This is a genomic window from Phytomonospora sp. NPDC050363 (genome assembly GCF_040655735.1).
GTDB lineage: Bacteria > Actinomycetota > Actinomycetes > Mycobacteriales > Micromonosporaceae > Phytomonospora.
The window spans coordinates 108,643-165,334 of the sequence record NZ_JBFAKK010000008.1; the positions used below are offsets into that span (position 1 = coordinate 108,643).

Genomic DNA, 56,692 nt, shown 5'->3' on the forward strand with positions numbered 1-56,692 from the left:
GCCCGCCCAGCGCCGCGTGCCCCTCGGGCGTCAACTGGATCGACGTGCGCGGCCTCTTGCCGAGGAAGTCCTTGCGCACGGCCACGTAGCCGGCGTCCTCAAGCGTGGTGATCTGCTTCGACAGGGCCGAGTCGCTCAGGCCGGTCTGGTCGCGGACGAACTTGAACTCCGCCCACTCCAGCGGCGCCAGCAGCGAGACGATCGCCAGCCGCGTCGGCGCGTGGATGAGGGCGTCGAAGCCCTCGTGCGGGTCGGTCATCGGGTCGCCCGTCGCTCGATCCGGCGATGCGCGCGCCGCCGGACGAGGGCCTGGAGGGGCCGGCCGCCGGCGGCGATGACCACGGCCAGGAGGACCAGGCTCAGGGAGACGGCGTCCTTGTTGTTGTCGACGGTGGTGAAGGCGATGCCGAAGATCGCGGCGAGGAGCACCGCGGCGCCGATCATGATCACGACGGTGTCGCGGTTGGCGTTGAGCCGTTTGCCCGAGGGGGTCGCGCGCTGCTGTCTCAATGTCCAGCCGGCCAGTAGTGCCAGGCAGGCGGCGAAGAGTGCGATGCCGGCGACGAACGCGACGACCGAGGCCGCGAAGCCGAACTGCTCCTCGACCCACTCGTTCGACGCGTAAAGGCCGCCGAGGGCGAGGAGCATTCCGCCGAGGGCGGGGAAGTAGGCGGCGGGGGTGTCGTAGGCGGCGTCGACGGCGGAGTGCTGCCGGCGGTCGACCTCGGCGAGCGCGGCGCGGGCTTCGTCGGGGGTGAGGGAGGAGTTCGTCATGTCGGCAACGGTAGCAAGTACTTTCCTGACTGGCAAGTACTGTCTTGTGGGAAACAGCTTGCCGGGGTGGATTTGGGGCAGGATGTGGTCATGAGCGGTGCTTGGGAGTTCTGGATCGACCGCGGCGGCACCTTCACCGACGTGGTCGCGCGGCGGCCGGACGGGTCGGTGGTGACGCACAAGCTGCTGTCGGCCGACCCGGCCCGCTACGACGACGCGGTGGTCGCCGGGATCCGCGCCCTGCTGGAGCTCTCGCCCGGCGAGGCGGTGCCTCCGGGGCGGATCGCGGCGGTGAAGATGGGCACGACGGTGGCCACGAACGCGCTGCTGACGCGCACCGGGGAGCCCACGGCACTGGTGATCACGCGCGGTTTCGCCGACGCGCCCCGCATCGGGTACCAGAACCGGCCCGACATCTTCGCGCGCGAGATCGTGCTGCCGGAGCTGCTGCACACGCGTGTCGTGGAGGCCGACGAACGTCTCGGTCCCGACGGGCGGGTCATCAGGCCGCTGGACCTCGACGCCCTCTCCGCCGACTTGGACGCGTTGCGCGCCGAGGGATTCGCGTCGGTGGCGATCGTGTTCGCGCACGCCGACCGGCATCCGGCGCACGAGCGGGCCGCGGCGGACATGGCGCGTGCCAAGGGTTTCGCGCAGGTGTCGGTCTCGCATGAGGTCAGCCCGCTGATGAAACTGGTCGGGCGGGCCGACACCACGGTCGCCGACGCGTACCTGTCGCCGGTGCTGCGGCGCCACATCGACCGCCTGGCAGGCGAACTGCCCGGGGTGCGGCTGATGTTCATGCGCTCCCACGGCGGTCTGACCGACGCCGCCCACTTCGGCGGCAAGGACGCGATGCTGTCGGGTCCGGCCGGTGGGATCGTGGCGATGGCCGCGACCGCCCGCGCGGCCGGCTTCGAGCGCGTCATCGGCTTCGACATGGGCGGCACGTCCACCGACATCTCGCACCACAGCGGACGGTTGGAACGCGTCTTCGACACCGAGATCGGCGGGATCCGGGTACGGGCACCGATGCTGGCGATCCACACGATCGCCGCCGGCGGCGGTTCGGTGCTGCGCTACGACGCCGGGCGCTACCGGGTCGGGCCGGACTCGGCGGGCGCCGATCCGGGACCGGTCGCCTACGGTCGCGGCGGGCCGCTGACCGTCACCGACGCCAATGTGCTCCTCGGCCGCATCCAACCGGGGCACTTCCCGCGTGTCTTCGGCGAGTCGGGGACCGCCGCGCTCGACGACGCCGCCGTGCGGGCCGCGTTCGCCGGGCTGGCGACGGACATCGGCGACGGCCGCACACCCGAGGAGGTCGCCGAGGGGTTCCTGGAGGTCGCCGTCGGCGGGATGGCCAACGCCATCAAGAAGATCTCGGTCCGGCGCGGCCACGACGTCACCGAGTACGCGCTGGTGACCTTCGGTGGCGCCGGCGGGCAGCACGCCTGCCGGGTCGCCGAGGCGCTGGGCATGCGCTCGGTGCTGATCCATCCCTACGCGGGTGTGCTGTCGGCGTACGGCATGGGACTGGCCGACACGACGGCGCTGCGGCAGCGCTCGGTCGAGCTGCCGTTGACGGCGGAGAACATGTCCACTGTGGAGGACGTGCTCGGCGAGCTGGAGGACGAGGCGCGAACGGAGCTGCGCGAGGAAGGCGTCGACGAGGACGCGGTGACCCTCGGGCGGCGGCTTCGCCTGCGCTACGAGGGAACCGACACGATCGTCACCGTCGACCACGGCACCGACATTCCCGCGCTCGAAGCCGACTTCGCCAAGCTCTACCGTCGCCGCTTCTCCTTCCTGATGCCGGGGCGCGCGCTGTTGGTGGAGGCGGTCGAGGTCGAGGCTCGCTGTCCTTCGGGGGAGGTGCCGGTGCCCGGGGCCGATGGCACCGATACCGAGTGCGCCGAGGAGGTCGAGGTGTTCACCGGCGGCGCCTGGGAGCGAGTTCCCCTCCACGTCAGGGATCGGTTGCGCCCCGGGCACCGCGTCGACGGCCCGGCGATCATCGCCGAGGCCAACGCGACGACCGTCGTCGAACCCGGCTGGTCGGGAGAACTCTCCGAGACCGGCGATCTGGTGCTCACCCGGCACGGTGGCCGCGACAAGGCGTCGGTCGGCACGGGGGCGGATCCGGTGATGCTGGAGGTGTTCAACAACCTGTTCATGTCGATCGCCGAGCAGATGGGCGTGCGCCTTCAGGCGACGGCGAACTCGGTGAACATCAAGGAGCGCCTCGACTTCAGCTGCGCCCTGTTCGACGCCGAGGGCAACCTCATCGCCAACGCCCCGCACATCCCGGTGCACCTCGGGTCGATGGGCGAGAGCATCAAGGCCGTCATCGCCGCCAACCCCGGCATGCGCGACGGGGACGTCTTCGTCCTCAACAACCCCTACCGCGGCGGCACGCACCTGCCCGACATCACCGTCGTCTCACCGGTGTTCGGCGCGGACGGGCCGTTGTTCCACGTCGCCTCGCGCGGGCATCACGCCGAGATCGGCGGCACCGCACCGGGTTCCATGCCCGCCGACTCCACGCACATCGACGAGGAGGGAGTCCTCATCGACAACTGGCTGCTCGTCCGCGACGGCCACCTGCGCGAGACGGAGACCCTGGAACTGCTGGCGGGTGCGCGCTTCCCGTCACGCGGCCCGCAGAACAACATCGCCGACCTGCGCGCCCAGGTCGCGGCCAACGCCAAGGGAATCGAGGAGCTGACCGCCCTCGTCGAGCACTTCGGCCTCGACGTCGTGCGCGCCTACATGGAGCACGTGCGCGCCAACGCCGAAGAGGCGGTGCGCGAGGTGATCTCGGCGCTGACGGACGGATCGTACGAGTACGAAATGGACGGCGGACAGCTCATCAAGGTCGCCATCACCGTCGACCGGGAGCGCCGTGAGGCGCACATCGACTTCACCGGAACGTCGCCGGCGGCGGCGGGCAACTTCAACGCGCCCTCGTCGGTCGCGATGGCCGCGGTCCTCTACGTGTTCAGGACGCTGATCGACGCCGAGATCCCGCTCAACGCCGGATGCCTGGCGCCCATCGCCGTCACCATTCCGCCGGGATCCCTGCTGTCGCCGGTGTTCCCGTCGGCCGTCGTGGCGGGGAATGTGGAGACCTCGCAGGCGGTGACCGGCGCTCTGTACGCAGCCCTCGGCGTGATGGCCGAGGGCGCCGGGACGATGAACAACGTGACCTTCGGCAACGAGGACTTCTCCTACTACGAGACCGTCGCCGGCGGATCCGGTGCGGGGCCGGGCTTCGCGGGCACCGACGTCGTCCAGGTGCACATGACCAACTCCCGGCTGACCGACCCCGAAGTGCTGGAATGGCACTCGGCGGGCAAGGGATGCCCGGTGCTGGTGGAGTCGTTCGCGATCCGCCACGGCAGCGGCGGCAACGGCCGCTGGCGGGGTGGAAGCGGGGGTGTGCGGCGGCTGCGCTTCGAGGCGGACGCGACGGTGAGCCTCCTGTCCGGCCGAAGGCTGCGCGGCCCCTACGGCATGGCGGGCGGCGAGGACGGATCCCCCGGCCGCCAGTGGATCGAGCACCCCGACGGCAGTCGCACCGAACTCGCCGGCTGCGACCGCGCGAAAGTGCGGCCAGGCGACGTGTTCGTCCTGGAAACGCCGGGCGGCGGCGGTTACGGCGACCTCGATTTGTCCACAGAGGACGGTCAGGCTTAGACTTACCCGTCCTCGCAGGGACACCACGACGGCCGGGAGCGAACCTCCCGGCCGTCGCGGTGGTATGGGGGCGTTTCGCTGCCGGCACAAGCGCCCCGAGATTCCGTTGCCGGCTCTAAGTCTCAGCGGTTCGCGGGTTTCTCGGGGAACGTGCGCGGGCGCGCAGGAACCAGTGCGCGACGACCAGTGGGATGACGCCGACGGGGTACCAGGCGACGTCAACGAGGTCGAACTGGGCGCCGAGCAGTTGGCGCGCGAGCCAGTTGTGCTGGGAGAGTGTCGCGGGTATCGAGGTGAGTTGTGCGAACTCGATGAACCAGCAGTATGCGATGGCGATGCCGCCGGCGAGCAGTGGAGAGACCGGCGGCCAGATGAAGATCACTATCGTGTAGACGATGGCCCCGGACAAGGCGGCGCCCGAGTACTGTTCGACGGGTCCGTCCATTGTGGCGCGGATCGCGTAGGCCGCACCTGCGAATCCGAGTGCCGCCACCACCATCAGGAGCCGAGTCCAGCGCATCGCGAGCGACATCGCGCAAGCATAGGGGCTTCTGCCGGCAGCACCCGACGCAGCTTGTCGAATGCGCCCGGACCTCGCGGATCACCCCGCCGCCCGGCCAAGCCTCTCCGCCATCGCGCGCAACCGATCCCTCAACTCCGGCGGCTCGTGCACCTCGAAGTCCCAGCCGAAGGCCGCCAGGTAGTAGGCCGAACCGTCGAGGTTGTCGGCGCGCGACTCCATCGTGCACGAGTTCTCGTCGACGGGCGTGATCGTCGCGTACCGCTCGGGGATCCGCTGCCGGGCCTCGTCGGCGGAGACGTGGAGGGTGGCCACGACCTTCCGCTGGTAGGCGCCGACGGTCACCTTGCGGGCGATGTAGGCCGAGACATCGGGGTCGGGCAGTTCGCGCGGGGTGAAGCGCGGCCCGGTCGGCGTGACCGGCGTGATCCGGTCGACGCGGAAGATGCGCCAGTCCACGCGGTCGATGTCCCACGCCAGCAGGTACCAGCGGCTCCCGGCGCGGGCCAGCCGGTGCGGCTCGGTGATGCGGTACGACTCGGTCCCGTCGTGGGCGCGGTACTCGAAGCGCAGCCGGTCGTGGTCGCGGCAGGAGTTGGCCAGCAGCGTCAGCACCGACGCGTCGACGGTCTGGCCCTCGAACGAGATACCGACGGTATGTGAACGAAACGCGCCGACGCGTTTGCGCAGCTTCGGCGGCAGGATCTGCTCCAGCTTCGCCAGCGCGCGCACGGAGGTCTCCTCCATGCCGCTGACCCCGGCGGAGACGGCGGCGCCCAGGCCGACCGCGATCGCCACCGCCTCCTCGTCGTCGAGCAGGAGCGGCGGCATCGACGCGCCGGCACCGAGCCGGTAGCCGCCGGCGGTGCCGGTCGTGGCGTGCACCGGGTAGCCCAGCTCGCGCAGCTTGTCGACGTCGCGGCGGACCGTCCGGGTGGTCACCTCCAGGCGGCCGGCGAGTTCGTCGCCCGCCCAGTCACGGCGCATCTCTAGCAGGGACAGGAGTTTGAGGAGTCTCGCCGAGGTCTGCAACATTTCTCAAATCTCCCTCCCCTTGAGGACAACACCTGTCCTCAAGGCCTCTTAACGTTACCCACATGACGAACACCGAGATCCGCCGCTTCCGCCTCGACGTTCCCCAGGCCCAGCTCGACGACCTCGCCGCCCGCCTCGCGAACACCCGCTGGCCCGAGCCCGCCCCCGGCGACGACTGGAAGTACGGGACCACCAACGGCTACCTGAAGGATCTCGCCGACTACTGGCGCACCGGCTACGACTGGCGCGCCGCCGAGGCCGAACTCAACACGTACCCGCAGTATGTGACCGAGATCGACGGGCAGAACATCCACTTCCTGCACGTCCGCTCCCCCCGCGAGGACGCCACCCCGCTCCTGCTCGCCCACGGCTGGCCCGGCTCGATCGTCGAGTTCCTCGACACCATCGCGCCCCTCACCGAACCCGCCGACGAGGCCCTGCCCGCGTTCCACGTGGTGATCCCCTCCCTGCCCGGCTTCGGCCTGTCGGGACCCACCAAGGAGGCCGGCTGGAACAGCGACCGCGCCGCCGCGGCCTTCACCGTGCTGATGGAGCGTCTCGGCTACGAGCGCTACGGCCTCCAGGGCGGCGACTGGGGCGCCTTCGTCGTCGTCGAGATGGGCAAGATCGCCCCCGAGCGCGTCATCGGCGTCCACGTCAACGCCGCCACCTTCGGTTTCATCCCCTTCGGCGAGGTCGGTGAGGAAGAGGCCGCCACCCTCACCGACACCGAACGCGCAGCCCTCGCCCGCCTCGGCCACTACCTGGCCGAAGGCAACGGGTACTTCCAGATAATGGCCACCCGCCCCCAGACCGTGTCCTTCGGGCTCACCGACTCCCCCGTCGGCCTGCTCGGCTGGATCGTCGACAAGTTCCGCGAATGGACCGGCCCCAACGGCGGCGAAGGACTCCCCGAGGACGCCGTCGACCGCGACCGCATGCTCACCGACGTGATGCTCTACTGGCTCACCAACACCGCCGCCTCGTCGGCGCGCGTCTACTACGAGGGCATGCACACCGAGTCGTGGGACTTCAAGCCCGGCACCGTGCCCACCGGCGTGGCCGTCTTCGCCCAGGACGTCGCCATCCGCCGCTACAGCGAAGGCGGCAACAACATCGTCCACTGGACCGAGTTCGACCAGGGCGGCCACTTCGCGGCCATGGAGGTCCCCGGCCTGCTCGTCGGCGACGTCCGCGCGTTCTTCGCCGCGCTCGCCGACTGACGGCTAGGTTCGAGAGCGAGGGGGTGCCGCCATGACCGACAACAGCGAAGCCGCAGCCGAGAAGCGGATCCTGCACCGCATCAGCGACATGGTCGCCACCGAGAAACGCCTGCGCGCCCAGCTCCAAGGTGGGCCCGACGGCGACGGTGCGCGCGCCGAACTCCATGAACTCGAAGTCGAACTCGACCGCTGCTGGGACCTGCTCCGCCAGCGTCGCGCGCTCGCCGAGGCCGGGGAGGATCCCGGCGCGGCGAAGCCGCGGCCGGCGGGCGAGGTGGAAGGGTATTTGTCGTAGGTGAAGCGCCGGCCGGCCGCCTGAGGGCGGCCGGTTTCGCGTGCTCGAACGAATGTTTCACGTGAAACATCGCGGTGGGCGGGTGGGATCGCGTGCACCCTGCACCCACCTTCCCCGCCCGTAAAAACCCTTACGGCACTATTCCTTCGCATTTTCCATACGATGATCCCATTCGTCTTTTGTGGAGGATCGTCCGTGAAAATACGAAGGTCATTCGTCAATCTCCTGGTCGTGGCCGCCGCGACCGCCGCCGCGGTCCTCGCGCTGGCGCCCGCCGCCGTCGCCGAGCCGGACCCGGACCTCGTGGTCGGCGGGCCCGCCCACCCGTTCACCGAGCTGGAGGTCACCGGCCTCATCGACGGGATGGCCGTCAGCGCCTTCGACGGACCGGCGAGCCTCGACCCGCTGGCCGGCTACCCGGCCACTCCGCCCGCCGGGTCGACGCCCCACGAGATCTCCTACGCGGGCACGATCCAGGCCACCGACAACATCACCGGCACCACGGCCCTGACCTACTGCATCGACCTGGCGACCGAGACCGGCGTCGGCGTCCACTACAAGCTCGGCGAGTGGTCGGAGGCCAATGTCCCGCACCTCGGCTACGTCGGCTACATCCTCCACAACTACTTCCCGACGACCGGCGCTCCGGCCGGGGGCACCGTCGACGAGCGGGCGGCGCGTGTTCAGCTCGCCATCTGGTTCTTCACCGACCGGGTCGTCCTGGATCCCGTGAGTCCGCACTACGCGGCGGTGTCGGCGATCGTCGCCGACGCGCTGGCCAACGGCCCGTCGGTGGAACCGGACCCGCCGACGCTGACCGTCACGCCCTCCACGATGCGCGCGCCCTCCAACGGCGAACTCGTCGGGCCGTTCCACGTGGAGTCGGACGGTCCCTCGACGATCCGCTCGCTGGGCATCGAGGTATTCAGCGACCCGGAGGGGGACAACCGTCTCGACGACGGTGACACCGTCGACTCGGGCGCCGACCTGTGGGTGCGGACCATATCCGACGACGATCCGCAGGGCTTCGTCCTCGACCGAACCGTGTCCTTGCTGGAGAGCACGGTCTACCTCTACGACGGCACGAACCCGGGCCGCGACACCGCGCAGAAGCTGATCCTGGCTCAGCAGACGACTCTCGCCAAGCGTGCGGGCGCGCTCATCACGCCGTACGCGGCGGGGAATCTGGCGATCACCAAGTCCATCACCGGATCCGGCGCCGGTTTGCAGGGCGAGGTCGTCATCGACGTCGTCTGCACCACGACCGGCGACGTGGTCACCGAGTACCGGCTGAAGCTCGACGCGAAGACCGCGGCGGGTGATCATCCGCTTGAGGTGACGGGCATCGAGGCGGGCAGCACGTGCGTGATCACCGAGTCGTCCGATGGGGACAACGGCCTGGTCAACGCGACGGTGACGATCGAGCCGGCCGAGGTGACGATCGTCGAGAACGGCACGGCCGAGGCCACCGTCACCGACGACTACACGCGGGGCGTGGGCGCGGTCGCGGTCACGAAGACCATCGCGGGGCGGGCCGCCGGGGACCAGGGCGAGATCAGGATGCGCCTTGAGTGCACCGATCCGCACGGCGGGGAGCCGGTGACGCGCGAGTTCACCATCGACGCCGGTGCCAGCCCCGGCACCTACGTTCAGCCGGTGGTCGAGGATCTGCCGGCGGGCATGACGTGCCGGCTCACCGAGCCCGCCGACGGCGGCAACGAGGACGTGGAACTGGCCGGGGGCGTGGTGATCAAGCCCGGTTCGGTGACCGTCGCCGACGGGGAGACCGCCGCGATCGCGGTGACCGACACCTTCGAGTTCCGCAAGACCCTGCCGGTGACGGGTCCCGGCCCGGTCGGGGCCCTGGCACTGGCGGGCGCGGTGGTGTTCGTGACGGGTGCGGCTTTGCTGGTCGTGGCGACGGTGCGCAGGCGCCGCCGGACCTGACCGACAGGGCGGGCACGGGCGCGATGCCCGTGCCCGCCCTGGCACCATTGCGCGGGTGAAGATCGCCGCGTTGCGCCGCTACCCCGTCAAGTCGGTCCTCGGTGAGGACCTCCGTTCCGCCGAGCTCGGCGAGCGCGGTGTGCCGGGTGACCGGCGTTTCGCGCTCGTCGACGCCGAGTCGGGTCTGATCGCCAGCGCGAAGCAGCCGCGGTTGTGGCGGGCGTTGCTGTCGGCGAGGGCCGAGGTGACCGACGGCGGCGTGCGGGTCGCGTTCCCTGATGGCTCCACTGTGGATGGACCGTCGGCGGGGCTGGACCGGGCTCTGTCGAAGCTCTCGGGGCGCGAGGTGCGCTTGACCGACGTGGTTCCCGAGGGGGCCGCGCTGCACCGCTCGATTCCGGAGGAGGTCCTGGAGTCGGGCGTTGAGGCGGAGGTCGGGGCGACGGTGACCACGCTCGGGGCGATCCTGCCGGGCACGTTCTTCGACTTCGCGCCGGTCCACATCGTCACGACCGCGACGCTCACGGCGATCTCGGCGCGCTCGCCGAGGGGCACGGTGGAGGTCGAGCGGTACCGGCCGAACCTGGTGGTCGACACCGGCGAGGCCGAGGGCTTCGTGGAGGACGAGTGGCCGGGGCGGGTGCTCGTGGTCGGCGGGGCCCGGTTGCGGGTCCTGCTGCCCAGCCCGCGATGCGCGATCCCGACCTTGGCGCACGGCTCGCTGCCGGCCGACCGGGATGCCCTGCGGGTCCTGGCATCCCACCACCGCGTCACGATTCCCGACTTCGGGACCTTCCCGACGGCGGGGGTCTACGCCGTCGTCGAGCAGGGCGGCGCCGTGGCCGTCGGGGACGGTGTGGAACTCAGCTGACGAGCCCTCGCCAGACCAGTTCGACCCAGCGGCGCCGGGCGTCCTCGTCGACGGCGAGGCCGGGCATGGTTCCCATGAGCAGGGCCAGATCCTCGACGGTGACGTCGGCGCGCAGCGCCTGGGCGCGATGGGCGGTGTCGACGAGGGCGGCGAGCAGGCGGCGGGCGGGCAGTTCCAGCGAGTCGGCGCGGTAGGCGCCCAGACCGGCGGCGACCTGACGCAGGGTGCGGTCGCCGGCTCCTTCGACGGCCACGCGCGCGAAGAGCTCGCCGATCTCGTCGACGGCACGGGTTTCGCTCTTGCCGACCCGGTCGACGGCCGCCTCCAGTTCGGCGACGATCGCGGCGGCGGTCTCGGCCATGACGGCGGCGACCAGGTCGGTCTTGGTCGGATAGTGCCGGTAGAGCGTGCCCACCGCGACTCCGGCGGCGGCGGCGATCTCGTCCATCCCGACCTCCGGACCGCCGGCGGTGACGAGTGTGCGGGCCGCGCGCAGGATCGCGGCCCGGTTGCGCAGCGCGTCGGCGCGCATGCGGGAGCTCCTCTCGACAAAAACTGAACTGTGGTTCACAATAAATCATGAACCCACGTTCATGTTAGGAGTCGACCGTGACCATCTGGACCGAGAACGACATCCCCGCACAGCACGGCCGCACCGCACTCGTCACCGGCGCCAACTCCGGCATCGGCCTCGAAACCGCACGCGCCCTCGCCCACAAGGGCGCCACCGTCATCCTCGCCTGCCGCGACACCGCCAAAGCCCGCCGAGCCGCCCGCGACATCGGCGGCACCACCGAGACCCTCCACCTCGACCTCGCCGACCTCACCGCCGTCCACCACGCCGCCACCGAACTCCGCGACCGGCACACCCGCATCGACCTGCTCGTCAACAACGCCGGCATCACCGGCCTGCGTGGACACAGCGCCGACGGCCACGAGATCCAGTTCGCCGTCAACCACCTCGGCCACTACGCCCTCACCGGCCTCATCCTCGACCGCCTCCTCGCCGCACCCCACGCCCGCGTCGTCAACGTCAGCAGCATCGCCCACCGCTTCGGCAAAACGCGCGACCTCGACACCCACACCGGCGCCTACAGCCGCTCCAAACTCGCCAATCTCCTGTTCACCGGCGCCCTCCAACGCCGGCTCACCCACACCACCGCCACCGCCCTGGCCGCACACCCCGGCGGCGCGAGCACCGCCGTCTTCCGCCACGGCAACCCCGTCTTCCGCGCCGTCAACCTCACCATCGCCGCCGCCCTCGGCCGAACACCCCGCATGGGCGCACTCCCGACCCTGCGCGCCGCCACCGACCCCCACGCCGACGGCGGCGACTACTACGGCCCCACCGGACTCTTCGAGATCGCCGGCCACCCCGGCAGGGTCAAGGCCGCCGCCAAAGCAGACGACCGCGCCGCACAGGAGACCCTGTGGGCGCGGTCGGAAGAACTGACCGGCGTCGTCTACGACTTCACAGCCGAGGAGAATGCCTCGCGATGATCGCCGCGGTGTCCAGTCCGGCCGGCAGACTGCCGTAGCAATTTCCCCGGCCACCGTCCAATCTGGACGCCAAAAACGCGTCGAACACCGCCGGCGGCGAATGCCGCGCCAGCAGCGAACCCTGCAAGGCCAGCGCCAGATTCTCCGTCAGCAACCGAGCCTGCGAAGGCTCCACGCCGTCGGTCAGCATCCGCTTCGTCCGCGTCACATGCGCGTCGAACAGCGGATGCGCACCGGCGGCCCGATCCACCTCCGCGAAGAACGCCTCCGCCGACTCCGGCGAGGTCGACAACGCCCGCAACACGTCCAGGCAGATGACGTTGCCCGACCCCTCCCAGATCGACAGCAACGGCTGCTCCCGATAGCGCCGAGCCAACGGCGCCTCCTCGATGTAGCCGTTGCCGCCCAGACACTCCAGCGCCTCCGCCGCATGCCCCGGACCCCGCTTGCACACCCAGTACTTCGCCACCGCGCTCGCCAGACGGCGAAAGAGCGCGTCGGCCGGATCGTCATAGGCGGCGGCCAGACGCATCGCGGTGACCACCGCCGCCTCGTACTCGACGCACAGGTCGGCCAGTACGTTGGCCATCAACGGCTGATCCACCAGCTTCGCACCGAAGGCCGACCGATGCGCCGCGTGCCACAACGCCTCCACAGTGGACTGCCGCATCCCCGCCGTCGAGCCGAGCACGCAGTCGAGCCGCGTGTGGTTGACCATCTCGATGATCGTCCGCACACCCCGGCCCTGCTCGCCGACCAGGTGGGCCAGCGCACCGTCGAACTCGACCTCGGAGGAGGCGTTGGAATGGTTGCCCAGCTTGTCCTTCAGCCGCTGGAGACGCATCTCGTTGCGCGTGCCGTCGGGCAGCACGCGCGGGAGCAGGAAGCACGACAGCCCGTCCTTGCCCGAGGGCCCCGCGGTCTGCGCCAGCACCAGGAACGCGTCGCTCATCGGCGCCGAGCAGAACCACTTGTGCCCGGTCAGCGCCCACATCTCGCCCGCCGGCACCGCACGGGTGGTGTTGGCGCGAACGTCGGAGCCGCCCTGCTTCTCGGTCATCGCCATGCCCAGGATCAGGCCGCGTTTGGTCTGCGGGGCGCGCAGGCCGAAGTCGTAGTCGGTCGAGGTGATCAGCGGCTCCCACGCGGCGGCCAGTGCCGGGGTCGTCCGCAGCGTGGGGATCGAGGCGTAGGTCATCGAGATCGGGCAGCCGTGACCCGGCTCGATCTGCGAGGTCAGCATGAACAGCGTCGCCCGGGCCGCGTGACCGCCGCGCGCCGAACCCTGCCACGGCAGCGAATGCAGCCCGTTGCGCACCGACAGGCTCATCCAGTCGTGCCAGGCCGGATGGAACTCCACCTCGTCGGCGCGGTTCCCGAAACGGTCGTGGGTCCGCAGCACCGGCACGTAGCGGTTGGCCTCCTCCGCCCGCCGCGCCCAGGCGGCACTGCCCACAGTGGACCCGAGCTTCTCGGCGTGGCCGGCGATCCAGTCCGCCCCCGACCACCCCAGCGCGTCGCGAAGCGGCGCGTTGTCGGTGAAGGCGTTGCGATCCACCAAGGGCGGCGCCTGGTTGAGCACTTCGTGCGTCGTCGTCGACATTTTCATCCGACCTCCTGCGCTCGATGATGTCGTATGCTCCGAAGGTCCCTCAGAGGTAGGGCCGATCGCCCCTTGGCCGACCGCGCCGGGAACCTCACGCTTAAGGCCCCGGGACCGGCCAACGACGCGCGACCGCGACGGCACTGATCGGACGCGCCCGTCGGTGGTCCACGGGAAAGGAACCCCGCATGCTGCTGCACCCCAGGAAGCTGCACAACCTCTCCACCGAGGAGGCGCTCGCGCGGGTCGGGCAGGTGGCGCTGGGGCGCTTGGTCTACTACTCCCGCGCGCTGCCGAACATCTGGCCGACGACGCACTTCGTCGACGGCGACACGATCGTGATAAACGCGCACTCCGACTCCGACCTCGGCCGGGCCCTGCGGGCCTCACCGCTGAGCCCTTTCGTGACCGCCTACGAGGTCGACGTCTTCGACAGCCGCCACATCGGCTGGTGCGTCGTGGTCACGGGGCCGATGGAGATCCTCACCGAGGAGGAGATCGGGCACCGCGACGGGCTGGCCGCGCTGCGGGCGAAGATTCCCGGGTGGGCGGCCACCGAGGACCTGATGCTGCTGGGCATCCGCGCCGAGGTCGTCAGCGGTTACGAACTCGGCGGTGAGTTGGGCGTGGCTCAGCTGGAGCCGGAGACCGCGTAGGCGCGGACCGGACTGGTCCCCATGCCGGCGACGGCGAGCGGCGCGGCGTGGAAGCGCCAGTGCGCGCAGTCCTCGGGGAGTCGGTCGAGGCCGCGCAGGTGCTCGACCACGACGACGCCCCGGCCGAGCAGGACGGTGTGCGCCGGGCGCTCGGGATCACCGGTGTCGTCCACATTGGACGAGTCGATGCCGACGAGGATCGCGCCGGCGTCGGCGAGCAGTTCGGCCGCCGCGCGGGTCAGGTGGGGCTGGTCGACGGCGTAGGCGTGGGTTCCCCAGTGGCGGTCCCAGCCGGTGCGCACCAGGACGGCCTTCCCTTCGACGTCGAGGCCTTCGAAGGCGCCGGCGTCGATGGCGGTGGTGTCCGGGTGGATCAGCGCGATGGGCAGGTCCACTGTGGAGGCCAGCGGGAGGCCGGACAGGTCGACGCCCTCGGGGAAGCGGTGGTACGGGCTGTCGAGGTAGGTGCCGGTCTGGCCGACCATGTCGAAGTGGCCGAACTGGAAGCAGGTGCCGGGCGCGTAGTTCGGGGCGGACTCCGCGTGGCTGCGAAAGTCGGTGATCTTCGGGGCGGGCAGGCCCGGGACGGTGACCATGCCGTCGGTGATGGGATGGCTGAGGTCGATCACGCTGCGGACGGTCATCCGATGGCCATGTCCACGAAGCGCGACAGGTGGAGCTGCGCGGCGACGGTGATGGTGTCGGTGGGGCCGTTACGGTGCTTGGCGACGATGAAGTCGGCCTCGCCCGCGCGGGGGGATTCCTTGTCGTAGTAGTCCTCGCGGTGGAGGAGGATGACGACGTCGGCGTCCTGTTCCAAACTGTTGTGCATGGCTATGCAGTTGCCTAGGAAATTATGCATGCCTAGGACTGTCGCGTCGTAGACCTCGTGCTCGCCGATCGGTGTCACAGCGGTGATCTCGTCCCACAGGACGTCGTTGGTGGCCATCAGATCGAGCTGGGCGCTGTCGAGCACTTCGGCGACCTTGGCGAGCCGACCTCGGCTGGGTGAGCGTTTCCACATGGCGCTGCCGCAGAACTTGGTGTCCATCGCGTGGGCGAACTGGCGATGGCTCATCTTCTGTTCGGCTAGGGTCGCCCGAACACGGTTCCAGATCTCCTTGGGAACGGTGTCGACGTTGGTGTTGCTGGTGATCTGCTCCAATACCGCGCGCAGTTCGAGGCACTTGAGCCCGCGAGCCCCGTGGCAGCCGACGGATTTCAGGAAGCGCATCTGGTCGTCGCGGTCGGAGATGTCGAGGATGTACTGCGGCCGCACGCCTTCCTTGACGGCGACCGTGCGGAGCCTTCCGCTGATGCCGAAACGCAGCAGCAGTCGGGCCACCTCGTCGAGCATCCGTCGGCTCGTCGAGGAGTAGTAGATCGTGCCACCGCGTCCGTTCTTGCCGACCTGCACCGACCCGTCGGTCGCCCACAGGTGGCGCAGGAAGAGCGCGACCTGCTCCTTCGGCAGGGAGAACACGCCGTCGGGGATGAACTTCTCGTGGGAGCGCAGTCCGAACAGGCCGAGACCGTCGAGCCACGCGGCGATCGGGTTGCGCCTGCCACGTGCGAGCTTGAACGGCGCAGGGAGGCGCAGGGAGGTCGCCCGGGCGGCCTCATGTTCGTCGCGTACGCCCGTGATGCCGAAGTGCTTCGCGGCCTCGGTGACCGCCGTGAGGTTCTCCTCGTCGACGCTGGCGTAGCGGATCGGCTGTCCCTTGACGAAGGATCCGTCGCCGAGGAGGTGGGCGAGCATGACGACTTCGGGTTCGGCCCAGGGAGTGATTCGCAGCGGCGGCGGGATGTGCCGGGGGACGGCGATGCGGGATCCGACGGTGAGTTCCCCGAGCGGCATCCAACCGTCGACGGTGAGAAGCGGGTGGTTCGCCGTGAGATCGACGGTGCGGCCCGAGGACATGGTGAGCCGGTAGGCCTCTTTGCGCCCGCTGGAAAAGGCGTGGGTCAGTGTGCGGGGGACGAGCTTGAGTCGCTCGTCCAGGGCCCAGACGGGGATGTCACGGACCTCGCCGGCCATGAGTTCGCCGATGGTGATCTCGGTGTTGGTGTCGGCGCGCATGAGGCGGGTGGAGGCGGTGACGCAGCCAGATTCACGTAGGTCCGACAGCTGCGGCCGCTTGTCGGTGCGCTGCTCGGGACCACGGTTGAGCTGTGCGACGGCGATGACCGGGCACTCCAGCTCCTTGGCGAGCAGCTTGAGGCCTCGCGACAGTTCGGAGACCTCCTGCTGGCGGCTCTCGACGCGCTTGGGGGAGCTCATCAACTGGAGGTAGTCGACGATGATCAGCTTGAGGTCCTGGCGCTGCTTGAGGCGGCGGGCCTTGGCGCGGATCTCCATGAGGTTCATCGAGGGGCTGTCGTCGACGAACAGGGGCGCCTCGCTGATCTCGCCCATGCGGCGGGCGAGTTTCGTCCAGTCGTCGTCGGAGAGGTCCCCGGAGCGCAGGACGTGCAGGGGGACGCGGGTCTCGGCCGACAGCAACCGCATGACGATCTCGACCTTGCTCATTTCGAGCGAGAAGATCGCCGAGGCGAGGTTGTGGTGCAGCGACGCCGAGCGCATGAAGTCCATGGCGGCGGTCGACTTACCGGCACCGGGTCGTCCGGCGACGATGACGAGCTGGCCGGGGTGGAGGCCGTTGATGAGCCGGTCGAGGTCGGTGAACCCGGTGGGGACGCCGGCCATGGTGCCGCGCGAGCCGATGGCCTCGATCTCGTCGAGGGTGGGCTGGAGCAGCTCGGCCAGCACCGAGTAGTCCTCGTTGACGCGGCGCTCGGTGACGTCGTAGACGGCCTGCTGGGCGAGGTCGACGAGGTCGTCGATGTCGCGTCCCTGCCCGTTGGCGCTGCCGTAGCCGAGCTGCACGATGCGGGTGCCGGCCTCGATGAGGCGGCGCAGGGTGGCGCGCTCGCTGACGATGCGCGCGTAGTACGACGCGTTGGCCGCGGTGGGGACCGAGGAGATCAGCGTGTGCAGGTAGGGCGCGCCGCCGATCTTGCCGATCTCGCCGGAGTTGGTGAGGGCGGCGGCGACGGTGACCGGGTCGGCGGGCTCGCCGCGGCCGTACATGTCGCAGATGACGTCGTAGATGAGGGCGTGCGCGGGCCGGTAGAAGTCGTTGGTGGTGAGGATCTCGACCACGTCGGCGACGGCGTCCTTGGACAGCAGCATGCCGCCCAGGACGCACTGCTCGGCCGCGATGTCCTGCGGCGGCGTGCGCTCGTAGTTTCCGTACTGCTCGGGCGGTGCGTCTTCGACGGACCGCACATCGTCGGTCAGTGCCACCTCGACGCCTCCCGTCTCGTGTGCCGCCCCGTATCCCGGTGTACGCCGCCCGTACGACAAGTTTCCGGGCAGGACACTGCACTGTACGAGCCCCGGGGCGGGCCCTCAAATCCTCCGGTGGACGAAGCTGTGGGCAACCTGTGGATAACCGCCCCCATGTTGTGCACAGTGCTGTGGACAACGTGTGGACAACGGCTGTGAAGAGTCTTCGACAGGCGTGTGAGCTGCTGTTTCGTTGTCCACCGCTTGTGGACGGAGAAAGTCGGCCACGTTGGCACACCTTCGGCGTGTCGTGTCCCACGCCGAGGGTATTGGACCGCGCGATTCAAAACCTGGTAGCGTCCCCGCCATGGGCAGGCCACGGCAGTTCAGTGAGGAGCGGGCGGTCGACGCGGCGATGCGCGTCTTCTGGTCGCAGGGTTACGAGGCGACCTCCACGGAGGCGCTGTGCACGGCCACCGGCCTCGGCCGCTCCTCCATCTACAACACCTTCCACAGCAAGCACGACCTGTTCGCCCGCGCTCTTGAGCACTACATCCAGCTGACCGCCGAGTCGCTGACCTCGGTCCTCGACGGCGAGGGCACGGTCCGCGAACGGCTGCGGCGGCTGCTCGACGTGATCGTCGCCGACGCCGTCGACTCCGGCCGCGACGGCTGCCTCGGCGTGAACTCGATGATCGAGCTCGGCCCGCGCGACGACGCCGTCGACGCGATGCTGCGCAAGGACAAGGAGTGGCGGATCGCGCTGCTGGCCGACGCGGTCCGCTCCGGGCAGCGCGACGGGGAGCTCGCCGCCGGGATGGACCCGGTGTCGGTGGCGCACTTCGTGCTGTCGGTGATCGGGGGGATCCGGGTGGCGGCGCGGTCGGGCAACGATCGCGCGGTCCTCCAGGGCATCGCCGACGTGGCGATGGCCGCCCTCTGACCACCGGTCCGTGTGGACGGGTCCTCACGCCTGCCCAAATTTTGTACCGTTCGATCCAATACTGATTGGGAAACCCTTGACCACCAGCAGAAAGATCCCCCTGGCCGTCTACGTCCTCGGCTTCGCGATCTTCGCCCAGGGCACCTCCGAACTGATGCTGTCCGGGCTGCTCCCCGCCGTCGCGGCCGACCTCGACGTCTCCATCCCCGACGCCGGACTGCTCACCTCCGGCTTCGCCCTCGGCATGCTCGTCGGCGCGCCGGTCCTGGCCGTGGCGACGCTGCGGCTGCCCCGCCGCGCGACGATGCTCGTGTTCCTCGCCGCCTTCGCGCTCTCCCACGTCGGCAGCGCCCTGGCTCCCGGTTACGGGTCGCTGCTGGCGCTGCGCGTCGTCGGTGCCTTCGCCTACGCCGGATTCTGGGCGGTCGCAGCGGTCACGACCGTGCGCCTGGCACCCGAGGGAAGCCGGGGCAAGGCGATGGCCGTGGTCACCGGCGGCCTCACCATCGCCACGATCATCGGCGTCCCCGCCGGCACCTTCGTCGGCCAGCAGGTCGGCTGGCGCGCGGCGTTCTGGGCCGTGGCGGCGCTGACCGCGCTGTCGGCGATCCTGGTCATCACGACCGTCCCGGCCCGCACCGGCGCCGGAGAGACACCCCGCCTGCGCTCGGAACTGAAGGTCATGGCCAACCGCCGCCTGTGGATCGCCTACGTCGCCACCGCCATGTCGGCCGGCTCGGTCACCGCGCTGTTCACCTACCTCGGCGCCATGCTGATCGGCACGACCGGCCTCGGCGAGTCGTGGGTGCCCATCGTGCTGCTGCTCTTCGGCCTCGGCTCACTGGCCGGCATCAGCCTCGGCGGGCGCTTCGCCGACCGCGCCGCCTTCGCCACCCTCACCGTCGGTTTCGCCGGCGTCGCGATCCTCGGCGCCCTGATCTACCTCACCGCGGCCAGCGCCGCCGCCGTCGTCGTGCTCATCGTCCTGCTCGGCGTGCTCGGCTTCATGACCAACCCGGCGGTCAACGTCCGCGTCTTCACCCTCGCCGGCGACGCCCCCACCCTCGCCGGCGCCACCAACATCGCCGCCTTCAACGTCGGCATCACCCTCGGACCATGGCTCGCCGGCCTGCTCATCGACGGTGGCTTCGGCCTCGCCTCCCCCGCGCTGATCACCGTCGCCCTCGCCCTCGTCGGCGTCGCGGTGGTGGGCTGGTCGCGCTCCCTGCGCCACCACGACCCCGCGCCGGTGATGGCGGCGGCGTAACGGCCCGGACACCTTCGGTCTCGGCTGCGCCTCAGCTCGGCCACGGCCGGAACCCGCTCGGCCGATGGCGGGTCGCATCCCCATGAGTCCATCGTGGACCAAGGAGGCTGCCATGACCCGAACCCCGATCATCCGCGCCCTCGTCGCCGGAGCCGCGCTCGCCCTGCTGGCGGGCTGCTCCGGCGGCGGGGCCGGTGACGAGTCCGCGTCCGATACCCCGCCCGGCGACGACGGGCAGTCGACCTTCGCCGTCGACATCGACACCGCCTCGTACGACTACACCGCCAGGCAGCTCGAAGGCGGGAGACTCCCCGACCCGGCGGAGGTCCGGCCCGAGGAGTTCGTCAACGCCTTCCACCAGGACTACCCCGAGCCCGCCGGCGACGGCATCACCGTCAGCGGCGACGGGACGCGCCCGCCCGCCTGGTACGACAGCTCGCCCAACGCGCGGATCATGCGCGTCGGCCTCAAGACCAAGGCGGAGGCCGAGGGCGAGCGCCCGCCGGCGGCGTTGACCTTCGTGGTCGACGTGTCGGGTTCGATGCGTGATCCCGGGAAACTCGACCTGGTGCAGGACGCGCTGCACCACTTGGTCGACGAGTTGCGGGAGTCGGACTCGGTGGCGCTGGTGGCCTACTCGGAGTCGGCGGAGGTGCTGCGGGAGATGACGCCGGTGAAGGATCGCGAGGTGCTGCACGAGGCGGTCGACGCGTTGTCGACCGACAGCGCGACCGACCTGGAGGAGGGGCTGGTCACCGGGTACGAGGTGGCGCGGCGGGCGTTCGTGGCGGGTGCGGTCAACCGGGTGATCCTGTTGTCGGACGGGCTGGCGAACACGGGGTCGACGACGGCGGGGGCGATCTTGGAGCAGGTCGCGACGGAGGCGTCGGACGGGATCGCGCTGCTGTGCGTGGGTGTGGGCACCGAGTACGGGGACGCGCTGATGGAGCAGCTGGCCGACAACGGCGACGGGTTCGCGGTGTACGTGTCGAAGGAGGAGCAGGCGCGGGAGCTGTTCGTGACGCGGTTGGCGGCGACGCTGACGGTGCGGGCGCGTGACGTGAAGGTGCAGGTGACCTTCGACGAGGAGAACGTGGAGTCCTACCGGCTGATCGGTTTCGAGAACCGGGCGGTGGCCGATCAGGACTTCCGCGATGACTCCGTCGACGGCGGGGAGATGGGGCCGGGGCACGCGGTGACGGCGTTGTACGAGCTCGTGTTGCGTGAGGGCGCTTCGGGTTCGGTGGCGGCGGTGAGCGTGCGGTGGCTGTCGCCGGCCGACCGGGGTTCGGAGGAGGTCGCCGCGACGGTGGGTGTGGCCGACCTGGACCGCGACTGGGCCTCGGCGGCGCCGAGGCTGCGGGTTTCCCTCGTGGCGGGGGCGTTCGCGAAGGTTCTTCGCGGCGACGGGGGCCGGGCGTGGCTGCCGTCGCTGGAGGAGGATGCGGGCGCGCTGTTCGCCGCGACGGAGGACGCGCAGGTGAAGCGGCTGGGCGAGCTGATCGCCAAGGCGCGGAAGCTGGGTTAGGGACGGCCGTCGAGGAGGTCGTCGAGGCCCGCCTTGACGCGCTCGACGGTCCAGCCGGCGCGCAGGCGGTGGGCGAGCAGCGGGGCGGCCATGGGGGCGAGGAGGGCGTCGGCGAGGAAGGGCGCGTCGGCGCCGGGCCGTGCTTCGGCGAGGAGCACGGTGAGGTGGGTGGTGTAGGCGTCGTAGGCGCCGCCGAAGCGGGCGAAGGGCGCGGCGGTCTCGGCCATGAGGAGCAGGTCGAGCTGCTCGGCGGTGCGGTCGGCGAGGGCGTGGAGGAAGGCGCGGACGCGGTCGGCGGCGGGGGCGCCGGGGCCCAGGGGTGGGGGGCCTTCGAGGAAGGCGGTCTGGAAGAGGCGCTCGCGGCCGTCGATGAGGGCGTAGGCGAGGCCGGAGCGGTCGCCGAAGCGGCGGTAGAGGGTGCCGACGCCGACTCCCGCGGCGGCGGCGACGTCGGCCATGGCGAGGGCGTCGACGCCGTGTCTGGTGACGATGTCGTTGGCGGCCGCGAGGATCTTGGCGCGGTTGCGGGCCGCGTCGGTGCGTTCGGGGCGGCCTGGCCGGGTGACGGCGTTCACGGGGTCAGGGTACCGCCGGGACTTGCAGGCGGAATAGATTCCGTTTAGAGTCAAGCGGAATCCATTCCGATTGGAGCACCTCATGGCCCGCAAAGTCGCCCTGATCACCGGCGGGAGCCGGGGAATCGGCGCCGCCATCGCCCGCCGCTTCGCCCCCACGCACGACGTCGTGATCACCTACGTCGGCGCCACCGAACGCGCCGAAGCCCTCGTCGAGGAACTGCACGCCACCGGCGCGCGGGCCCTCGCCGTGCGGACCGAGGCCGCCGACGCCGCCGACCTCCGCGCCGCCGTCGACCGCACGGTCGCCGAGTTCGGCCACGTCGACGTCGTCGTCGGCAACGCGGGCATCGCGCCCTATGGCCCGCTTGCGGACGTGACCCTCGACGAGGTCGACCGGACACTGGCGATCCATGCCCGCGCCTCCTTCCTCCTCGCCCAAGCCGCCGCCCCCCACATCCCCGACGGCGGCCGCATCGTGTTCATCGGCAGCAGCCTCGCCGACCGCGTCCCCTACGCCGGCTGGTCGCTGTACGCGATGAGCAAATCGGCCCTCTCCGGCCTCGCCAAGGGCCTCGCCCGCGACCTGGGCCCACGAGGAATCACGGTGAACGTCGTGGCTCCGGGGTCCACGGACACCGAGATGAACCCGTCCGACGGACCCGACGCCGACGAGGAGCGCTCGTTCACGGCCCTCGGGCGGTACTGCTCCCCCGACGACATCGCCGCGACTGTTGCACACCTCGCGGGGGACGGGGGACGGATGATCACCGGCGCGGTGCTGGCGGTGGACGCGGGGGTAACGGCTTAGGAAGGGCAAAGGGCACCAGAGCGCCGGCCGAGGTGGAGCCAGGGTGGCCCGGCCGGAGGCCAAGGCGAAGCCCCCGGCCGGGGGTTGACCTTAGGAGGTCGGGGACACACGACCGAGCCCCCGGCCGCCTCCCAAGCCACCCCCACTACCCTCCGCCCCATGCCACTCGACCCCGAAGCGTTCCACGCCCACGCCCTCGCCGCCGCCGACGCCGACCACCGCCTCCCCCTGGCCCGCATGACGTCGTGGGACATCAGCCCCTTCGAACCCGACGGCCTTCGCGTGTCTCCCCTGCGCCCGCCCGTCCTCCCCGAGGCGGCACGGCACGGCGAGGACCCCGCCGACTGCCGCCCCTGCCGCAACCGCGACGAGGGCATCTGGTTCAACGACCACTGGCGCCTGGAGCGGGTCAAAGGGGTCGGCGTGCCCCTGGTCCTCATGCTCTACCCGCGCGACCACCACGACATGGCCGACCTGCCCGACGACCTCGCCGCCGAGCTGGGCCTGCTCAGCACCCGCCTGGTCCGACACGTGCAAGCCCTGCCGTACATTGCGCGGGCCCACGTCTACCGCATCGGCGACGGCGCCGCTCACCTGCACGTCTGGTTCTTCGCCCGCCCCGCCGGCATGGGCCAGCTCTTCGGGTCGTGGCTGCCGGTGTGGGACGACCTGCTCCCGGAGTACCCCGCGGAGGTCGCCGACGCCGACGCCGCGCTCGTCGCCGAGGCCCTGATCGCCTCCCACGGTGGCCGCCGGACGCCGGCCCCCTAGACCGGCGGTGGGGATCACCCGGTCCCCGCGGTCCCCAGCAGGAACCGGCTAGGACACGTGCTGTCCTAGCCGGGATGGAGAATGGTGCCCATGTGGGAAACCTCCGCTCGCCTCCTCCGGCTCCTCTCGCTGCTCCAGACCCCGCGCGACTGGTCGGGCGCCGAGCTCGCCGAGCGGCTGGGCGTCGACGGCCGTACGGTCCGGCGCGACATCGACAAGCTGCGCGGCCTGGGTTACCCGGTCAACGCCACCCCCGGGGTGCCGGGTTACCGATTGGGGGCGGGAGTGAAGATGCCGCCGCTGCTTCTCGACGACGAGGAGGCCGTCGCGGTCACCGTCGGGCTGCGCACGGCGGCCGGTGGCGGTGTCGCCGGGATCGAGGAGGCCTCGCTGCGGGCCCTGGGCAAGCTGGAGCAGCTGCTCCCGTCGCGGCTGCGGCATCGCGTCGCGGGTCTCAACGCCGTCATCACCGCCATGCCCGGCGGCTCGGTCGTCGACCCCGACGTCCTGGCCGCCGTCGCCTCGGCCACGCACGCCCACGAGCAGCTCCGCTTCGACTACGCCGGCCGGGACGGCGCGAGCACCCGTCGCCGGACCGAACCGCACCGGCTCGTCCACTCCGGCCGCCACTGGTACCTGCTGGCCTGGGATCTCGATCGCGAGGACTGGCGCAACTTCCGCGTCGACCGCCTCAGCCTGCGCGTGCCCGCGGAGGGAGGCCTCTCGTCCCACCGCGCGCTGTTCGCCGGCCCGAAGTTCTCGCCGAGGGAGCTGCCCGAGGACCCCGGCCTGCATGTTTCCCGCGGCATCTCCACCGGGGTCTACCGCTATCAGGGCGAATTCCTGCTGCGGGTGCCGCTGGCGGTCGCCGCCGTGGAGATCTCGCCCACGGTCGGCGCGCTCGAAGCCGTCGACGAGGGCAGTTGCCTATTGCGCGCCGGTTCGAACTCCCTGGACGAACTCGCGCTTTACGTGGCCCTTTTCGGGTTTCCCTTCGAGGTCATCGGGCCGCCGGAGCTGGTCGCGCGGGTCGGGGAGCTGGCGGAAATGCTGACGACCGCGGCCGCGCCTCGGAGCTAGGTTGGCGGCATGCAGAACGAAGTCACCGTCCGCCGCCTGACCGCCGACGACCTCGACGTCGCCAGGACCGTCCGCCTCGCCGCTCTTCAGGACTCGCCGACGGCGTTCCTGTCGACCTACGCCGACACCGTCAAGCGCACCGATCAGCAGTGGCTCGACTGGCTGGGCGCGATCGCGGTCTATGGGGCCTTCCTCGACGGTGAGCCGGTCGGGATGGCCGGTGGCTGGCGCGACCCGGTAAACGACCCGGGCGTCACCGAGCTGATCGCGATGTGGGTGTCGCCGCAGGCGCGTGGGCACCGGATCGCGCAGCGCCTGGCCGACGCGATCGTCGGTTTCGCCCGTGAGGCCGGCGACAAGGCCGTGCACCTGGAGTTCATCGCGGGCAACGACAGCGCCGAGGCGGCCTACCTGCGCTACGGCTTCGCGCACATCGGCCCGCGCAAGCCCGATCAGCGCGACCGGAGCATGTGGCTCGACCTCTGACCGGGGGTTTCTGTCACAGGCGGCGCTTATCGTCGACGTCGAGGGCAGGGCTGCGTCGACGGCCTGCTTCACCGAGGGCAGACCCTCACCGAAGGCATGGAGGCGCGATGGCCGAGGAGACCGAACCCCGGGTGACGGCGAAGAGCTTCCACGAGCAGCCGGGCGTGGAGGACTGGCGCGTGCTGTTCTGGGGCGCCCATGCGCATTATGTGTGCGACTCGCTGAGACACGCCGTCGCGCTCGTCGACGAGATCGCCGCGGTCGCCGAGGAGGTCGGCCACTCCCCGGACATCGACGTGCGCCCGCACGGCGTCACGATCCGCACGGCCACCCGCCGCAGCGGCGGTCTGGGGCCCCTCGACGCCGTACTGGCCAGACGGATCTCCGAGCGGGCCCGGGCCGGCGGGTACCGGTCCGACCCCTCGACGCTCCTGGTCACCGGGATCGCCGTCGCGCAGGACAGGGGTGCCGACGTGCGCCCCTTCTGGGCGGCGGTCATGGGCTACGAACTCGTCGACGACGCCGACGCGATCGACCCGCAGCGCCGCAACCCGCACGTGTGGGTCCACGAACTGACCCCGCCGAAACCCGGCCGCGGCCGCACCCACATCGACCTGTCCATGCCCGCCGACCACGCCGAGGCCCGCGTCGCCGCTGCGCTGGTGGCGGGTGGCAGGCTCGTCAGCTCCTCGCCGGAGGGGTGGACGATCGCCTCGCCGGAGAACCACGGGATCGACATCGCGATCTGGCCGGACTTCGAGGACTTCGGCGACGAGGAGGGGGAAGAGGGCGAGGGAGGCGGGCGGAGCGAGCAGAACCAGGGGGACGTCGAGGGCGGAGATAAAGGCGGGGCCTAGGGAGGGGTGCGCCGGAGGTGGAGCCGCCGGCTCGTGCCGGGGCAGGGCGAAGCCGGGTGGAGATACCCGAAGCCGAGCCTGCGGCCGGTGCGTGGACAGGAACGAAGTCGGTCTTGGCGGGTGGCGAGAGACGGCAGCACATCGACGCTGACGCCCTGGGCGAGCGGTCTGCCGCGCCAAGCGCTGGGGTGGGGGCAACCGGAGCTGAGTCGCCGATCCGTACTCGGGCCAGTGCGGAGTGGGATGCTCGCGGCCCACGCGAGGTGGCGGCATGCCGGCGGCGACGTTTCGGCGAGCGGCCGCCGTGCCGGGGGCTAGGGTGTGTCCTGGTGATCTTGTGGGTGCGAGTCCGCCGCAGCCCCGCAGTGATCACCCGGACACGGCCTAGGGCGGGGTATTTCGAATCCTGCCCGCCGGCCGGCGAGCGGCGCCCGAACAGACCGAAGCGTGCCTGCGTCCCACCTACGTCCCAGCAGTACTCCGGCCGTGCCTCCCTCACCCGGCCGTGCCCCCGCGCCCCTTCCCCGCCTTAACCCCCCGCGAAGGGCGGCAGCACGTCGACGGTGACGCCGTCGGCGAGCGGGCCGCCGCGGGTGGCGACGCCGTCGGCGAGGAACGACGACACCGACAGCACCCGGGCCAGGGGCTCGCCGAACTTGTCGGCGAGTTGGGTGCGCAGGGTGTCCAGGTCGGGGGCGTCGAGGGTGGTCTCGTTCGTGCCGGCGGCGGCGCGGGCGGCGGCGAAGAAGCGGACGGTGATCACGGGGCGGTCAGCCTCCGATCGCGGACATGGGGCGGGGCGGCTGGAGGAAGCTCGGGTCGTCGATGTCGTGGCCGGGCTTCTTGGCTCTCATGGCGCCCCGCCAGAGGTCGGCGAGTTCGGCGTTGGCGGCACCGGCGCGCAGGGCGCCGCGCAGGTCGGTCTCGGTGGTGGCGAACAGGCAGGCGCGGACCTGGCCGTCGGCGGTGAGGCGGGTGCGGTCGCAGTCCCCGCAGAAGGGGCGGGTGACCGAGCCGATGACGCCGACGGTGGCGGGGCCGCCGTCGACGAGCCATTCCTCGGCGGGCGCGGCACCGCGCGGCTTGTCCGACGGCGCGAGTGTGTACGCGGCGCGCAGCGAGGCCAGGATCTCCTCGGCGGTGACCATCTCGTCGCGGCGCCAGCCGTGCTGGGCGTCGAGGGGCATCTGCTCGATGAAGCGCAGCCGGTAGCCGTGTTCGAGGGCGAAGGCGAGCAGGTCGACGGCCTCGTCGTCGTTGACGCCGCGCATCAGCACGGTGTTGATCTTGACGGGGGTCAGGCCCGCCTCGGCGGCCGCGGCCAGGCCGTCGAGGGTGTCGGTGAGGCGGTCGCGCAGCGACAGCTCCTTGAAGCGCTCGGGGCGCAGGGTGTCCAGGGAGACGTTCACGCGGTCGAGGCCGGCGGCCTCTAGCGCGGCGGCGGTCCTGGTCAGCCCGATCCCGTTGGTCGTGATCGACACGCGCGGGCGCGGCTCCAGCGCGGTCGTGCGGGCCACGATCTCGGTCAGGCCGGGCCGCAGCAGCGGCTCGCCGCCGGTGAAGCGGACCTCGCGCACGCCCAGCTCCTCGACCGCAACGCTCACCAGGCGCACGACCTCGTCGTCGGTGAGCAGCGTGGTCTTGGGCAGCCACGCCAGTCCTTCGGCGGGCATGCAGTAGGTGCAGCGGAGGTTGCAGCGGTCGGTGAGCGACACGCGCAGGTCCACCGCGGTGCGGCCGTAGCGGTCGGTCAGTCCAGACATACCTCTGACGGTAGCTCTCCCATGTGACAGGTCCGTTGCGTGTGCGGACTGTCGGGCGCGCCGCGAGACCAATAGGCTTAGGCGACACGCCGAGACGACAGTGGGGACACGACGTGGTGACCGGGCGTCTGCGAAAGGTTCTTGACGAGGCCGGCGCGCGCCACCAGCGCGCGGTCGGGCGGGTACAGGCGGCCTCGGCCGCCCTCGAACAGGTCGCCGGCGGCGCGATGGTCGCCGATCCGGCCGCCTACGAGTCGGCCGCGGGGCGAATGGCCACCGCCGCGACCCGCATTCCCGCAGACGCGCGTTTCCTGCGCATCGGCGAGTTCACCTACGGCTCCCGGCGGGCGCCGGTCGTGGTCCCCTTCCTCGGCACCGCGCACCTGGTCACCGACGTCGACACGCGCGACCAGCGGGTCGCCGACCTGCTCAAGGGCGTCATCCCGCAGCTGTTCACCGGCGCCGACCCGGGCTCGCTGCGGGTCAAGTGCGTCGACGCCGCCGGGCTCGGCGCGGCCTTCGCGCCCTTCCGGCCGCTCGTCGACGCCGGGGTGCTCAGCGCGCCCATCACCGACCAGAACGGCTTCCGCGCACTGCTCGACACCGCCGAGGCCCACGTGCGCTCGCGCCTCGACGGCGGTGAGGGCCCCACGCTGGTGCTGATCATCGCCTCGGCGCCCCCGCACTCCAAGACCGACGCCGAACGCCTCGACGCCCTCGCCCGCAGCGGCGCGGCGGCCGGCCTCCAGATCATCGCCTGCGGCTTCAGCGGCCTGGCCGGTTCGGTGCAGGTGTCCATAAGGGAGGGGTACGCCGAGGTCGGCGACGGTCCCGGCGCGGCCTACAGCGCCGACGGTTCCGGCCTCGCCGCCCGCGTGATCCTCGACGCCGCCCCCGACGCCGACGACCTCGCCTCCCTGGCCACGGCCCTGGCCGGGCGCGAGCGCGACGCGCTGCGCATCGGCTTCGCCGACCTCGTCCCGCAGCAGCTGTGGACCGAGCGCGCCGACGAGGGCCTGCGCACCATCGTCGGGCGCGGCGAGAACGGCCCGGCCGTGCTGTCCTTCGACGACGCCACGCCGCACTGGCTGGTCGGCGGGCGCACCGGCGGCGGCAAGACCGTCTTCCTCCTCGACGTCCTCTACGGCCTGGCCGCGCGCTACTCCCCCGACGAGCTGGCCCTGTACCTCCTCGACTTCAAGGAGGGCGTGTCCTTCACGGAGTTCACGCCCAGCGAGCTCGACCCGACCTGGATCCCGCACGCCCGCGCGGTGGGCGTGGAGTCCGACCGCGAGTACGGCGTGGCGGTCCTGCGCGAACTCACCGGCGAGATGACCCGGCGCTCGGTGGCCATGAAACGCGCCGGGGTGACCCGCTACGCGCAGCTTCGCCGGCAGCGGCAGGTGCCGCGCGTCGTGCTCGTCGTCGACGAGTTCCACGTCCTCTTCCAGGGCAACGACAAGGTCGCCCGCGAGGCGGTCGCGCTGCTGGAGGACCTGGCGCGCAAGGGCCGCTCGTACGGCATCCACATGATCCTGGCCAGCCAGACCGTCTCGGGCATCGAGGCGCTGTACACCAAGAAGGACTCCATCTTCGGGCAGTTCCCGATGCGCGTCGCCCTTCCCGGCGCCAACTCCGTGCTCGACGTCCTCAACACCGCCGCCGCCGGGCTGCGCATCGGTGAGGCGATCGTCAACCCCGCCGGCGGCATCCGCGACCACAACGGACTCGTCCGCTTCCCCAACGCCCACGACGGCTCGGGAACCCTCGACACGCTGCGCCACCACATGTGGGAGCGCCGCGCCGCCGATTCGCAGCCGCCGCCGGTGTTCGCCGGCTACGCCGAGCAGCGCCTCGACGACGACCCCTCCTTCGCCGAACTGGGCGAGTCGGCCGCGCCGCGCGCGTTCGTCGGACGGGCCGTCGACCTGCTGTCGAGCACCGCGGCGGTCACCCTCGACGCCGGGCCCGGCCGCCACCTCGCCGTGCTGGGCGCCGACCCGGGCGGCGCCGAAGTCCTCGCCGCGGCCGCCCGGTCCCTGGCACGGCAGCGGCCGGGCGCGCGCTTCCTCGTCGTGGCGGCCACCGCGCCCCAGGTCGTCGAGGACACCATCCTGTCCATCGCCGAAGGCGGCGTCAGCGTCGCGCGCCACATGATGGCCGACCTGCCCGCGATCATCGACGACCTCGCCGACGAGCAGGTCACCGACACCTTCCTCATCGGCTTCGGCCTCGACGCGGCCACCCTCGACCGCGCCCAGACCCAGAAACTCTCGGCGATCCTGCGCCGCGGGCCCGCCCGGGGCGTCCACGTCGTCGGCTGGTGGCGCACCATGCGGCGCTTCTCCGAGGATCTGGGCGGCTCGACCGGCCGCGAGGACGTCGCCTGCGCGGTCGTCCTCAACATCCCCGGCGGCGAACTCACCGGCCACTTCGGACAGTCGCTCGCCGACTGGCAGCCGCGCCCCAACCGCGCCCTGCTCATCGACCGGCACGCCGACACCCGGACGCTGATCCTGCCCTACAGCGCAGCGGAGGACCTCACCATATGAGCGCCTGGGACGACTACCTCGCCGCCGCGCGGGAACTGGCGCGGCTGCGCGCCACCGACACCACGACCGGCGCCAACCGGGAGACCTGGGTCGGCGCCCGTCGTGCCGAACTCGCCGACATCGGCACCAACCTCACCCGGCAGCGCACCTCGCTGGAGAACGTCGCCTCCGTCGCGCGCCTCCCGCTTCGCCTGGAGGCGCCCGCGCCGGCGCACCTGGCCGGCGCCGACGTCGCCGAGGTCCTGCGCGGCGCCCACGACGACACCCTCGCCGCCGACGCGCTGGTGAGGGAGACCGACTACCTCGCCCACCGGCCGCCGCTGCTGCCGCGCTGGCGCGCCGACGAGCGCAACGCCGTCGTCTACGGGCTGTGGGCGGCGCTGGGGCTGCTCGTGCAGGTCGGTGTCATGGTCAACGCCGCCGCCAGGGAGGACACCCTCTCCGGGCGCGGCTGGGTCGCCTTCATCTGCTTCCTCGTGCCCTTCGTAGCCTTCGGGCTGGGCTGGCTGACGATCGGCGTGGTCGGGCGCCCACGGCTCGGCGACGACAAACTCGCACGTAACCCTCGCCTCGGGCTGATCGTTTGTCTGAGTACATGGCTGGTCGTGTGCGTCACCGGCACGCAGGTCCTGTTCTAGCGAGGGGAGACGTCCATGGCGGACATCGAGAGCGTCAAGGCCCGGCTGGCCGAGTCCGTGCGGCTCATGGAGGGCGCGATCGACCACAGCACGCCCGTTCTGGACAAGCTCGACGAGGCCGGCGGGCAGCTGTCGGGGGTCACCAAGGGCAGCGGGCACGACCAGGCCGGGGAGGCCCTGTCGATGCTCCAAGGGGCCAGGGACCGCCTCGAAGAGGCGATGACCCTGGCCCGTGGAGCGATCGACGAGGCCACCGCCTATTCCCAGGCGCTGTGACCGCTCAGCGGTACCCGGTCGTGTCGGCGGGTCTCCCGGCGTCCTGCACCTCGACGATGTAGCGCCAGGCGTCCGGGCGGCTGCCGTCGAGGTCGGTGAAGCCGTACTCCTGCGCGAGCCCGCCGCTGGACACCGACTCGCCGTTCCGGCGCGTCACGTCGGGGTCGGCGGCCAGCGCGGCGACGGCCCGGCCGGTGTAGCGCGGGGTCTCCGAGATCGCGAAGTGCGGCTCCTTGGCCAGCGCGTCACGCCAGTTCTCCTCGGTGACGCCGAAGAGTTCGAGCATGATCTCCGAGCGCATCCAGCCCGGCGACAGCGACACCGCCGCCGCTCCCAGCGGGCCGATCTCCTTGCCCAGCGCCCAGCCCATCCGGTTCACCGAGGTCTTGGCGAGGTCGTAGAAGAAGGAGACCCGGTAGTTGTCGCGGTTGTACTCGGCCGTCCCGTCGGTCATCTCGACGACGAGGCCGCCGGGGTTCTTCAGCAGCAGCGGCAGGGCGTGGTGGCTGGTGACGATGTGGGTGTCGACGGCCAGCCGCAGGATGTGGAGTCCCTTGTCGAGGTCGTGCTCCCACAGTTTGGCGTCCCAGCTGAACAGCAGCTCCCCGCCCCAGATGTTGTTGACCAGGACGTCGAGGCGGCCCTGCTCGGCGTCGATCCGCTCGACGAGCGCCTTGACCTGCGCGGGGTCGAGGTGGTCGACCTTGACCGCGACCGCCTTGCCGCCGACGGCCTCGACCGCCTCCGCGGTGTCCTCGATCGTCTCCGCCCGGTCCATCTCCGAGCGGCCCTCGCGGGTGCTGCGCCCGGTGAGGTAGACCGTCGCCCCGGCCGCCCCCAGTTCGATCGCGATGCCCTTGCCCGCCCCGCGCGTCGCCCCGGCGACCAGCGCGATCTTGCCCTCCAGTGGTTTGATCATGTCCAGGATCCTGACAGCAATCCTTGACAGGGGCCGTCAACATTGCCGCGGCCGATTTCAGGCCGCGACCGCCCGGCGGCGGCGCAGGGACGCGTCGAGCAGGGCGGGTGGGGCGTCGAACTTCTCCCCGGGGGCCAGATCCAGGCCGGGGGCCACGATCGCGTCGACTGCGTCGAGGACGTCGGCGCCGAGCACGGTGTCGGCCGCGGCCAGCTGCGAGCGCAGGTGGTCGGTCGTGCGGGGGCCGATGAGCGCGCTCGTCACGGCCGGGTGGGCGGTGACGAATCCGAGCGCGAGCTGGATGAGGGTCAGGCCGGCCTCGTCGGCGACGGTCGCCAGGCGCTCGACGGCGTCGAGTTTGGCGCGGTTGACGGGCAGCGCGGTGTCGAAGTGCTGCGGCATGAAGGCCGCGCGGCTGTTGGCGCCGAGGCGTCCCTCGCGGATCGCTCCCGACAGCCAGCCGCCGGCCAGCGGGCTCCAGGCCAGCACGCCGAGGCCGTACTCCTCGGCGACGGGCAGCACGTGCGTCTCGGCGCCGCGCTGGAGGATCGAGTAGGGCGGCTGCTCGGTGGTGTAGCGGCTCAGGCGGTGCTCGCGGGCGGCCCACTGAGCCTGGACGATGCGGTGGGCGGGGTAGGTGGAGGTCCCGAAGTAGCCGATCTTGCCGGCGCGCTGGAGGTCGGTGAGGGCCGAGAGGGTCTCCTCGTCGCTGGTGGCGGGGTCCCAGCGGTGGAGTTGGTAGAGGTCGACGTGGTCGACGCCGAGGCGGCGGAGGCTGTCGTCGAGCGCGGTGGTCAGCCAGCGCCGGGAGCCGCCGCGGTGATTGCGCTCCTCGCCCATGGGCATGCAGGCCTTCGTGGCCAGCACGATGTCCTCGCGGCGGCCGGCGACGGCCTTGCCGACCATCTCCTCGGACTCGCCGTCGGAATACCAGTCGGCGGTGTCGATGAGGTTGACGCCGGCGTCGAGGGCGGCGTCGACGATGGCGGTCGCCTCCTCCTGGGTGGTGCGCCCGATGGCGCCGAGGTTCATGGCGCCGAGCGCGAGGGTGCTGACCTGTACGCCGGTGCGTCCCAAGGTGCGGTACTGCATGACGGTGCCTCCTGGCAGAATGTAAAGCGAAACGCTGTCCCGTTTTACGATACGGGACACTGTCCCGTTTAACAAGTGGAGGTATGCGCGGTGAACGACGCCCAGGGACGGCCCATGCGATCCGACGCCCGCCGCAACCAGGAGACCCTGCTGGCAGCCGCTGCCGAGGCCTTCGTCGATGGGGGCGTCGACGTGCCGATCCGCGACATCGCCGCGCGGGCGGGCGTCGGGACGGCCACCATCTACCGCCACTTCCCGACCCGCGCCGACCTGGTCATCGCCGTCTACCGGCACCAGGTCGAGGCCTGCGCGCAGGCCGGCCCGCGACTGCTGGAGTCGGCCGCCTCGCCGCACGCGGCCCTGGGCGAGTGGATCGACCTGTTCGTCGACTTCCTGGTCACCAAGCACGGCCTGGCCGCCGCTCTGAGCTCCGACGGCGCCCAGTTCCAGGCCCTGCACGCCTACTTCCTCGACCGGCTGGTGCCCGTGTGCGGGCGGCTGCTCGACGCGGCGGCCGAGGCCGGTCAGATCGGGGCCGAGGTGGGGGCCCTCCAGCTCATGCGCGGGGTCGGCAACCTCTGCATCGGCGACGGGGAGGGCGGATACGAGGCCCGGAGGCTGGTGCGGGTGCTCGTTGCCGGGCTCGCCGTCGGGCTCGCCTGAACCGTCAGCGCTTCCCGGCACGTCCCGCGAACACCAGGTGCACCGAACCGACGACCCCCGACACCGCCAGCGCGATGACCCCGGCGGGGACCTGCGCGCCCTCCTCGACCATCGCGGTGACCGCGTAGCCCAGCACGAAGCCGTAGACCACCGCCCAGACCGTCTGCCACACCGACAGTCGCTTGGTCGCCAGGTACGCGAAGCAGAACGGCGTCGCGAAGCCGCAGGTCATCAGCGGGATGATCCACAGGCCGTAGTCGATCGGCACTTCCTTCGGCGTGTTCGGCGGCGAACCGCGCCACATCCTCGGCTGCCCCTCGATCGGGGGCGGGGGCCCGGTCTTGACCTCGCCGAGCGGCCGGGCCTCGGCGTCCTCGCCGGTCACCAGGTAGCGGAACTCGTCGGGGCTCAGCAGCGGAACCCCGGTGTTCACCGCGAATTCGTGATGCGCGGCCTTCATGCGCACCGCATAGCCGACGACCAGGTGGGTGATGTCGCCGTCCATTTTGGACGCGATCTCGATCCCGGTCTCCTTGGCCAGCCGGCGGGCCTGGTTCGCCGAGCTGTCCCAGCCTTCGATGTACACGCGCATCAGTCGACCGCCATCTCCTCCGGACGCGGCATGTGCCGCACGTTGCGGTCGAGGGTAAGCAGTGCCGCCAACATCGCCACGGCGGCCGCCGCGCACAACGCCCACATGGTGCCGAAGTTGTCGAAGACGATCCCCAAGGCCAGCGGCCCCAGGGGTTTGAGGCCCATCGCCGACATCATCGTCGCCGCCCCGACCCGGCCCTGCAAACGGTCGGGGACCACCGCGCCCATGTAGGCGCCGAGCATCGCGTTCATCGGCGGGATCGTCGCGGTGATGATCCCCGAGACCACGCCCAGCGCGATCGGCCACGGCGTCAGCGCCATCATGACCAGCCCGAAGGGCAGCGACAAGGCCGACAGGTAGACCAGCCGGCTCGGCCGCAGGACCTTCAGGATCCACGGGCTGGCCAGCGCACCGCCCAGCATCCCCAGTCCCATGAAGGTGATCATCAGTCCGGTCACCGAGGCCGGGGCGCCGTAGGCGGTGGCGTGCGCGATCAGCACCACCGGGACGCCCGCGAAGGCGAGGTTCACCACGACCGACCAGCCGAGGATCGACCGCAGGATCGGGTTGGCGAAAACGAACACGAAGCCCGCCGTCGCGCCCTTCCACAGCGGTTCGCCGTGCGCGGTGTGCTCGCCCTGGAAGGGCTTGCGCGTGGGTTCGACGCTCGCCGGTGCCTCCCGCGTGGCCGCCCGACGTGGGAGACCGGAGACGTGCGGCGGGGCGGTGGCGATGGCGGGACTGCGGCCGCTTCGCAACCGTGGGGCCGCCCATGCCGCCTCCCACTTCTGACAGTAGAAGGGCGCCAGGCGTGGGTGTGCAGGGCAAGATCACCGAGCCTGTGGATAACTCACGGGTTGTGGACAACGGGCCGGCGCTCGGATGCGGCTGTCGTTGCGCGAGGCACTGACGCCCCTGCGCACGCTGTTCTGGTCCGATGCGCACGCACTACGTGCTGGCCGTTCGCGTGGGGCGGGCGCGATCCGTGCCTTGACAACGGATTACGTTCTCCGGACGCTCGGCGGGGATCGCCTCGGGGGCGCCGGAAGAGCCGGCGCTGACGAGCACCACGCCGCATTGAAACCGTGGGGCCGCCCATGCCGCCTCCCACTTCTGACAGTAGACGGGCGCCAGGCGTGGGTGGCGAGTGTGAACGACATTCGCTGTGGACAGCCGACCGGTTGTGGACAACGCTGCTTCCGGCCACGGATCGATCGACGCACTTTCCAGACGTGCTTCCCCCGTGGTCATGCTCCCGATGATGCTTTCAGCGGCCGTACCGCGCAACCCCGTCCGGCCCCGAACGTCACCCCCGGCGACTACCCTCGCAGGGTGACCACGCACAGGCTTACCCACGTCGACGAGACCGGCGCGGCGCGCATGGTGGACGTCGCCGGCAAGGAGCCGAGCGCGCGCACCGCTCGCGCCGCCGGCGTCGTCCGCACGACCGCCGAGGTCGTCGACCTGCTCCGCGACGGCGCCCTCCCGAAGGGTGACGCGCTCGCCGTGGCGCGCATCGCGGGGATCATGGGCGCCAAGCGCACGCCCGACCTGATCCCGCTGTGCCACCCGATCGCGCTGCACGGCGTGACGGTGGACCTGGCCTGCGAGGGCGACCGGATCGAGATCACCTGCACGGCCCGCACGGCCGACCGCACCGGCGTCGAGATGGAGGCGCTGACCTCGGTCGCCGTGGCCGGGCTGACGCTCATCGACATGATCAAGGCCGTCGACCCGTCCGCGAGCCTCGACGAGGTGCGCGTGCTGTCGAAGGAGGGCGGCAAGACCGGCCTGTGGGAGCGCGACCGGTGACGCGCACCGCCCAGGTCATCGTCGCCTCGAACCGCGCGGCCGCCGGTGTCTACAGCGACGAGAGCGGTCCGCTGCTGGTCGCCGGGCTGCGCGAACTCGGGTTCAGCGTCGCCGAACCGATCGTCGTCCCCGACGGAGAACCGGTGCACGAGGCCCTCACGGCGGCCGTCGGGTCCACAGTGGACGTCGTGCTGACCTCCGGTGGGACCGGCCTGACGCCCACCGACCTGACCCCGGAGATGACTCGCCGGGTGCTCGACCGCGAGGTGCCCGGGATCGCCGAGGCCCTGCGCGCCTTCGGGTACGCCAAGATCCCCGCCGCCGCGCTCTCCCGGGGCCTGGCCGGGATCGCCGGGCGCACCCTCATCGTCAACCTGCCCGGTTCGCGCGGCGGCGCCAAGGACGGGCTCGCCGTGCTCGGGCCGCTCCTCGCGCACGCGGTCGACCAGATCGGCGGGGGCGACCACGCCCCGCGAGACAAGGAATCCACATGAGGCAGCAGCACCGTTCGCACCCGGGCAGCGCCCCGCTCGACTGGGCGGCCGCCCGCCGCACCACGTACGAGGCCGGACTGCAGGCCAGGCTCCTGCCGGTGCGCTACCCGATCAACCAGGCCGACGGCGCGACCCTCGCCGAGCCGCTGCGCACCCTCACCCCGCTGCCCGCCTTCCCGACGTCCAGTGTGGACGGATACGCGGTGCGCGGCGAGGGCCCCTGGCGCCTGTCCGGGCGGGTCCTGGCCGGCGGTGAACCCGGGGAACTCCGCGACGGCGCGGCCGTCGAGATCGCCACCGGCGCCATGGTTCCCGAGCGCACCGAGCGCATCGTCCGCGTCGAGAACGCACGAGTCGCCGAGGGCAAGGTCAGCACCGAGAAGCTGCCCGGCCTGCGCGTCGACGTCCGCGAGATCGGCGAGGAGGCCGGCTCCGGGGAGGAACTGCTCCCCGAGGGCCACCCCGTCACCCCCGGCGTGATCGGGCTGGCCGCCTCCTGTGGCCACGACCTGATCTCGGTGCGGCCCAAGCCCCGCGCCGCCCTGCTCATCTTCGGCGACGAGCTCGCCGTGACCGGCCCGCCCGGGCACGGCCGGGTCCGCGACGCCCTCGGGCCGTCGCTGCCGAGCATGCTCGCCCACGCCGGAGCCGACCCGGTGCCCGGTTTCCGTCCGCGCGGCCCGATCGACGACACCCTCGAAGCGCACGTCTCGGCGCTGCGCGCGGCCCTCGACGACGCCGACGTCGTGTGCACCACCGGCGGGACGATGCACGGTCCCGTCGACCACCTGCATCCGGCGCTGGCCGAACTCGGCGCGTCCTATGTGGTCAACACCGTCGCGGTCCGGCCGGGTTTCCCGATGCTGGTCGCCGCACTGCCCGGGGACCGCTTCGTCGTGGGGCTGCCGGGGAACCCGCAGTCGGCGATCGTCGCCGTGGTCTCCCTGGTGCTCCCGCTGCTGGCCGGACTGTCGGGCCGCGAGTTCCCCACGACGTCCACGGTGGAGCTCGGTGCCGACATCGCCGGCCGCGGCGATTACACGCACCTGTCGCTGGTGAAGATCACCGGCCGCCGTGCCTTCCCCCTGCCGCACGCCGGATCGGCGATGCTGCGCGGGCTGGCCGCCGCCGACGGCTTCGCCATCGTCCCGCCCGGTGAGCAGGGCTCGACCGGGCAGCAGGTCGGCTTCGTGCGGATCCCGCGATGATCCACGCGGCCCTGACCACCGAAACGATCGACGCGCCCTCGCACGAGGAGATGGTCGCCGACGCCACGGCCGGCGCCGTGGTCTCCTTCGCCGGTGTCGTGCGCGATCACGACGGCGGCAAGTCGGTGACCGCACTGGTCTACGAGGCGCACCCGAGCGCGGCGAAGGTCGTCGAGGAGGTCGCCGCCGACATCGCCGCCCGCCCCGGCATCGTGCACGTGGCCGTCAGCCACCGCGTCGGCCCACTGTCCATTGGGGACGCCGCACTGGTCGCGGCCGTCTCGGCCCCGCACCGCGCGGAGGCCTTCGCCGCCTGCGCCGCCCTCGTCGACGAGGTCAAGGCACGGCTTCCGGTGTGGAAGCACCAGCACTTCGCGGACGGGTCGGACGAGTGGGTGAACTCGGCCTAGGGTGCGCCCCGACTCGGGACGCACCCGACACCTGTCACTTCCCCAACCCGTGGCTCCACTCCGCCAAAGGGGGCGCGCACGAGGCGCTCTCCGCGCGCTCGCAGTAACCGTCGTTCCAGACCAGCAGCAGCCCTCCAGCGAGCAGCAGGCTGAGCCAGAAGGTCTTCTTCGCCAGCTTCGAAATCGCGGGCCCCATGGTGGTGACCAGCCGATTGAGACCGATTACACCGGCCTTCACCATGCCACCGTAGGCGTAGAGGAGGGATGGAGGCCGCCTCCGAAACGCGCGCAGCCCGCTGGCCACCAGCAGATCGGGCAGCAGAAGCACCGCGCCCACGACGACCACCAAACCGTTCACGATCCGTCCTGTGCCCCGGCCCGCCAGGGGCAGTCCGAGCCTGGCCACGAGCAAGACGACGATCAACACGACCACCGCCATCACCGGCAGCCAGACGTACTGATCCAGCGAGGGTGCGAGAGACGCGAGGAGCCGTCGTAGTCCGCTACTCACCTTGTCGAGCGCGGGCATCATCAGTCCACCTCGGGATCGGCGGCACTTCCAGAGATCTTCTTCGGCTCGTCGTCCGGAGGGGTGGTCCCCAGCCGGGACTGTGGCGGACGGTGAGCCGCGGTCAGTCCGTCCACCGCCAGCGTCAGCAGCGGATCGAAGTCGCCGGAACGGATCGCACCCGCCTCGGTCATGGTCTTCAGCATCTCGATCAGCTGCGCGCGATCCTTGTCCGCCTGGGTCGTCATCGCCGCCAGTGCTTCCGGCGCACGTGAGGAATCCCCGGCCATAATGTTGGCGATCGCGGCGACTTGTCCTGCGGCCAGGACCTGCATGTAGTGATCGACGCGCTTGCCGTGCAGCTCCAGTTTGTGGCCCTGCGCAAAGGCCGCAGCGCTCGCCTCGGCCTCACGCTGCTTGAGTTTGAGGCGCTCGTGGATCTCGTGGCGCTCTATGTCGGCGATGATGGGCATGAGCGACTCCGGCAGCCGCATCTCGACCGAGACGCTCGTCATCTCGATGCCCGAGCCGATGTCGGTGCGCCCACCCTCGAAGCGGTCCTGCACCTCGGCCTGAACGGCGGTGAGATCCTCGAAGGAGAACTTCCTGCTGATCTCCCCGATCTGCTTGGCGAGGAAGTCCGCGCACACTCGGTGGACGCTCGGTGCGTCGACCTCGGACCGGATGGCCGACGAAGGATCGAAGATGCGCCACCGGTACTTCACCTTGGCGGTGAAGAAGAGCGTGCTCGCGCTCGATGGGACCTCCCGGTCGAAATCCTGCCGGAACGGAGCCGTCCTGACCTTGTAGTAGACACGGGGGCCGCGCCACCACAGTTCGCCGTCGGTGAACTCATGTTCGGGGCTGCGCAGTTGCCCACCAGGCATCTCGAAGACCAGTGCGCGAGACGCACTGGCCGCCGGCCTAGGGGCGAAGGGCAGCCTGCTCATGGTGAAACGTTCGATGATGGGGTCGTTCATGTACCTGTGCTCTCGGGGTTCAGCGCGGTCAGAAGCCGCGATGCGATGAAGGGGGTAGGTGAGCGTTTGTCCCGCCAGGCGCGTACGTGATAGCCGAGCAGGCGTTTCTTCCGCGGGGTGTCGGCGGCCAATGTGAGGAGGCCGACCAGAACCGGGCGGTACTCGGGATGGAATTCGGCGGTGGTCGCCCAGGTGCGCAGAACCCGGGCCACAGCGGCGTCGACGCCAGGAGCGATCAGCGCGGCGCCCCAGAGTTCGGACACGGCATCGCGGATCGACCGCGCCGTGCGGACGGCCGCTTCGTCGTCCTCGGTGGGTACCGCGAGGGCCAGCAGGAGCGGCACCTTGGCTTGGCTCAGCGGCGTGGAAGCGGTCGTCGACATCGTCGCCATCTCAAGGAAGGCGGCCATCGCCGCGCGGGTCCGGCCCGAAGTGCTCTCATGGAGCCACTGGGTGAGGAGCTGCAGGAGAGCGGCTCGCCGCATGGGCCCGGCGAGCTCGAACAGCTCGCGAAGGCTTCGTCCGACCGCGGCGGCAAGTTGGGGATCGGCGCCGTCAGCGAGGCGGGCGAGTTCCCGTTCGGCTCTGTCCGGCATCGCGGACCCCACCGCGCTGCCCAGCGCACGGGCGCCGGTGATCTGAAGGGGTCCCGAACGGCGGCTCCAGTCGCCCACCAGTCGCACTGTCGGGCCCGTTGTCGGCGGATGATCGGCCAGGACCGCGAGCGCGGCGATGACGAACTCGCGTTTGTCGACCCGCCCGCTGCGCGCCCACGGTTGGAGGATCTCCTTGCGGACACGCTCGAAGGCGAACCTGGCAAGGTAGCCGATTGCCACGCAGGCGCGGATGTTGATCTGCACCTTTGACTCTTCGGCCATAGCGTGGAGCCAGTCCAGAACAGCGTCGAGATCCTCGGGGTAAAGGCGCGCGAGCTGTTCGAGTATCCGTACTGGATAGGTGTCATCGATGAACTCGACGACCTCGATCTCGCCCGTTCCGTAGCGCGATCGCTGCTCGATCCAGCGGGTTCGGGCCTTGACCGCCCGCAGCCTCCGGGTCCGACTCGCCCTAGCAGGGTAGTGGGCTTCGGGTTTGTCGGCCAGACGCCGCCGGAGTGCGCCGAGCAGGCTCTCCGCGGCCTGGACGATGTCCTCGAAGGGAAGCCCGCCGAACACGGCGACGGCGTGAACGAGCGAGCATTGTTCGAGATCGGTGATCGATTCGAACCAGTCCTCGAGGTCTTGCCCGCGCCGGTCGGCGAAGTTGTCGCAGGCTTGGGTCGCCGTGATGCGTCCCCGGGCCACGTCGGCGAGGTCGCGGGCGAGTTCGACCAGGAGGTGGATATCGAAGGTCTCGTCCTCGATCCGATCGAAGACACCGCGGCATCCGTCGAGGAGTTCGCAGACATCACCGGCTGTTCCGAGCAGCCGGATCAGATGCCTCTCGACGACGGTCGAGGAACAGGGAGGGGTGAGCAGATCCACGACCATGGACTCCGCGGCGTGGTCTCTGGGCCGCGTGCCGGATTCCAGGACCAGGACGAGCTTCGCTTCGCGTTCGCTCAACCGCGTTTCAAGCTCGCGAAGGTCCCGTCCGCGCAGGCTCGCGGTGTGAGGGCGGTCGAGGCCCTTGAGGATGAAGCCCGCTCCGCGGGGCATCCGGTCGACCGGCAGGACCGAGGGAGACAGGTTCGGCGGCAGTTCGTAGATCTCGGTGCGATCCTTCAGCAGTTCGATCGCGGCGCTGCCGGTGCCCCAGCCGCTGCGGCCGCGCATCACCACGAGATTGCCCGCGGCCAGCTCCACCCGGGCGTTGGGGAATCCGCCCGGGTTGACGAAGACGGCGGCGGTGTCGGCGCGAATCTGTCGCCCGACCTCGCGGATCAGCACCTCGGCGGCCGGCTCTCCGGCGCCCCCGTCCCGGCCGGTGATATCGCCGGTGAAGTTCAGTCCGTTGCCGATGATGATCACGGCCGAGCCCGCACCCGACAGCCCGAGGTTCTCCCGGCCCAGTTTCATGGCGGAGAGGACCTCGGCGGCGGTCTGGATCTGGCGCTCGTCGCCCAGTTCAGCCGACCAGTCGGGCTTGGCATCGGTGTCCGGAGGATCGGCATGTGTGGTGTCGGAAGCGGTGTCCCGCTCCGGCGCCGCGACTCCTCTCGACTCAGCCATAGCTGTTGTGTCCGCTGATCGGTCCGTTGAACGGGCCGGTGGCGTTGTCGAGCCGGACCACGCTGAGGCGCGGACCGAGTTGCACGTCGTGGCTGGAGGAGCTCTTCGCCGACGAAGCCGCGCCGGTCTCGGACGTCGCCTCGCCGGTCTCGCCCGCGATCCGTTGGCGTCGGGGGAAGTCGCGCGTGGGCACCTCCGCCAGCAGTCTCCTGGTGAGTTCACTGATGTCGAGCTGGGAGTTGCGTTCGCGGATCTCGATGTACTGGCGGCCTTGGATGGCCTCGACCTCTGTGGGAAGCGGGCGCAAGTTGCTCATGCGCATGCCGTCGAGGAGGACGGGCACGATCGTCCGGTGGTGATCGAGTGCGATCTCGATCTCCTGGCGGACATAGTCCCCCTCGTGGTCGATCTTGCGGATTCCGGGCGCCTGCTCCATGTCCAGCCAGCGCTCTCCAATGAGCAGCAGCATCAGCGTGCATGACACGAGACGGCGCTTGAGTTCCGGATCGAAGTCCGCGCCGGCGGGGAGGGACTCGTGGTCGAGGAAGACCCGCTCGGGGCCGAAGACCTCGTCCAGCCGATCCTTGAGGTGACCGGCGGCATAGCCGGTATCGGTTTTTCGGTAACAGATGAATATGTCGGCCATGGGTGTCCGATCGGCGCTCTTGAAGGGATTTTCGAACCTGTGCTATTTGATCTATTCGGGCATGATCGATTTCCGCGCCCGGGCGGCGGAAACAGAACATCGAAAATCCTCCACCAATCCGGTGGTGTCAACAAGGGGTTGCCCGTTGTCCATTCAGACTGGATCGAAAGACCTAGTCGACCGGCTCTTGATAACTTCTGTGTCGAGTTTTTGACACCGACATGTCCCCCGTTAGGGTCAGCGGCGCCGATGATCAGGACGCCGTGAGTTGCGCACGGGATGCAGGGCCTGGGTCAGGCGTGGCATCACCTCTCGCACGCAAGGAGTGTCGTGCCAGCGGTTGAGTTCGCGGGCCAGCGTCCGCAAGTCGGAGCGAATGGTGCTCGAGTCGACCTTTTCCATCGCGTCGAGCACTTCGGAGAGGATCGCGCAGGCGTGCTCCAGTTCGCGAATGCCGGCCAGCGCAAGCGCCAGTCGAGCGCCGAAGCGAGCACGGGCACGATGGGCGTGTTGCGGGATGCGGGCCAGCTCGGTGATCAAGACCTCGGCGGCGGGCCGCGACTTGCCGAGATCCTGTAGGCACCAGCCGAGGGCGATGGGCACCGGATCGATGACCGTCGAGGAGCCCAGCACGGGCTGGTCCGAGATCACCGAACTCGCTTCGGTCATGTGCCGGGCACCGCGGTCGAGGGCTTCGTGGCACGAGTTCTGGTCGCCAGCGATCGCGTGTCCCTGCGCTTCACGGAGGGCCGCCAGCCCAAGAACTCGCGGGTGGCGGCTGTAACGCCGGGCGAGTAGAGCGAGGTCGATCGTTCCAGTGGCGTCGTAGGAGTACATGGCGATGAGGGCTCGGCGCACGTAGGCGTAGGCGGTCATCTCCTCATCTCCTGCTGAGGAGGCGAGTTCGACGGCTTGGTCGGTCCACCACAGGGCGGCGCGGTCGTCGCCGGTCTCCTGAGCGATCCACCCGATGTACTCGGCGTAGCGCGAGCCGAGGCGGAGCGACTGTGCGCGGAAGTCGGGGCCAGTGGCGGATGAGGCCAGACGGCGAAGCGACGTTGTCGTCGAGACCAGGATCGGTGCCAGATAGGAGGGCGGAAGCTTCTGGCCGAGCCTGCGTACCTCGTCAAACATCGAACGGAACCCGTCGAGCACCGTCGGATCGTCGCCGAGCCAGCGCGCCGGAGGGATCGTCCAGAGCGCGGGGCGGTCGGGAGCCATCGACTCGTCAGCGGTGTTGAACTGATCGTCGCCATCGGGATCGAGCCGCATCGTCCAGATCTCGCCGGCTGCGGTCGGCGAGTCGGCCGGGGGCTTTTTCACCTTGGCGCCGGGGACCAAGGGTTCGAGCTGTCCCGGGCAATCGAGAGCGCTCTCACAGAGCCTTGCGAAGGAGACGTCGGCGTCTCTCCTGCCGGTCTCGATCTTCGAGAGGTGCCCCGGGCTGTATTTGATCATACTTGCGAGAGCCTTCAAGCTTATTCTCGCGCGTTGGCGGATGCGTCGAAGCTCGGGTCCGAAATACAGCATGCGGCGATCTGGCTCGTCCACGGATCACACCGTTTCCTGTTGTCCGTCGAAGTGGCGCGAGGCAACCTCTTTCAATGACGGTGACGCTCACGCATTGTGATTGCAGATGCTACTAAATCGAGAGTACATCGCAGAATAAGCACTTCTCAATCCTCAGAGTCGAACCGGGAGAAGATCATGATTTCTAGAGGTAAGGTCCGCGTCACCGCACGGATCGCTCTTTTGGTGGGCGCAGGCGCCTCTGTTCCGGTGGCCCTCTGTTCTCCCGACCTCGCCGCGGCCATCAGCTTCGCGCTGCTCGTCATGACCACGGTGGCGCCAATGCTGGGTGAAGAGAGGACGCGGAGCGGGGCGTTGCCCCGGCCGCCCGCCCTCGGGCACCGTGAATGTGGGTGCGCGAATCGGACCCCGCCCGAGCGAACCTCTCCTGGAGCCTTGCTTCAGACCGCGAGTCGTTGAGCGAGTGCCGTTGCCGGTTCCCGGAAACCCCTTCCACGCGGGCGTTGCGGCGCTCGCCGCCTCCGGCGTCCACCAACTAACGTGGCGGCATGCGGTTGGGGATCGACTACGGCACATCGCACACGGTGGCGATTCTCGCTTGGCCCGACGGTCGGCGCAGGCCGCTGCACTTCGGGTCCTCGGCGCTGCTGTCCTCGGCGGTGCATGCGGGGGCGGCCGGGTTGCGGACCGGGCAGGACGCGTTGCGGGCGGGGCTGGGGGATCCGGCGGGGCTGGAGCCGAATCCGAAGCGGCGGGTCGACGACGGCGAGGTGCTGCTCGGCGAGACCGCTCACCCGGTCGCCGACCTGATCGCGGCGACCTTGCGGACGGTGTGGGACGAGGCCGTGCGGGTGGCGGGGAGGCCACCGGCGGAGGTCATGCTGACCCACCCGGCGGACTGGGGGCCGCTGCGGCAGGGACTGCTCGCCGACGCTGCCCGGCGGGCCGGGATCGCTTCGCCCGCATACCTTCCCGAGCCGGTGGCGGCGGCGACGTTCTTCGTCACCGAGACCGACATCGACGTCCCGCTGGGGTCGCACGCGGTGGTCTACGACCTGGGCGCGGGCACCTTCGACGTGAGTCTGGTGCGCCGCACCGGCGAGGGCTTCGAGGTCCTGGCAACCGGCGGATTGGGCGACGTGGGCGGCCTCGACCTCGACGGCGTGGTCGTCGAGCGGGTCGGCGCGGCCTTGTCGCAGACCGAGCCGGCGGTGTGGCGACGGCTGAACGGCCCGGCCGACGCGGTCGAACTGCGGGCCCGCCACGCCCTGTGGAGCGAGGCCCGCGGAGCCAAGGAGACGTTGTCACGGCAGGCTTCGGCGGCGCTTTTCGTGCCGCTGCTGGACCGCGACTCGCTCGTGACGCGCGAAGAGTTCGAGCGCGACGCGATGCCGATCCTGGAGCGCACCGCGAGCACGATGACGACGATCGTCGAACGCGCCGGCGTCGAGTGGTCGCAGGTCGCGGCGGTGTTCCTGGTCGGCGGGTCGAGCCGGGTGCCGCTGGCGGCGACCCTGGTGCACCGGGCCTGCGGGATCGCGCCGACGGTCGTCGAGCAGCCCGAGCTGGTCGTCGCCGAAGGCGCGGTGCTGGCGCCGATGCCGGAGTCGGCGGGCGAGGCGTCCTCACCGCCCCTGTCACCGGCGCTGGCGCGGGTACTCGACGCGGCGATGGAGACCGTCGGGACCGTCGGCGGAGCCGAACTGATCGAGCGGCGCATGGCCCTCCTGGAGTTCCTGGCGGCGGCGGATCCGGTTCGCGCGCTGGAGACGGCCGACACCCTCGACGTTGCCGACAACGCGGTGCGCAGGGCGATCGAGGACCTGGACCTCGGCTCGCCGGCGGCGCACCTGACCTTCACCGCGTCACTGCCGGACGGTTCACCGGCCAAGTCGTCTCTGCTGATCCAGTCGGCCTACGCCGCCGCCGTCGGCGCCGATCCCGGGCTCGCCTGCCGGCTGCTGCCCGATGCGGCCCGAGCGGCCCAATCCCTTCCGGACGGTGCGGGGAAGGTCTGGGTGCTCTTCGAGGTGGCCCTGCATCTGTTGATGGCCGCCGACCCGGGCCTGATCGAACGCCTGAAGTCCGTCTGGAACGCCAATCCGTCCGACAAGGACATGGCCGAGGTCAACGCCCTCATGGACGCGCTGCGTTCGCATGGCGGCGCCGACCGGGCCGAAGGGATGCGGCTGTGCGGGGAGGCGGAACGGATCGTTCGCGCGCTGCCGGACGACACCGCCGAGGAGACCGGTTACATGTTCGCCGGGTTGCTCTCCCTCATCGATCCCGCGCGTGGGGCGAACCTCGCCATGGACTGCGCGAACCCGCCGCCCGCCCTGATCGCCTCCGCGATGGCGATGGCCGATGTCGATCCCGGCCTGGCGAAGGAGATCCTGACCGAGTTCGAGGCGATGGTCTCCTCGCTCGACGACGATTCCCTCTGGGGCCCGACGCGGATATCGGTGACACCGATCTGGGCCGCGATCGAACCGCCGCGAGCCGAGGCCATGCTGAGCAGCTTTCCCGCAGGCGCCGAAGCGGAGTGGTTGGAGACCCTTCGCGATTCGCTGAGAGTGCTGGCCAGGACCGACCCTGCCATGGCCGAACGCCTGACGTTCTCGGTCCCCGACGGCGAGCGCGACGCCGTGCTCGCCGACCTCGTCACCGCGCTGGCCCCGCGCGACCCCGGCCACGCCGAGCGGCTGATCGCCGCGTTCACCGACGGCGAGCATCGCGCCCGGGCTGTCGGTGAACTCGCGAAGTGGCTGGTGGCAACCGATCTCGACCGCGCCGAACGCGTCGCGGAACTCGTGGCGCCGCAGGACGCCGCGAGCCGGGTGGCGATCGCCGATGCCATCGCTGACGCCGATCCCGGCCGTGCCGAGGCGGTCTTGTGCTCCATCGCGGCCGACGTGCAGGACGGCTGGCACGGTGCCGAAAGGGTCGTCGAGAAGATCGCCGCCTTCGATGCCCAGGGCGCCGAAGCGGTCGTGATCCGCATGCCCCGCGCCGAGCGGGCCGGGCCGGCCGTGCACGTGGTGGCGGCGCTGGCCCGAAAGGATCCCGAGGCCGCCGAACGGCTGCTGCGGGAGTCGATGGCCGCCGGCGACGCCGAACTGGTCACCGCCCTGGCGGCCGTCGCGCACGCGTTCACCGCCAAGGGCGGCGGGTTCATGTCCCCGGACCGCAGGCGGGGACTGAGCCTGTTCGAGGAGGCCGAACGCGCCGCCCGCGACGGCGGGTCCGCCAAGGCCGGGATGCTCGCCGAGGTCGCGGTGGCGCTGGCCGAGTTCGACGGCGCCCACGCCCGGCACCTGCTCGGTGAGGCCGAAGCGGCGTGCGCGGACCTCGACGACGCGCGTGCGCGGTTCACCGTCGACCTCGTCAAGGCCTGGACGCCTCTCGACATCGACCGCGCCGAGGGCCTCGCCCGCTCGATTCCCGACACTCATCGGGCCGAGCGCGCCGAGGCGCTGCTGACCATCGCCCAGTACCTGCATCCCCTAGGGAAGTAGGGGCGAGTTCAAGGAGCGTGGGCGATCCGACGGTCGCGGCGACGCACGCGCACCAACTACCGTGGCGGCATGCGGTTGGGGATCGACTACGGCACATCGCACACGGTCGCCGTCCTCGCCTGGCCTGACGGGAGGCGTCGGCCGCTGCACTTCGGCGCGTCGGCGCTGCTGTCCTCGGCGGTGCACGCGGGTGCGGGCGGGCTTCTCCAGACCGGACAGGACGCGTTGCGGGCGGGGCTGGGAGATCCTGCGGGGCTTGAACCGAACCCGAAACGGAGGATCGACTACGGCGAGGTGCTGCTCGGTGAGACCTCCTATCCCGTCGCCGACCTGATGGCCGCGACGCTGCGGACGGTGTGGGACGAGGCGGTGCGGGTCGCGGGGAGGCCGCCCTCCGACGTCATGCTGACCCACCCGGCGGACTGGGGGCAGGCGCGACGGGGACTGTTGGCGGACGCGGCTCGGCGGGCCGGGATCCCTTCGCCCGCTTATCTTCCCGAACCGGTGGCGGCGGCGACGTTCTTCGTCGCCGAGGCCGGGGTCGAGGTTCCGGTCGGTGCGCACGCGGTCGTGTACGACCTCGGTGCGGGCACCTTCGATGTGAGCCTGGTGCGCCGGACCGCCGGCGGGTTCGAGGTTCTGGCCTCCGGCGGGCTCGGCGACGTGGGAGGTCTCGACCTCGACCGAGTGATCGTCGACCGGGTGGGCTTGTCCTCTTCGGGCATCATCCCGGCGGTGTGGCGGCGCTTGGTGAAGCCGGTCGGGCCGGTGGACCTCCGTGCGCAGCACGCGCTGTGGACCGAGGCGCGCAATGCCAAGGAAACCCTGTCCCGTCAGACTTCCGCGACGCTGTTCGTGCCGCTGCTGGATCGCGACTCGCTCGTGACACGCGAGGAGTTCGAGCGCGACGCGATGCCGATCCTGGAGCGCACCGCGAGCACGATGACGGCGATCGTCGCGCGGGCGGGGGTGGCGTGGTCCCAGGTAGCGGCGGTGTTCCTGGTCGGCGGGTCGAGTCGTGTGCCATTGGCGGCGACGCTGGTGCACCGGGCCTGCGGGATCGCGCCGACGGTCGTGGAGCAGCCCGAGCTGGTCGTCGCCGAAGGCGCGGTGCTGGCGGCGGCGAAACCGAAGGCGCCCAAGAAGACCGCGCCACGGCGGTCCGTACCGGCCGCGCCGCCGCCACGCCCGCTGCCACCCGCGCTCGCACGGATCCTCGACGCGGCCGTCGAGACGGTCCGGCCCGGTGATTCGTACAAGCTAGGCGGCCCGCGCACTGATCTCCTGGCGCTCCTGGCCGCCACCGACCCGGCTCGGGCACTTCGCCTTGCGGACATGATCGGTGGCGACTTCGAGCTGGAGGAAGGGATCACCCAGCTGGCGGCCGAGTCGCCCAGAGCCGCTGCGGGTTTCGCCGCGTCACTGGCCGAGGGCTCGGTCCAGAAGCCGCTCTGCCTGGTACACGCCGCCAGAGGCGCCGCGGGTGTCGATCCTGGTCGGTCCGCACGAATGTTGTTCGCCGCGGTGAGTGCCGCCGAGGCGGTGCCGACCGGCATCGCGAAGGCGATCGCGTCGATCGAGCCGGCCCACGAACTGCTTGCCGCCGCCGATCACGGTTACGCCGAGCGGGTCGCGGCCGTCGATCCTTCCGTCATGGGGCCACTGTCGCGAGCGCTGGCCTCACGGGGACTCGCTGACCGCTCTGCGGCCATGCGTCTGTTCGACGAGGCGGAACAGGTCGTGCGCGCGTCACCCGAGGATGAGGAGATGGGCCGGGTCATGCCCCGGCTGGCCGCGCTGCTGTCGGCCTTCGACCCGGCTCGCGGTGAGGAACTGGCCCGGGTCCTTCCTTCGAAGAGCCGCCGAAGGTCGGCCTGCGTCGCCTCGGCGTGCGCGATGGGCGTCCTCGATCCCGTCCGGGCCGAACGCCTGCTCGTCGAGGCCGAAGGCCAGATCCTCGCTCTGCGCAAGAACTCCAAACGCGCCCACGCTTTGGGGGAGCTGATTCCCGCGTGGGCCCTTCTCGACCCCGGCCGGGCTGAGGCTCTACTGAGGGGAATGCCCCCCGAGCCCGGCTTCCGCCTTGAGTGGGCCACGCGTCGGCTCGTGACGAGGCTGGCCTCGACCGACCCCGCCAGGGCCGAGCGCCTGGCACTGTCGCTCCCCGCCGGGCTTGAGGACGACCGCGACGATGTGCTGGCCGACCTCGTGGAGGCCCTGGCGCCGCACGACCTCACCCGCGCCGAGGGCCTACTCGGTGCCTTCACCGAGGACTACAACAGAGAGCAGGCGGTGACGGCACTGGCGCGATCCCTGGTGTCCACCGACCGCGATCGCGCCGAAAGGATCGCCGGTCTTGTGCCGAGGGATGACCTCGGGAGCATCGCGGCCGTTGCCCAGGCCTTGATACCAGTGGACCATCGGCGCGGCGAACGTGTCCTGCGTTCCATCCCGCCCGATCCCGAATCCGACTGGTGGGAGCTCGGGGGCGCCATCAAGGAACTCGCGGCGATCGATCCCCATGCCGCCGAGCGGGTCGCGCTGCACATTCCGTCCGGCAACCGGGCGAGAGCGGTAGAGCACGCCGTCGTGGCGCTCGCGCCGAAGGATCCCGAGCGCGCCGAGCGCCTCATGCGGGCGAACCTGGACACCCATCAGGACGAAATGGTTCACGGGCTGGTGGCCCTCGGGCGCGTCCATGCAGCCAGAGGCGGAGGAATCCTCGCGCAGGTTCTCCGGCGCGGACAGCGCCTTTTCGACGAGGCCGAGCGGGTGGCGCGCGGGATCAGGGGAATCAGTGCCGCGCGGATGCTCGCGGATGTCGCGGTCGCCGTCGCCGGGTTCGACCGTGATCGTGCGCGGCGACTGCTCGACGAGGCCGAGACGGCGTGCGCGGCCATCGAGACGAAGTACAGCGACTACCGCTACCGCTCCACCGTCGACCTCGTCAAAGCCTGGACGCCGCTCGACGTCGACCGCGCCGAACGCGTCGCCCGCTCCATCCCCGACACTCATCGGGCCGAGCGCGCCAAGGCCCTCCTCGCCATCGCCCGGCACCTGCATCCGCTTCCCTAGACGAAGGACTTCCCTTGGACTACCGCCTCTTCGGCAACACCGGCCTGCGCGTCTCCGAACTCTTCCTCGGCGCGATGACCTTCGGCGAGGAAGCCGGCGGCGTCGCCTTCGACACCGCGCGCGAGATCGTCGACGCCTACGCCGAGGCCGGCGGCAACGTCATCGACACGGCCAACATCTACCTGGGCGGGCACTCCGAGGAGTACGTCGGGCGTCTCCTCGAAGGCCGCCGCGACCGTTTCGTGCTCGCCACGAAGTACACGCTCTCCCGCGACCGCAGCGACCCCAACGCCGCCGGCAACCACCGCAAGAACCTGGTCGCGTCCCTTGAGGACAGTCTGCGGCGGCTGCGGACCGACTACGTCGACGTCTACTGGGCCCACATCTGGGATCCGTTCACGCCGATCGAGGAGACCATGCGGGCCCTCGACGACGTCGTGCGCGCCGGGAAGGTCCTCTACGTGGGCTTCTCCGACGCGCCCGCCTGGCTCGTCGCGCGTGCCAACACTCTCGCCGAATGGCGCGGATGGACGCCCTTCGCGGGGATCCAGGTCCCCTACAGCCTCATCCGCCGCGATGCCGAGCGCGAGCTGATCCCGATGGCCGAGGCCCTCGGCCTGAGCGTCGCGGCATGGGCGCCGCTGGCCGCCGGGATCCTGTCGGGCAAGTACCGCACGCCCGGCGCGAAAGGCCGCCACGACGCGGCGAAGCTGCCGGAGCGGTCCCACACGATCGCCGACGCCGTCGTCGAGGTCGCCGGAGAACTCGGGGTGAGCCCGGCGCAGGTCGCGCTGGCGTGGATCCGGGCACGCTCGGAGCGGGTGTTCCCGCTGGTCGGCGCGAGCGGCGCGGCGCAGATCAAGGACAGTCTCGCCTCCCTCGACCTGGTGCTGCCGGACGAGGCGTCCGCACGGCTTGAGGCGGTCACCGGTTTCGAGGTCGGCTTCCCGCGCGACTTCATGGCCGAGCACAAGACCCACGGGGCGCTCTAGACAAGGAGAAGCCCCGCCCGGTGGCCGGGCGGGGCATTCATCCTCAATGGACTACAGCGCGTGCCGCACCCACACGTTCGGCTCGACGTACACCGCGCTGTCCTGGACGGTGTCGCAGTGCACGGTCGACAGCGCGAACGGCAGCTCGACCGGGCCGTCGGTGTCGAAGGGCAGCCCGGTCCACTCCCGCCACTGGGCGAGGGAACCCGGAATCACCATGGAGGCCGGGGCGATCTTGACGATCTCCCCGCCGGCGCGGACGTGCACGCGCAGCCACGGGTCGGCGGGCAGGCCGTCCTTGCGGGTCCGGTAGGCGTACTCGGACATCGGCGTGCGCGGTTCGAGATGCTTGGCGCTCGGCCGGACCGGCGCGAACATCTCGCCGAACCCCTTGGCGCGGGCGTTGTCGCGCAGCGCGGTCACCAGCAGCCCGGAGAGGCCCTTGCCCTGGTGTCCTGTGTGGACACTGATCTCGACGGCGCTGATCGTGTCCGGCGCGACCTTCTTGCGCAGGTCGGAGTTGGCCCACATCAGCACCTGGTCCCAGCCGGTGTCGGGCAGGTCACCGCCGCGACCGGGCAGGGCGCGCGAGAAGGGCACGCTGTGCCCGTGCCCGACCAGCGTGCCGGACTCGTCGGTGGCGACCACCGTGTACTCGGGGTCGGCGGTGACGAGCCCGAACATCGACCACGAGATCGGGTCGTGGTCCATGAACTCCGGCCAGGAGTCGGGCATGTCCCATACGAGGTCGGCGAGTTCGGGGCGTTCGGCGAGGGTGGTGATGCGTACGTTCACATCGGCAGGGTAACCGTTGTTGATCATGTTCGCGACGTCTTTATCGCACGCCGAGTTCGCGGAGGGCTACGGTACGGCGGCCGGTGGTGTCGGCGGTGACCATGGCGCCGTCGTCGAGTCCGAGCAGTTCGGCGGCGGGGATCGCGCCGATGGCGCCGGTGCCCAGCTCGACGTACCAGAGCCGCTGCTCGGCGTCCTGCCCGAAGCCGAGTTCGCCGGCCAGCGCGAACCAGCCGCCGGAGGTGAGGAAGCCGCTGGGTTCGAGGCCGGCCTGCGTCCAGCCGTCGGGGCGCAGGGGCGCGTTCCAGACGAGGGAGTCGCCGAAGGCCACGGCGGTGAGTTCGCCTTTGGCGGGGTCGAGGCCGATGGCGATGGCGTCGGCGACGGAGATGATGCGGTTGCCCGCGGCGGCGGGGGTCGCGGCGATCTCGCCGGTGCGCAGGTCGATGAGCTGGTAGGAGCCGGGTGCGGTGCGGCTGTCGTGCCCGGAGGTGTCGAGGAGGCGGCCGGCGACCAGGGACGGCGGTTCCTCCAGTTCGCGGGGATCGGCGGCGTCGGTGAAGCCGGCGTCGAGGTCGGTGAGGGTGGCGCGGGTCCACAGGTCGGTGCCGTCGACGGGGTTCACACCGCGCAGGACGTTGGCGGTGGAGACGTCGACGAGGTTGCCGCCGATGTCGCGGTAGAAGGGCATCGCCGCGCCCGGCCGCGGCGCGGTCCAGGTGCCCATTTCGCCGCCGGTCCCCAGGTCGGAGGTGGTGAAGACCAGTGTCGTGCCTTTCTCGTCGGCGGGTTCGCTCCAGACGATCACTCCGCGCGTGAGTGGGTCGGGGACGACGGGTCCCGGGTTGCGCACGGCGACCGGCTGGTGCGACGCGGAGGTGGTCACGGGGAACTGCGGGACCGCGTCGCGCCGGTCGCGCCACAGCTCGGCGCCGTCGGCCAGCGAGTAGGCGACGACCGTGCAGTGCGCTTCTTCGCAGGCGTAGGTGATCAGCCGGTCGGGCATGACGGCCGCCTCCCGCCACCGCCCGCCGCCGCCGCCGCCGGGGGTGATCGTGTGGCGCAGCGCGCCGGTGTGCAGGTCGCGGACCTCGAAGTAGTCGCGGGGAGCGGACGCGTCGGGAGCGAGGTGGTAGGGGATCACGACCGCGTCGGCGCCGATGCGCACGTGCCGCCAGGCCACCTCGCGGGTGCGGGGGGCGGGGCGGTCCCAGGCCAGGTGCTCGTCCAGCCGCGTGCGCCACTTCTCCGCGCCGGTCGCGCGGTCGTAGCCGGACAGGCCCTGCGTGGTCGCGAGGAGGACGGTGCCGCCGACGACGCGCGCGGCGAGCGCCTCGCCCAACTCCACCGGCAGCGTCGTCTCCCACGCGGGAGCGACGTCGAACCGCCCGGGCTTCTCGGGTGGGCCGTCGGTGCGCTGGACCGTCACCACGATCGCGGTGACGGCCAGGGCCAGCCCGAGCGCGTACAGCCCGAAGCGGCGCCTCGGGCGCGGGCGCGAGGGCGGGGGCTCTAAGGGGCCGTCGAGGTCGATGTGGGCGGTCATGCCCGCATCGTATTCAGCGCGGGAGATCCACGGGGTCCCGCTTTCAGCGCGCGCCGAGTTCGGTGAGGGCGACGGCGGTTCCGCTCGCTCCCGTCGAGACCAGCGCGCCGCCCTCGAAGCCGAGCAGCCGGCCGTCCGGGACGCTGCCGTGCTCGCCGGTGGCGAGGTCGACGAACCACAGGTGCGAGCTGGAGTCGCCGCCGACGCCGACCCGTCCCTCGACGGCGAGCCACCCGTCGCCGGTGAGGAAGCCCTCGGCCTGGAAGCCGGGTGTGGTCCAGCCTTTCGGGCGCAGCGAGGTCGTCCACAGCGTCGCGCCGCCGGGGGTGATGGCGGTGAGCGTGGCCGGATCCGGGTCGAGGCCGACGGCGTAGTCGGCGTCGACGGCGACGAGCCGGCGCCCGCCGAGATCGGCGCCGGGGCTCACGGTGCCGTCGGAGAGGTCGATGAGCTGGTAGGTGACCTGGTCGGCGGGCACGGCCAGGTCGGCGTCGATGAGCAGGCCGTCGGTGAAGGTGTAGGAGTCCACCGGGCCCGGCATGCTGAAGTCGCGCAAGGTCGCCGACTCCCACAGCTTCGTGCCGGTCACCGGGTCGTACGCGCGCATCACCCTCGGCTCGGCCACGTCGATGAGAAGGCCCTGCACGGGCTCGAAGTAGTGGCTGTTCGGGTCCTCGGCTCGCCAGTCGGGGCCCGTCTCACCGTCGGCGAGGTCGAGGTAGTTGGCCTCGGTGGGTACGCCGGCGTCCGGCTCGGCGCTGAGGAGGATGAAGGCGTCCTCGGGCGGCTCGTCCCCGGTCGCCGCGGAGTTGCGCATGCTGATCGCCTGGGCGCGCACCGAGTAGCCCCGGGGAGTCGTGATCACCTGGTCGGTGGAGTGGCGCCACAGCTCACGGCCGTCGGAGAGGGCGACGGCGGTGAGTTCGTCGGGGTCGCCGGGGCGCACGACGATCAGCGAGCCGGGCGTGACGAAGCCGAAGGAGCCCTCGCCGGAGTCCTCGTCGACGTCGAAGGTGAAGCGCGTGGCGCCGGTCGGCAGGTCGACGACCTCGAAGGCGCTGGGATTCCAGACGTCGCCGCCGTCGTAGACGGGCATCATCAGCGAGTTCCCCGCCAGGTTCAGGTACCAGTCGACACTGGAGGTGCCCAGGCCCTGTCCGGCCTCCACGCGGGCGATGACCTCGGTGAGGTCGCGCCGCCACAGCTCCTCGCCGGTGGCGCGCTCGACGGCGAGCAGGCCGCGCTCGGCGGCGATCAGGACGACCTCGCCTTTCACTCGTGCCGTCACCGACTCACCGAGTTCGGCCGGGATCTCCACCGACCACGCCTGCGGGCGCGACAGCGGCCCGGCCGGCTCCGGCGGCGCGGTCAGCCGCACCACGATCGTGCCGGCGGCGATGGCGGCGACCGCCGCCGCGACGGCGACGATCGCGCGCCTGCGCCGCCTCGGGGAGGGTGGTGCCGGCGCGGCCTCGGGTTCGTCGAGGTCGATGTGGACTTCGGGCATGCCTCATCGTATGGAGCGGGCCGTGTCAGCGCTCGCGCGTCTCACGCAGCCGCACGGTGCCGGCGGCGGCCGCCCAGACGAGACCGCCGCGGTCGAAGCCGAGCAGCACTCCACCGGGCGGGCCCTCGGCACGGCCGTCCGACCGGTCCACCGTCCACAAGTGACCGACGGCCTGCGCGCCGGGACCCTACGCCCCGTCGAGAACGGCTCTCGCCTCCCCGGTGGCGAGGTCGAGCAGGCGGTAGGTGCCGCATCGCGTGTCGGCGTCGATGAGCCGCCCGGGTTGGTCGCCGCGACGCAGAAAGGTGGGCCTCCCGAATCGGGCGGCCCACCTCACGGATGCTCGGTGCTCAGCTGAACAGCGGATTCACCAGGTAGTAGACGATCGCCGCGACAAGAGCCGCGGCCGGGAAGGTCAGGACCCACCCGATGACGATGTTCTTCGCGACGCCCCAGCGGACGGCGTACTTGCCCTTGGTCGCGCCGACGCCCATGATCGCCGAGGTGATCGTGTGCGTCGTCGAGATGGGCGCGCCGAACAGCAGCGCGTTGGCGTAGAGGACACCGGAGGCGACCGTCTCGGCGGCGAAGCCCTCCGGCGGGCCGAGGTGGATCACGCGGCGGCCGAGGGTGCGGATGATCCGCCAGCCGCCCGCGTAGGTGCCCAGTGCGAGCACGCCGGCGGAGGTGAAGAACACCCACTGCGGGATGTGCTCGGTGTTGTCCTGGTAGCCGCCGACGAACAGCGCCAGCACCACGATGCCCATGGTCTTGGCCGCGTCCTGCATGCCGTGACCGACGGCCATGGCGGCCGCCGAGACCGACTGGGCGACGCGGAAGCCGCGGTTGAGGCGTGCCGGGTTGCCCCTGCGGAAGATCCACAGGATGGCGATCATCACCGCGTAACCGAGGATGAAGCCGACGACCGGGGAGGCGACCATCGGGATGATGACCTTCTCGAGGATGCCGTCCCACAGGACCGTGCCGCCGCCGACGATGGTCGCGCCGACCAGGCCGCCGAACAGCGCGTGCGACGAGGACGAGGGGAGCCCGAGCCACCAGGTGACGAGGTTCCAGGTGATGGCGCCCATCACACCGGCGAGGATGATCGCGAGGCTGTGCGACACCGGCGGTAGTTCCACGATGCCCGAGCCGACGGTCTGGGCGACCTTGGCGCCGAGGTGCGCGCCGACGAAGTTTCCGACGGCGGCGAGGCCCAGCGCCACCCGCGGGGTCAGCGCGCGGGTCGAGACCGAGGTCGCGATGGCGTTGGCC

51 protein-coding genes (2 of these 51 running past the window's edge) are annotated in these 56,692 nt (G+C 71.0%); 26 read left to right on the plus strand and 25 right to left on the minus strand.

The features are described from left to right. Window positions 1-259, minus strand: partial view of a transcriptional regulator gene (locus AB0I28_RS22395; protein ID WP_357496177.1) — the 5' portion only. Its footprint begins 41 nt before the window's first position; only the first 259 of its 300 coding nucleotides appear in the window; it begins with the start codon at window positions 257-259; its stop codon lies beyond the left edge, outside the window. Next, window positions 256-774: a hypothetical protein gene (locus AB0I28_RS22400; protein WP_357496179.1), complete on the minus strand. Its 519-nt coding sequence runs from the start codon at window positions 772-774 to the stop codon at window positions 256-258. Before AB0I28_RS22400 ends, AB0I28_RS22395 begins: the two co-directional genes overlap by 4 nt. A 90-nt stretch (window positions 775-864) precedes the next feature. Here AB0I28_RS22400 and AB0I28_RS22405 point away from each other — a divergent pair, with 90 nt between their 5' ends. After that, window positions 865-4,473, plus strand: a complete 3,609-nt coding sequence (locus tag AB0I28_RS22405; RefSeq protein ID WP_357496181.1) for a hydantoinase B/oxoprolinase family protein — start codon at window positions 865-867, stop codon at window positions 4,471-4,473. A gap of 115 nt (window positions 4,474-4,588) precedes the next feature. Here the strand turns inward: AB0I28_RS22405 and AB0I28_RS22410 are convergent, their stop codons facing one another. Together AB0I28_RS22410 and AB0I28_RS22415 are read right to left on the minus strand one after the other, a co-directional pair. Next, window positions 4,589-5,005 (minus strand): DUF2809 domain-containing protein, encoded by a 417-nt coding sequence (locus AB0I28_RS22410; RefSeq protein ID WP_357496183.1) that lies wholly within the window; start codon window positions 5,003-5,005, stop codon window positions 4,589-4,591. A 69-nt stretch (window positions 5,006-5,074) separates the two neighbouring features. Continuing rightward, entirely contained in the window at window positions 5,075-6,028 is a 954-nt protein-coding gene (locus AB0I28_RS22415; protein ID WP_357496185.1) for a YafY family protein, read from the minus strand. Between the two features lie 62 nt (window positions 6,029-6,090). On the opposite strand from AB0I28_RS22415, the gene AB0I28_RS22420 reads away from it, so the two are divergent. The 4 genes from AB0I28_RS22420 (at window position 6,091) to AB0I28_RS22435 (ending at window position 10,364) form a co-directional block, all read left to right on the plus strand. Next, complete coding sequence (locus AB0I28_RS22420) at window positions 6,091-7,251, plus strand: epoxide hydrolase family protein (RefSeq protein WP_357496187.1); 1,161 nt, start codon at window positions 6,091-6,093, stop codon at window positions 7,249-7,251. Between the two features lie 31 nt (window positions 7,252-7,282). Next, complete coding sequence (locus AB0I28_RS22425; RefSeq protein ID WP_357496188.1) at window positions 7,283-7,546, plus strand: DUF2630 family protein; 264 nt, start codon at window positions 7,283-7,285, stop codon at window positions 7,544-7,546. 195 nt (window positions 7,547-7,741) lie between these two features. Beyond that, a complete protein-coding gene (locus tag AB0I28_RS22430) occupies window positions 7,742-9,493 on the plus strand; it encodes a thioester domain-containing protein (protein WP_357496190.1) in 1,752 nt (583 codons plus the stop codon). Window positions 9,494-9,548: 55 nt separating this feature from the next. Further along, window positions 9,549-10,364 (plus strand): MOSC N-terminal beta barrel domain-containing protein, encoded by an 816-nt coding sequence (locus tag AB0I28_RS22435; protein ID WP_357496192.1) that lies wholly within the window; start codon window positions 9,549-9,551, stop codon window positions 10,362-10,364. On the opposite strand, the gene AB0I28_RS22440 is transcribed toward AB0I28_RS22435, so the two are convergent. Then, window positions 10,357-10,896, minus strand: a complete 540-nt coding sequence (locus tag AB0I28_RS22440; protein WP_357496193.1) for a TetR family transcriptional regulator — start codon at window positions 10,894-10,896, stop codon at window positions 10,357-10,359. The two genes, AB0I28_RS22435 and AB0I28_RS22440, sit on opposite strands and share 8 nt — an antisense overlap. Before the next feature lie 77 nt (window positions 10,897-10,973). On the opposite strand from AB0I28_RS22440, the gene AB0I28_RS22445 reads away from it, so the two are divergent. Then, a complete protein-coding gene (locus tag AB0I28_RS22445) occupies window positions 10,974-11,864 on the plus strand; it encodes an oxidoreductase (protein ID WP_357496195.1) in 891 nt (296 codons plus the stop codon). Here AB0I28_RS22445 and AB0I28_RS22450 read toward each other — a convergent pair. Further along, on the minus strand, window positions 11,836-13,467 hold the full coding sequence (locus AB0I28_RS22450) for an acyl-CoA dehydrogenase family protein (protein ID WP_357496703.1): 1,632 nt from the start codon (window positions 13,465-13,467) through the stop codon (window positions 11,836-11,838). The two genes, AB0I28_RS22445 and AB0I28_RS22450, sit on opposite strands and share 29 nt — an antisense overlap. A gap of 188 nt (window positions 13,468-13,655) precedes the next feature. Here AB0I28_RS22450 and AB0I28_RS22455 point away from each other — a divergent pair, with 188 nt between their 5' ends. Further along, window positions 13,656-14,123 (plus strand): pyridoxamine 5'-phosphate oxidase family protein, encoded by a 468-nt coding sequence (locus tag AB0I28_RS22455; protein WP_357496197.1) that lies wholly within the window; start codon window positions 13,656-13,658, stop codon window positions 14,121-14,123. Here the strand turns inward: AB0I28_RS22455 and AB0I28_RS22460 are convergent. Continuing rightward, on the minus strand, window positions 14,099-14,767 hold the full coding sequence (locus tag AB0I28_RS22460; RefSeq protein WP_357496199.1) for a cyclase family protein: 669 nt from the start codon (window positions 14,765-14,767) through the stop codon (window positions 14,099-14,101). The genes AB0I28_RS22455 and AB0I28_RS22460 overlap by 25 nt on opposite strands. Next, a complete protein-coding gene (locus AB0I28_RS22465; protein WP_357496201.1) occupies window positions 14,764-17,430 on the minus strand; it encodes a replicative DNA helicase in 2,667 nt (888 codons plus the stop codon). The genes AB0I28_RS22460 and AB0I28_RS22465 overlap by 4 nt, the downstream gene beginning before the upstream one ends. Window positions 17,431-17,779: 349 nt before the next feature. Here AB0I28_RS22465 and AB0I28_RS22470 point away from each other — a divergent pair, with 349 nt between their 5' ends. The 3 genes from AB0I28_RS22470 (at window position 17,780) to AB0I28_RS22480 (ending at window position 21,150) form a co-directional block, all read left to right on the plus strand. Then, window positions 17,780-18,355, plus strand: coding sequence for a TetR/AcrR family transcriptional regulator (locus AB0I28_RS22470; RefSeq protein WP_357496203.1), 576 nt, complete (start codon window positions 17,780-17,782; stop codon window positions 18,353-18,355). 76 nt (window positions 18,356-18,431) lie between these two features. After that, on the plus strand, window positions 18,432-19,622 hold the full coding sequence (locus AB0I28_RS22475) for a Cmx/CmrA family chloramphenicol efflux MFS transporter (protein ID WP_357496205.1): 1,191 nt from the start codon (window positions 18,432-18,434) through the stop codon (window positions 19,620-19,622). Between the two features lie 112 nt (window positions 19,623-19,734). Next, complete coding sequence (locus AB0I28_RS22480; protein ID WP_357496207.1) at window positions 19,735-21,150, plus strand: von Willebrand factor type A domain-containing protein; 1,416 nt, start codon at window positions 19,735-19,737, stop codon at window positions 21,148-21,150. Here AB0I28_RS22480 and AB0I28_RS22485 read toward each other — a convergent pair. Continuing rightward, window positions 21,147-21,725 (minus strand): TetR family transcriptional regulator, encoded by a 579-nt coding sequence (locus tag AB0I28_RS22485; RefSeq protein ID WP_357496209.1) that lies wholly within the window; start codon window positions 21,723-21,725, stop codon window positions 21,147-21,149. The genes AB0I28_RS22480 and AB0I28_RS22485 overlap by 4 nt on opposite strands. Before the next feature lie 70 nt (window positions 21,726-21,795). On the opposite strand from AB0I28_RS22485, the gene AB0I28_RS22490 reads away from it, so the two are divergent. From AB0I28_RS22490 to AB0I28_RS22510, 5 genes are all read left to right on the plus strand, one after another. Continuing rightward, window positions 21,796-22,536, plus strand: a complete 741-nt coding sequence (locus tag AB0I28_RS22490; RefSeq protein ID WP_357496210.1) for an SDR family oxidoreductase — start codon at window positions 21,796-21,798, stop codon at window positions 22,534-22,536. A gap of 159 nt (window positions 22,537-22,695) precedes the next feature. After that, window positions 22,696-23,307 carry a hypothetical protein gene (locus AB0I28_RS22495; protein ID WP_357496212.1) on the plus strand — a complete coding sequence of 204 codons (612 nt, stop codon included), beginning with the start codon at window positions 22,696-22,698 and terminating at the stop codon, window positions 23,305-23,307. Window positions 23,308-23,397: 90 nt separating this feature from the next. Further along, window positions 23,398-24,387, plus strand: a complete 990-nt coding sequence (locus AB0I28_RS22500) for a YafY family protein (RefSeq protein WP_357496214.1) — start codon at window positions 23,398-23,400, stop codon at window positions 24,385-24,387. Between the two features lie 9 nt (window positions 24,388-24,396). After that, complete coding sequence (locus tag AB0I28_RS22505) at window positions 24,397-24,873, plus strand: GNAT family N-acetyltransferase (RefSeq protein ID WP_357496216.1); 477 nt, start codon at window positions 24,397-24,399, stop codon at window positions 24,871-24,873. A 107-nt stretch (window positions 24,874-24,980) separates the two neighbouring features. Further along, complete coding sequence (locus tag AB0I28_RS22510) at window positions 24,981-25,730, plus strand: VOC family protein (protein ID WP_357496218.1); 750 nt, start codon at window positions 24,981-24,983, stop codon at window positions 25,728-25,730. Window positions 25,731-26,259: 529 nt separating this feature from the next. Here the strand turns inward: AB0I28_RS22510 and AB0I28_RS22515 are convergent. Together AB0I28_RS22515 and moaA are read right to left on the minus strand one after the other, a co-directional pair. Beyond that, entirely contained in the window at window positions 26,260-26,493 is a 234-nt protein-coding gene (locus AB0I28_RS22515) for a MoaD/ThiS family protein (protein ID WP_357496219.1), read from the minus strand. Between the two features lie 7 nt (window positions 26,494-26,500). After that, on the minus strand, window positions 26,501-27,493 hold the full coding sequence (gene moaA, locus AB0I28_RS22520; protein WP_357496221.1) for a GTP 3',8-cyclase MoaA: 993 nt from the start codon (window positions 27,491-27,493) through the stop codon (window positions 26,501-26,503). Window positions 27,494-27,606: 113 nt separating this feature from the next. Here moaA and AB0I28_RS22525 point away from each other — a divergent pair, with 113 nt between their 5' ends. From AB0I28_RS22525 to AB0I28_RS22535, 3 genes are read left to right on the plus strand one after another with little or no spacing between them, the layout of a single operon-like run. Beyond that, a complete protein-coding gene (locus AB0I28_RS22525) occupies window positions 27,607-30,045 on the plus strand; it encodes an FtsK/SpoIIIE domain-containing protein (RefSeq protein ID WP_357496223.1) in 2,439 nt (812 codons plus the stop codon). After that, the gene (locus tag AB0I28_RS22530) at window positions 30,042-30,683 is read left to right on the plus strand and encodes a hypothetical protein (RefSeq protein ID WP_357496225.1); all 642 of its coding nucleotides are present in this window, start codon (window positions 30,042-30,044) and stop codon (window positions 30,681-30,683) included. Before AB0I28_RS22525 ends, AB0I28_RS22530 begins: the two co-directional genes overlap by 4 nt. 15 nt (window positions 30,684-30,698) lie before the next feature. Beyond that, window positions 30,699-30,959, plus strand: coding sequence for a hypothetical protein (locus AB0I28_RS22535; RefSeq protein ID WP_357496226.1), 261 nt, complete (start codon window positions 30,699-30,701; stop codon window positions 30,957-30,959). A 4-nt stretch (window positions 30,960-30,963) separates the two neighbouring features. Here AB0I28_RS22535 and AB0I28_RS22540 read toward each other — a convergent pair whose 3' ends face one another. Continuing rightward, a complete protein-coding gene (locus tag AB0I28_RS22540; RefSeq protein WP_357496228.1) occupies window positions 30,964-31,878 on the minus strand; it encodes an SDR family oxidoreductase in 915 nt (304 codons plus the stop codon). Between the two features lie 57 nt (window positions 31,879-31,935). After that, window positions 31,936-32,970 carry an aldo/keto reductase gene (locus AB0I28_RS22545; RefSeq protein WP_357496230.1) on the minus strand — a complete coding sequence of 345 codons (1,035 nt, stop codon included), beginning with the start codon at window positions 32,968-32,970 and terminating at the stop codon, window positions 31,936-31,938. A 114-nt stretch (window positions 32,971-33,084) separates the two neighbouring features. On the opposite strand from AB0I28_RS22545, the gene AB0I28_RS22550 reads away from it, so the two are divergent. Then, on the plus strand, window positions 33,085-33,633 hold the full coding sequence (locus tag AB0I28_RS22550; protein ID WP_357496232.1) for a helix-turn-helix domain-containing protein: 549 nt from the start codon (window positions 33,085-33,087) through the stop codon (window positions 33,631-33,633). A gap of 4 nt (window positions 33,634-33,637) precedes the next feature. Here the strand turns inward: AB0I28_RS22550 and AB0I28_RS22555 are convergent, their stop codons facing one another. Next, window positions 33,638-34,225, minus strand: a complete 588-nt coding sequence (locus AB0I28_RS22555; RefSeq protein ID WP_357496234.1) for a BRCT domain-containing protein — start codon at window positions 34,223-34,225, stop codon at window positions 33,638-33,640. Next, on the minus strand, window positions 34,225-34,986 hold the full coding sequence (locus AB0I28_RS22560) for an MFS transporter (RefSeq protein ID WP_357496236.1): 762 nt from the start codon (window positions 34,984-34,986) through the stop codon (window positions 34,225-34,227). The genes AB0I28_RS22555 and AB0I28_RS22560 overlap by 1 nt, the downstream gene beginning before the upstream one ends. Window positions 34,987-35,560: 574 nt before the next feature. Between AB0I28_RS22560 and moaC the strand changes: the two genes are divergently transcribed. From moaC to AB0I28_RS22580, 4 genes are read left to right on the plus strand one after another with little or no spacing between them, the layout of a single operon-like run. Then, a complete protein-coding gene (moaC, locus tag AB0I28_RS22565; RefSeq protein WP_357496238.1) occupies window positions 35,561-36,040 on the plus strand; it encodes a cyclic pyranopterin monophosphate synthase MoaC in 480 nt (159 codons plus the stop codon). Continuing rightward, window positions 36,037-36,534, plus strand: a complete 498-nt coding sequence (locus tag AB0I28_RS22570; RefSeq protein ID WP_357496240.1) for a MogA/MoaB family molybdenum cofactor biosynthesis protein — start codon at window positions 36,037-36,039, stop codon at window positions 36,532-36,534. Before moaC ends, AB0I28_RS22570 begins: the two co-directional genes overlap by 4 nt. Continuing rightward, complete coding sequence (locus AB0I28_RS22575) at window positions 36,531-37,742, plus strand: molybdopterin molybdotransferase MoeA (RefSeq protein ID WP_357496242.1); 1,212 nt, start codon at window positions 36,531-36,533, stop codon at window positions 37,740-37,742. The genes AB0I28_RS22570 and AB0I28_RS22575 overlap by 4 nt, the downstream gene beginning before the upstream one ends. Further along, window positions 37,739-38,152, plus strand: coding sequence for a molybdenum cofactor biosynthesis protein MoaE (locus AB0I28_RS22580; RefSeq protein WP_357496244.1), 414 nt, complete (start codon window positions 37,739-37,741; stop codon window positions 38,150-38,152). Before AB0I28_RS22575 ends, AB0I28_RS22580 begins: the two co-directional genes overlap by 4 nt. Window positions 38,153-38,186: 34 nt before the next feature. Here AB0I28_RS22580 and AB0I28_RS22585 read toward each other — a convergent pair whose 3' ends face one another. From AB0I28_RS22585 to AB0I28_RS22605, 5 genes are all read right to left on the minus strand, one after another. Further along, on the minus strand, window positions 38,187-38,681 hold the full coding sequence (locus AB0I28_RS22585) for a hypothetical protein (RefSeq protein WP_357496246.1): 495 nt from the start codon (window positions 38,679-38,681) through the stop codon (window positions 38,187-38,189). Window positions 38,682-38,683: 2 nt separating this feature from the next. Continuing rightward, window positions 38,684-39,640, minus strand: a complete 957-nt coding sequence (locus AB0I28_RS22590) for a hypothetical protein (RefSeq protein WP_357496248.1) — start codon at window positions 39,638-39,640, stop codon at window positions 38,684-38,686. Next, entirely contained in the window at window positions 39,637-41,529 is a 1,893-nt protein-coding gene (locus tag AB0I28_RS22595) for a hypothetical protein (protein WP_357496250.1), read from the minus strand. Before AB0I28_RS22595 ends, AB0I28_RS22590 begins: the two co-directional genes overlap by 4 nt. A 274-nt stretch (window positions 41,530-41,803) precedes the next feature. Next, on the minus strand, window positions 41,804-42,457 hold the full coding sequence (locus AB0I28_RS22600) for a toll/interleukin-1 receptor domain-containing protein (RefSeq protein ID WP_357496252.1): 654 nt from the start codon (window positions 42,455-42,457) through the stop codon (window positions 41,804-41,806). Window positions 42,458-42,694: 237 nt separating this feature from the next. Next, window positions 42,695-43,987: a helix-turn-helix transcriptional regulator gene (locus tag AB0I28_RS22605; protein WP_357496704.1), complete on the minus strand. Its 1,293-nt coding sequence runs from the start codon at window positions 43,985-43,987 to the stop codon at window positions 42,695-42,697. Between the two features lie 548 nt (window positions 43,988-44,535). On the opposite strand from AB0I28_RS22605, the gene AB0I28_RS22610 reads away from it, so the two are divergent. The 3 genes from AB0I28_RS22610 (at window position 44,536) to AB0I28_RS22620 (ending at window position 51,569) form a co-directional block, all read left to right on the plus strand. After that, window positions 44,536-47,502, plus strand: a complete 2,967-nt coding sequence (locus AB0I28_RS22610) for an Hsp70 family protein (protein WP_357496253.1) — start codon at window positions 44,536-44,538, stop codon at window positions 47,500-47,502. 69 nt (window positions 47,503-47,571) lie between these two features. Continuing rightward, a complete protein-coding gene (locus tag AB0I28_RS22615) occupies window positions 47,572-50,577 on the plus strand; it encodes an Hsp70 family protein (protein WP_357496255.1) in 3,006 nt (1,001 codons plus the stop codon). Between the two features lie 14 nt (window positions 50,578-50,591). Continuing rightward, complete coding sequence (locus AB0I28_RS22620; RefSeq protein ID WP_357496257.1) at window positions 50,592-51,569, plus strand: aldo/keto reductase; 978 nt, start codon at window positions 50,592-50,594, stop codon at window positions 51,567-51,569. 51 nt (window positions 51,570-51,620) lie between these two features. Here AB0I28_RS22620 and AB0I28_RS22625 read toward each other — a convergent pair whose 3' ends face one another. The 5 genes from AB0I28_RS22625 to AB0I28_RS22645 all read right to left on the minus strand — a co-directional run. Continuing rightward, the gene (locus AB0I28_RS22625; protein ID WP_357496259.1) at window positions 51,621-52,364 is read right to left on the minus strand and encodes a GNAT family N-acetyltransferase; all 744 of its coding nucleotides are present in this window, start codon (window positions 52,362-52,364) and stop codon (window positions 51,621-51,623) included. 40 nt (window positions 52,365-52,404) lie between these two features. After that, window positions 52,405-53,910, minus strand: coding sequence for a hypothetical protein (locus AB0I28_RS22630; RefSeq protein WP_357496261.1), 1,506 nt, complete (start codon window positions 53,908-53,910; stop codon window positions 52,405-52,407). Window positions 53,911-53,953: 43 nt separating this feature from the next. Next, on the minus strand, window positions 53,954-55,417 hold the full coding sequence (locus AB0I28_RS22635; RefSeq protein ID WP_357496263.1) for a hypothetical protein: 1,464 nt from the start codon (window positions 55,415-55,417) through the stop codon (window positions 53,954-53,956). Between the two features lie 25 nt (window positions 55,418-55,442). Continuing rightward, window positions 55,443-55,568, minus strand: a complete 126-nt coding sequence (locus AB0I28_RS22640) for a hypothetical protein (RefSeq protein WP_357496264.1) — start codon at window positions 55,566-55,568, stop codon at window positions 55,443-55,445. A 199-nt stretch (window positions 55,569-55,767) separates the two neighbouring features. Further along, window positions 55,768-56,692 carry the 3' portion of an inorganic phosphate transporter gene (locus AB0I28_RS22645; protein ID WP_357496266.1) on the minus strand. It continues 80 nt past the right edge of the window, so 925 of the gene's 1,005 nt are visible here — the last part of the coding sequence; its start codon lies off the right edge, out of view; its stop codon occupies window positions 55,768-55,770.

What these genes read in the sequence shown, in the direction of transcription:
- AB0I28_RS22630 (WP_357496261.1), bottom strand. Translation starts at nt 53,910, where the DNA reads ATGACCGCCCACATCGACCTCGACGGCCCCTTAGAGCCCCCGCCCTCG.
- AB0I28_RS22555 (WP_357496234.1), bottom strand. Translation starts at nt 34,225, where the DNA reads ATGCGCGTGTACATCGAAGGCTGGGACAGCTCGGCGAACCAGGCCCGC.
- AB0I28_RS22535 (WP_357496226.1), top strand. Translation starts at nt 30,699, where the DNA reads ATGGCGGACATCGAGAGCGTCAAGGCCCGGCTGGCCGAGTCCGTGCGG.
- AB0I28_RS22585 (WP_357496246.1), bottom strand. Translation starts at nt 38,681, where the DNA reads ATGCCCGCGCTCGACAAGGTGAGTAGCGGACTACGACGGCTCCTCGCG.
- AB0I28_RS22440 (WP_357496193.1), bottom strand. Translation starts at nt 10,896, where the DNA reads ATGCGCGCCGACGCGCTGCGCAACCGGGCCGCGATCCTGCGCGCGGCC.
- AB0I28_RS22635 (WP_357496263.1), bottom strand. Translation starts at nt 55,417, where the DNA reads ATGCCCGAAGTCCACATCGACCTCGACGAACCCGAGGCCGCGCCGGCA.
- AB0I28_RS22415 (WP_357496185.1), bottom strand. Translation starts at nt 6,028, where the DNA reads ATGTTGCAGACCTCGGCGAGACTCCTCAAACTCCTGTCCCTGCTAGAG.
- AB0I28_RS22495 (WP_357496212.1), top strand. Translation starts at nt 22,696, where the DNA reads ATGCCACTCGACCCCGAAGCGTTCCACGCCCACGCCCTCGCCGCCGCC.
- AB0I28_RS22605 (WP_357496704.1), bottom strand. Translation starts at nt 43,987, where the DNA reads ATGCTGTATTTCGGACCCGAGCTTCGACGCATCCGCCAACGCGCGAGA.
- AB0I28_RS22460 (WP_357496199.1), bottom strand. Translation starts at nt 14,767, where the DNA reads ATGACCGTCCGCAGCGTGATCGACCTCAGCCATCCCATCACCGACGGC.
- AB0I28_RS22410 (WP_357496183.1), bottom strand. Translation starts at nt 5,005, where the DNA reads ATGTCGCTCGCGATGCGCTGGACTCGGCTCCTGATGGTGGTGGCGGCA.
- AB0I28_RS22575 (WP_357496242.1), top strand. Translation starts at nt 36,531, where the DNA reads ATGAGGCAGCAGCACCGTTCGCACCCGGGCAGCGCCCCGCTCGACTGG.
- AB0I28_RS22590 (WP_357496248.1), bottom strand. Translation starts at nt 39,640, where the DNA reads ATGAACGACCCCATCATCGAACGTTTCACCATGAGCAGGCTGCCCTTC.
- AB0I28_RS22455 (WP_357496197.1), top strand. Translation starts at nt 13,656, where the DNA reads ATGCTGCTGCACCCCAGGAAGCTGCACAACCTCTCCACCGAGGAGGCG.
- AB0I28_RS22400 (WP_357496179.1), bottom strand. Translation starts at nt 774, where the DNA reads ATGACGAACTCCTCCCTCACCCCCGACGAAGCCCGCGCCGCGCTCGCC.
- AB0I28_RS22580 (WP_357496244.1), top strand. Translation starts at nt 37,739, where the DNA reads ATGATCCACGCGGCCCTGACCACCGAAACGATCGACGCGCCCTCGCAC.
- moaA (WP_357496221.1), bottom strand. Translation starts at nt 27,493, where the DNA reads ATGTCTGGACTGACCGACCGCTACGGCCGCACCGCGGTGGACCTGCGC.
- AB0I28_RS22540 (WP_357496228.1), bottom strand. Translation starts at nt 31,878, where the DNA reads ATGATCAAACCACTGGAGGGCAAGATCGCGCTGGTCGCCGGGGCGACG.
- AB0I28_RS22545 (WP_357496230.1), bottom strand. Translation starts at nt 32,970, where the DNA reads ATGCAGTACCGCACCTTGGGACGCACCGGCGTACAGGTCAGCACCCTC.
- AB0I28_RS22510 (WP_357496218.1), top strand. Translation starts at nt 24,981, where the DNA reads ATGGCCGAGGAGACCGAACCCCGGGTGACGGCGAAGAGCTTCCACGAG.
- AB0I28_RS22500 (WP_357496214.1), top strand. Translation starts at nt 23,398, where the DNA reads ATGTGGGAAACCTCCGCTCGCCTCCTCCGGCTCCTCTCGCTGCTCCAG.
- AB0I28_RS22480 (WP_357496207.1), top strand. Translation starts at nt 19,735, where the DNA reads ATGACCCGAACCCCGATCATCCGCGCCCTCGTCGCCGGAGCCGCGCTC.
- AB0I28_RS22610 (WP_357496253.1), top strand. Translation starts at nt 44,536, where the DNA reads ATGCGGTTGGGGATCGACTACGGCACATCGCACACGGTGGCGATTCTC.
- AB0I28_RS22615 (WP_357496255.1), top strand. Translation starts at nt 47,572, where the DNA reads ATGCGGTTGGGGATCGACTACGGCACATCGCACACGGTCGCCGTCCTC.
- AB0I28_RS22530 (WP_357496225.1), top strand. Translation starts at nt 30,042, where the DNA reads ATGAGCGCCTGGGACGACTACCTCGCCGCCGCGCGGGAACTGGCGCGG.
- AB0I28_RS22405 (WP_357496181.1), top strand. Translation starts at nt 865, where the DNA reads ATGAGCGGTGCTTGGGAGTTCTGGATCGACCGCGGCGGCACCTTCACC.
- AB0I28_RS22420 (WP_357496187.1), top strand. Translation starts at nt 6,091, where the DNA reads ATGACGAACACCGAGATCCGCCGCTTCCGCCTCGACGTTCCCCAGGCC.
- AB0I28_RS22600 (WP_357496252.1), bottom strand. Translation starts at nt 42,457, where the DNA reads ATGGCCGACATATTCATCTGTTACCGAAAAACCGATACCGGCTATGCC.
- AB0I28_RS22505 (WP_357496216.1), top strand. Translation starts at nt 24,397, where the DNA reads ATGCAGAACGAAGTCACCGTCCGCCGCCTGACCGCCGACGACCTCGAC.
- AB0I28_RS22550 (WP_357496232.1), top strand. Translation starts at nt 33,085, where the DNA reads ATGCGATCCGACGCCCGCCGCAACCAGGAGACCCTGCTGGCAGCCGCT.
- AB0I28_RS22470 (WP_357496203.1), top strand. Translation starts at nt 17,780, where the DNA reads ATGGGCAGGCCACGGCAGTTCAGTGAGGAGCGGGCGGTCGACGCGGCG.
- AB0I28_RS22425 (WP_357496188.1), top strand. Translation starts at nt 7,283, where the DNA reads ATGACCGACAACAGCGAAGCCGCAGCCGAGAAGCGGATCCTGCACCGC.
- AB0I28_RS22450 (WP_357496703.1), bottom strand. Translation starts at nt 13,467, where the DNA reads ATGTCGACGACGACGCACGAAGTGCTCAACCAGGCGCCGCCCTTGGTG.